Consider the following 56467-nt stretch of genomic DNA (forward strand, 5'->3'; position numbering starts at 1 on the left):
GGGTTTCGTGTGCTCGGGGTTGCCTCTGTTCGCGGGGGAGTGATCGATTTCCGGGCAGGCGCGGTCGACGACGCCCGTACGGCGCGGTCGACAACGCGCTTACGGCGCGGCTCCGACTCCCCCTACGGCGCGGCTACAGCTCCCGTACGAAGGACACCCGGTCCAGTCCCGGACCGTCGTAGTCCGTGTGCACCGGTACGCCGTCGTCGTCGGTCCGGTCACCCGGCTCCAGTCGGAAGCCCATACGGGTGTGGTACGCGATGGAGTCGCGGTTGTTGGGGCTGGTGATGCAGCGGACCCGGCTGCGGCCTGCCTCCCGGGCGAGGGTGAAGAAGCGCTCGTACAGCGCGCTGCCGATTCCGCTGCGCTTGCCGTCGGGGCACACACCGACGTAGTGGATGTAGGCCGTGTGCGGGTCGGTCTGGGAGAGGAAGCCGATCAGGAAGGCGTGCAGGGTGCCGTCGGGGCGCTCGACGAGGAAGCTGGTGTCGGTGAAGTGCTGCAGGAAGAGGCGCGGCACCATCAACTTGCGTTGCAGCGTGCCGGCTTCACCGCCCAGGCCGCCCCACCAGTCGGCCAGGGCCTCCTGGATGCGCGGATGGTCCGACGCCGCGGGACGGCGCAGCGTCAGCTCGTCGGATATCGGTCCGGGCGCCGGGGTGCTGTCGGTCATGCGGCCAGCCTAGGTGTGCTCCTCCCGCGGGCGCAGGATTGCCGGTCCCGCGCTCTACTGCCAGGTCGCGGTGTCGGGGTCGATGCCGTGGGCACGCGCGTCGGCGTCCACGAGGCGACGGAACCACGTGGCGAGGCCGGTGCGGACGCCGTCGTAGTGGGCGGCGAACGCCGGATCGGCCTCGTACATGCGGCCGAGGCAGACCTGCATCTGCCTGGTGAGGGGAAAGTACGAGGCAAAGACCTCGCGGTGCCGCTCGACGAGTCGGTTCGCTTCCGGGCTGCCAGGCGTGACGCCGGCGTCCATCGCCTCCCCGAGGGCGCGGTCGAGGGCGGCGTTGGCGTCGGCGACGGCCTGCCATTCCTCCGGACCGCGAGAGGCCGAGCGTTCGGCGTACTGCCGCCATTGCGTGGTGTCTCCGTAGCGCTGACGGGCCTGGGCGGCCCAGTCCGGGTCCCACTGGGGGCCGAAGACCGCGGCCTGCTGCTCGACGGTCAGCAGCAGGCCGCGCTCGTGGGCGTCGATCATCCGGTCCAGTCCGGCGCCGAGCCGCTGGAGGCGGTCGATCCGCTCGGCTACCTGGATGCGCTGCGCGCGCAGTGCGCCGGGCACGTCCGCGGTCGAGTCGTCCAAGACGGTCCGGATCCGGTCCAGGCCGAGTCCGAGCTCTCGGTAGACGACGATGCGGTGCAGGCGTTCCAGATCTCCAGTGGTGTAGAGCCGGTATCCGGCGGCCGTGCGCAGCGACGGTCGCGCCAGACCGATCTCGTCCCAGTGGTGCAGCGCGCGGACCGTCACACCCAGACGTGTCGAGACCTGACCGACGGTCAGGCCATCGGCGTCAGTGGTATCAGGCATGTTCCGCATTGTCGCCGCGACCGACGTCCGGTGGGGTGATCCCGACTGCTGCAAGGTTCCGGGCCTCCTGACTGGCCGGATCGAAGGGCTTCGCCGCGGTGAAGACGATCCGGGCGTTCTCGGGGGTGATCACCGTCACGTCGCGGGTGTTCCAGGGGGTGTCCCGTGGACCGTCGACCGAGTCCGGGCGCAACGCACGACAGGCCTCGACGAGGGAATCGACCTGGCTGAGCACGCCCGCGAAACTGAAGCTCATCGCCGGCGGTTGCTCCGGAACGCTCGCCGCCGGGACGAGGAGTACGTCCTGGAAGGCCCACCGGCGCAGATGCACCACCTGGCCGGGGATGCTGAACAGCTCGAAGAACCCGAGCCCACGAACCCAGAAGTCCATCGACGCCGCGAAGTCGCTCGTGGGGATCGTCACGAACGCGGGCATTCCGTAGATGCCGCGGAACGGCTCCGGCGGAACCGCATCCGGGCCGGGGGTGGGCACGGGGCTCATCTCGAACGCGTTGTAGTAGTCGCTCATGCACCCGACTCTCCAGCCTCCCGCAGCGTGAGGGTCAAGTCGGTTCCGGCGCGGGCCGCGGGTCTTGCCGGTCCCGGCCGCGGCCCGGGACGTCCGCCCCCGGCCGGGGCCGGCCGACGCCCGCCCCGCCCCGCCCCGTTCGGTGCCGTTGCACAGCCGTGGCACACAGCGGACGGGAAGGGGCAGATCCTCCCGAGGGCCGTGAGGCGACCGCAGGGGGACGAGTCGGAACCAGTCGGAATCAGGACGGGGGCGTATCGGGGGCGAGGGGAGCCGGTCTCTAGGCTTGGCCGGAGTCACAACGATGTACGTCCGATGTACGACCGAAGTACGTCCACGGGGGAAGCGGGAAGACATGGCCGAAAAGGCACGTCGGCGGCTGCGGTCGAGCACGGTGATCCTGGGAGGCATGGGCGCGCTCGCCGCGGCCCTGACGTCCTGCGGCTCCGAGCCCGACAAGCGCTGCGTCGACCGCAACAGCTACGACATGGCCAAGGGCTACCGCATCGTCGACTCCAAGAACTGCTCCGCGGGCGGCGGCTCGTCCAGCGGAGGCAGCACCACGAGCGGCGGCGGATACGGCACGAGCGGCCGAGGCGGCGGGGCGGGCAAGAAGCCCGTCGACGGCCAGTGGTACTACGACCCGAGCAACAAGGGCGGCACGTACGCCGCCGACGGCACCTTCAGCAAGAGCTCGGCCGTCAACCGCGGCGGCTTCGGCTGCTCGGGGTCGCACGGCAGCGGCGGCGGCCGGCACGGCTCCTTCGGCGGCTGAGCGGCCGGGTCGCGGCATGGAACGCCACACCATCGAGCCCCGCCCCGGCTGGCAGCAGACCGTCGAGGCGCAGGGGCTGATCTACCCGCTCACCCGCTACCCGGACGACTCGCTGCGGCCGTACTGGGACGAGAGCGCGTACTACGAGTTCACCCTCCCCGAGGTCGAGGCCCTGGAGGAGGTCGTCGAGGAGCTGCACGGCATGTGTCTGGCCGCGGCCGCGCACATCGTCGACCAGGGCCGCTTCGCCGACCTGGGCATCGTCGATCCCCGGCTGGTGGAGCTGGTCGCCGAGTCCTGGCGCCGGCGCGAGGAACTGCCGTCCCTCTACGGGCGGTTCGATCTGCACTACGACGGCACCGGCCCGGCCAGGATGCTGGAGTACAACGCCGATACGCCGACCTCGCTGGTCGAGGCCGCCAGCCCGCAGTGGTTCTGGATGGAGGAGCGCTTCCCGGGCGCCGACCAGTGGAACTCGCTGCACGAGCGGCTGGTGGCGGCCTGGAAGCGGCAGGCGCCGCTGCTGCCGCCCGGTGCGCCGCTGCACTTCGCGCACTCCGCGAGCGACGAGCTCGGCGAGGATCTGATGACCGTCGCGTATCTGGAGGAGACGGCGCAGCAGGCGGGCCTGGAGACGGTCGCCATCTCCATGGAGGACATCGGCTGGGACCGGCTCTCGGGCCGCTTCGTCGACCAGCGGCTGCGCTTCATGCGGGCGTGCTTCAAGCTCTACCCGTGGGAGTGGCTGGCCACCGACGACTTCGGCCCGCACGTCCTGGACACCCTCGACAACGGCGGCGGCACCGGCTCCACCCTCTGGATCGAACCCGCCTGGAAGATGCTGCTCTCCAACAAGGCGCTGCTGGCGATCCTGTGGGAGCTCTACCCCGGACACCCGAACCTGCTGCCCGCGTACCTCGACGGGCCGCGCGAGCTGGCGCAGACCCGTGGCTACGCGGCCAAGCCGCTGCTCGGCAGGGAGGGCGCCGGCGTCACGCTGCACGAGCCGGGCGCCGCGCCGGTGCTGCGCGGGCCCGAAGACCCGTGCTGCTACCAGGAGCTGGCGCCGCTGCCGGACTTCGCCGGCAACCGTGTCGTCCTCGGCGCCTGGGTCGTCGAGGACGAGGCGGCGGGGCTGGGCATCCGCGAGTCGTCCGGACCGGTCACGGACGAGTACGCGCGCTTCGTGCCGCATGTGATCCGCTGAGGCGCGCCACGGTGCGCCCGGCGCCACCGCGTGGCCGGGCGCCACATGGCGCAGCGAGCGGCCAGGGCCTTCGGCCCGCCGGTCGCCCGCTGCGTGCTCGCGGCGCCCGCGCTACCCCTCCAGCACCTCCCGCAGCCGGGCCAGCCCCCAGTCCAGGTCCTCCTTGCTGATCACCAGCGGCGGGGCGATCCTGATCGTCGCGCCGTGGGTGTCCTTGACCAGTACGCCCCGCGCCATCAGCTGCTCGGAGACGTCCCGCCCGGTGCCGTGCGCGGGGTTGATGTCCACGCCCGCCCACAGCCCGCGGCCGCGTACCGCGTCCACCGTGCCGTCGCCCACCAGCAGCCCCAGCTCGGAGTGCAGATGCTCGCCCAACTCCGCGGCGTGCTGCTGGAGTTCGCCGGTCCGCAGCATCGCGATGACCTCCAGCGCCACCGCGCAGGCGAGCGGGTTGCCGCCGAACGTCGAGCCGTGCTCGCCGGGCGCGTAGACCCCGAGCACCTCGCGGGAGGAGACCACCGCCGACACCGGCACCACTCCGCCGCCCAGCGCCTTGCCCAGGACGTACATGTCGGGCACCACGCCCTCGTGCTCGCAGGCGAAGGTCCGGCCCGTACGGCCCAGCCCGGACTGGATCTCGTCGGCGACGAACAGCACGCCGCGGCGGCGGGTCAGCTCCCGCACGCCCGCCAGGTAGCCCGGCGGCGGCACCAGCACGCCCGCCTCGCCCTGGATCGGCTCCAGGAGGACGGCGACCGTGTGGTCGTCGACGGCCGCCTCCAGGGCCGCCAGATCGCCGTAGGGGACGATCTCGAAGCCGGGGGTGTACGGGCCGAAGCCGGCGCGGGCCTCGGGGTCGGTGGAGAAGGAGACGATGGTGGTGGTGCGGCCGTGGAAGTTGTTCTCCGCGACGACGATCTTGGCCAGGCCGTCCGGGACGCCCTTGACCTGGTAGCCCCACTTGCGGGCCGTCTTGACGGCCGTCTCGACCGCCTCGGCGCCGGTGTTCATCGGCAGCACCAGCTCCATCCCGCACAGTTCGGCCAGCGCGGCGCAGAAGTCCGCGAACCGGTCGTGGTGGAAGGCGCGCGAGGTGAGCGTGACCCGTTCCAGCTGTGCCTTGGCGGCGTCCAGCAGACGACGGTTGCCGTGTCCGAAGTTCAGCGCGGAGTACCCGGCGAGCATGTCGAGATAGCGCCGGCCCTCCACGTCCGTCATCCAGGCGCCCTCGGCGGTGGCCACGACGACGGGCAGCGGGTGGTAGTTGTGCGCGCTGTGGGCTTCGGCGGCGGCGATGCCGCGTTCCGTGGACGTCACCGGTGACTCCGTTTCGGTAGGCCGTACGGGGCATATGCACCGAGATGCCCCTCTATAGTGCCGCGTGGGTGGATTGTTCGGAAGCCGTTGCGGCGGTTCGGTGTTCCGGCGCCGGGGCGAGGCGGGCGGGCGTCCGGGGCCCCCGGGGAGAGGCGCGGGTCGGCGCCCCGAGGCCGGCGGGTCGCCCCCAGGGCCTTTCCGGCCCTGACCCATCGGACAGGCCCTAGACTCGGCGGTGCGCACCGCGACTGGCGTACGGGGAATCGACCCCGAGGGAGCGGTGCGAGGACACCATCACGAGGTGCCGCCCGCCTGGGCACCCGGGACCCGACCGGACCACCGATCGAGCGCCCCGGAGGACGCCATGTCACTGTCCCTTCCCCATCCCGCGCTGCACGCCGCCGATCCCGAACTCGCCGCCCTCGTAGGCGCCGAGGAGCGGCTCCAGGCCGACACCCTGCGGCTGATCCCCAGCGAGAACTACGTCTCCGCCGCCGTCCTGGAAGCCACCGGCACGGTCCTGCAGAACAAGTACAGCGAGGGGTACGCGGGCCGTCGCTACTACGAAGGCCAGCAGAACATCGACCGCGTCGAGACGCTGGCCGTCGAGCGCGCCAAGGCCGTCTTCGGCGTCGAACACGCCAACGTCCAGCCGTACTCCGGCTCGCCCGCCAACCTCGCCGCGTACCTGGCCTTCGCCGAGCCCGGCGACACCGTGCTGGGCATGGCGCTGCCGATGGGCGGCCACCTCACCCACGGCTGGGGCGTCTCGGCCACCGGCACCTGGTTCCGCGGCGTCCAGTACGGCGTACGCGCCGACAGCGGGCTCATCGACTTCGACGAGGTGCGCGACCTCGCCCGCAAGGAGCGCCCGAAGATCATCTTCTGTGGCGGTACGGCCGTCCCCCGCACCATCGACTTCGCCGCCTTCGGCGAGATCGCGCGGGAGGTCGGCGCGGTACTCGTCGCGGACATCGCCCATATCGCCGGTCTGATCGCGGGCGGCGCCCACCCGTCGCCCGTACCCCACGCCGACGTGATCTCCACGACGACGCACAAGACCCTGCGCGGCCCGCGCGGCGCGATGCTGATGTCCCGCGCGAGCCACGCCAAGGCCGTCGACAAGGCCGTCTTCCCCGGCCTCCAGGGTGGCCCGCACAACCACACCACCGCCGCCATCGCGGTCGCCCTGCGCGAGGCCGCCGCGCCCGCCTTCCGGGACTACGCGCACGCCGTCGTCGCCAACGCCAAGGCGCTCGCCGAGGCGCTGCTGGCCCGCGGTTTCGACCTGGTCTCCGGCGGTACCGACAACCACCTGGTGCTGATCGATCTGACCGGCAAGGACGTGCCGGGCAAGGTCGCCGCCAAGGCGCTGGACCGGGCCGGGATCGTCGTCAACTACAACACCGTCCCGTTCGACCCGCGCAAGCCCTTCGACCCGTCGGGCATCCGGATCGGTACGCCGTCGCTGACCTCGCGGGGGCTGGGCACGGATCTGATGCCGCAGGTCGCGGAGTGGATCGAGCGGGGCGTGACGGCCGCGAAGGCGGACGACGAGGCGGCCCTGGCGGCGGTCCGGGGGGAGGTCGCGGAGCTGATGGCCGGCCATCCGGCGCCGGGGCTGGCGACGAGCTGACGACTCCCCGACCGACGGCCGTCCGGTCCCCGACCGACGGCCGTCCGGCGGGCCGTCGGTCCCCTCCCCGACCACGCGCCGGGGAGCACCCGCGGACCTGAGACAATCGGTCCATGGCTCTCGATCGCCCGCCCGTCTCCCACCACCGCCCCAAGGGGAATGGCTCCGCCATGCAGCGTCCGCCTCGTGTGCTCTCCGGCATCCAGCCCACCGCCGGCTCCTTCCACCTCGGCAACTACCTCGGTGCCGTCCGCCAGTGGGTGGCGCTGCAGGAGGCTCACGACGCCTTCTACATGGTCGTCGACCTGCACGCGATCACCGTTCCGCAGGACCCCGCGGAGCTGCGGCAGAACACCCGGATCGCCGCCGCCCAGCTGCTGGCCGCCGGGCTCGACCCGGAGCGCTGCACGCTCTTCGTGCAGAGCCATGTGCCCGAGCACGCCCAGCTCGGCTGGGTCATGAACTGCCTGACCGGCTTCGGTGAGGCGTCCCGGATGACCCAGTTCAAGGACAAGGCCGCCAAGCAGGGCGCCGACCGCACCTCCGTCGGCCTGTTCACGTACCCGATCCTGCAGATCGCCGACATCCTCCTCTACCAGGCCCACCAGGTCCCGGTGGGCGAGGACCAGCGCCAGCACATCGAGCTGACCCGCGACCTCGCCGAGCGCTTCAACGCCCGCTACGGCGACACCTTCACCATCCCGGCGCCGTACATCCTCAAGGAGACGGCGAAGATCTACGACCTGCAGGACCCGTCGGCCAAGATGAGCAAGTCGGCCTCCAGCGCCAAGGGCCTGATCAACCTCCTCGACGAGCCGAAGGTCTCCGCGAAGAAGGTCAAGAGCGCGGTCACGGACACCGACACCGTGATCCGCTACGACACCGAGAACAAGCCGGGCGTCTCCAACCTCCTGACGATCTACTCCTCCCTCACGGGCACCTCGATCCCGGAGCTGGAGCAGAAGTACGAGGGCAAGATGTACGGCGCCCTCAAGACCGATCTCGCCGAGGTGATGGTCGAATTCGTCACACCGTTCCGGGACCGTACGCAGGAATATCTGGACGACCCCGAGACGCTGGACTCGATCCTGGCCAAGGGTGCGGAGAAGGCCCGCGCGGTCGCCGCCGAGACCCTCGCCACCACCTATGACCGGCTCGGATTCCTGCCGGCCAAGCACTGACGGGACCCGTCCGCGCGGCCGCACGAACCCGCCGGACGGGCCGCACAGAGCCCTGGGCCCCCACCCGCGGGGGCCCGTGGCCCTGTTTGTCACAGGGCCGGGGACGCTCCCCGCGAAGGGCGCGCACCCGGCACACTATGAGGGTGCGCGAGCGTGCCGCACACACGTCAGGAGGGAGAACGCAGTGGGGACCGTAACGCTGGGCGTTTCGATCGCGGTCCCGGAGCCGTACGGCAGCTTCCTTCAGCGGAAGCGCGAGGGCTTCGGGGACCCCGCCGCGCACGGCATCCCCACACACATCACCCTCCTGCCGCCGACCGAGGTGCACGCCGAGGCGCTGCCCGGCATCGAACGCCACCTCGCCGCGGTCGCGGCCGCCTTCCGCCCCTTCCCGCTCCGCCTGGAAGGCACCGGCACCTTCCGCCCGCTCTCCCCGGTCGTCTTCGTCAAGGTCGCCGAGGGCGAGGCGGGCTGCACCGCCCTGCAGGCCCGGGTCCGCGCCGCCTCCGGCCCCTGCGCCCGCGAGCTGCAGTTCCCCTACCACCCGCATGTCACCGTCGCCCACGGCATCGCCGAGGACGCCATGGACCGCGCCCAGAGCGAGCTCGGGGACTTCTCCGCGACCTGGACGATCGGCGGCTTCGCCCTGTACGAGCAGGGCGCGGACGCGGTGTGGCGCCTGGAGCGGGAGTACCCCTTCGGCCCGCAGGCGGGCGGTGTCCCGCGCCAGGCGGTGGACCTCTCCCGCCCGCCCGCGCCGTCCTGCTGAGCGACCCACTCCGCTACGTGGCGTAGTTTCGATCTCTCGGAGCGCGACGAGGGGAACGCCATGGAGTGGTTGAGCAGGCTTCCGGTGATCGGACCGGCCGTCCGCCGGCTGATGACCACCCACCTCTGGCACGCCTACGAACGCATGCTGCGGGTGCACTGGACCCGGCTCGCCGCCGCGATCACCTTCACCAGCTTCATCGCCCTCTTCCCGCTGCTCACCGTCGCCGCCGCGATCGGCGCCGCGCTGCTCGGCGACGGCCGGCTGCACACGCTGCAGGCCAAGCTCGCCGAACAGGTCCCCGGCATCTCGGACCGGCTCGACCTGGCCACGCTGGTCGACAACGCCGCCACCGTCGGTCTGGTCGCCGGCGCCGCGCTGCTGCTGACCGGCCTGGGCTGGGTCGAGTCGCTGCGTGACTGCCTGCGCGCCGTATGGGAGAAGGGCGACGAGGACACCAACTTCTTCCTCGGCAAGCTCCGGGACGGCGGCGTGCTGCTGGGGCTCGGCGGGGTCGCCGTGCTCTCGCTGGGCTGCTCCGTCTTCGCGACCGCGGCGGTCGACCGGGCGGCCGAGGCGATCGGCCTGCCCGAGGACGGGCTCGGCGCCGTCCTGCTCAAGACCGCCGGCTTCTGCATCGCCGTCCTCGCCGACTTCGTGCTGCTCGCCTACGTCCTGACCGAGCTGCCCGGCGTCCGCCCCCGGCGCCGGGTCGTCGTGGTCGCGAGCTTCATGGGCGCCATCGGCTTCGAGCTGCTGAAGCTGCTGCTGAGCGGCTACCTGCGGGGCGTCGCCGCACGCAGCGTGTACGGCGCCTTCGGCACCCCGATCGCCCTGCTGCTGTGGATCAACCTCACCGCCAAGTTGCTGGTGTACTGCGCCTCTTGGACCGCCACGGCCGGGGAGAAGGGCGACGCGGAGAACGACGGGGCGGACGACGAGGAGCGGGGCCGGCGGGGCGACGAGGCGGGCGAGGGGCCGGACGGGGCGGCGGGGCGGGGGAGCGCATGACGCGGCGCCGTTCCCGCCCCGGCCCCGGCCGGGTCCGGATCAGCGCTCCGAGCGCCGCCCCCGCTCGCGACCGCGGCTCCGTACCAGCTCCGGCAGCGGGCGGCGGCGGTGCACGGCCAGCGCCACGACGCCGACCAGGGCCATCACCGCACCGGTGACCGCGATCGCGGTCCAGGCGCCGCCCCCGCCGGCGGTGCCGTTCAGCTCGGCCTGGGTGGTCTCGTGTGCGCCCTTGCCCTTGGCGCCCACCGCGCCGGTGCCGTCGTCCTGGCTCCTCGGCCCGACGAGCCGGCCGACCGGCTCGACCTTGTCGGCCGCGGCGAAGCCCCAGTCGAGCAGCTTGGCGGCCTCCTTGTAGGCCTCGTTGTGTTCCTTCTTCGCCGGGTTCATGACCGTCACCAGCAGCTTGCGCTCGCCCCGTTGGGCCACGCCGGTGAAGGTCGATCCGGCGTTGGTGGTCGAGCCGTTCTTCACCCCCGCGATGCCCGGGTACGGCTTCATGTCGTAATCGCCGCTGAGCAGCCGGTTGGTGTTCTGGATGCCGAACGTCGCCCGCTTGCCGTCCTTGCCCTTGTCCCCGGGGAACTGGGCGAACGCCGTCGAGCAGTACTCGCGGAAGTCGGCGTTCGTCAGGCCCGACCGGGCGAACAGGCTCAGGTCGTAGGCGCTGGAGACCTGCCCCGGCGCGTCGTATCCGTCCGGTGTCACCACATGGGTGTCGTTGGCGTTCAGTTCCTTGGCGTGCTTCTGCATCTGCATGACGGTCGCCTCCGTTCCGCCGTTCATCGCCGAGAGGGTGTGCACCGCGTCGTTGCCGGAGCGCAGGAAGACCCCGAGCCACAGGTCGTGGACCGTGTAGCTCAGGTTCTCCTTTATCCCGACCAGGCTGCTGCCCACGCCCATGCCCTCCAGGTCGGCGGGCTTGACGGTGTACTTCCGGTCCTTGGGGAACTTCGGCAGCACCGTGTCCGCGAACAGCATCTTCAGCGTGCTGGCCGGCGCCAGTCGCCAGTGCGGGTTCTTGGCGGCCAGCACCTTGCCCGACTCGGCGTCGGAGACGATCCACGAGCGGGCGGTCAGCGCGTCCGGCCCCGGCAGCTTGGGCGCACCGGGCTTGAGCTGCACCTGGACGCCGGGCATGCCCAGCCGTTCCCCGCCCACCTGCGACATCTTCGCCGGTGGGGCGGGCGCCTTGGGATCGGCGTAGGCGGTGCCGGCCAGCAGCGGGGTGGCCAGCAGCCCGGAGGCGGCCAGTGCGGCGACGGTGCGTACGGGAAGGCCGTTACGCGCCGCACGCCCGGTGCCACCGGCCGCGCCGGCGGTGCTCGGCGCGGCGGAGGCGGTCGGCGTGATCGGGTCCAGGGAAGCCGGGGAAGCACGGAAGGTCGTCGGCACGTCGCTGAACGTACCCCCCATTGCCCGCGATGCCGACAGCACCCCACGGAAGAGTGCCCCTGCGGACCGCCGGATGGAGCCGCTGCCCCTGCCGGAACTCGTGAAGCCCTCCCGCCCCGTGTCCTGGTTCCCGCTCGCCTTCGGGGTGTGGAGCTGGTTCATCTGGGTCACCTTTCACGCATAACTGGCCATCACCGCAGGGACTGGACGAAAGAGCAGGTCGGAGCGCATGACACCGCACGTGTCACCGCCCGGCGGCGAGCACGTCGACGTAGTCCACGGGTTCAAAGACGTCGGTCGGACCCGTGGGGATCCCAAAGCAGGGGGTCCGGCATGTGAAATCACTCATGAGCGGGTGACCTCGCTCATGAACGCCGGCGGGGTGCGCGACGGCTGAAGGAGAGTCCGGTGCCCGGTGGGGCCACGCGCGCGCAGGAACGGCACACAAGCCACCGCCCCGGCCGCGGAGACCTGGACGGTCGCGCAGCCGGGGCGGATGACTACCGCAGGGAATCCCCTGCGGGCCTACGGGCCATGTCTCGACGGTACGGCGGCACCGCCCCGCACGGAAGGGGGGCGCCGGCCCCGGTCCTGCCGGAGCGGGGCCCGCACGGTCAGCTCTTCGTCGCCGTCCCCGCCGACTCCCGGCGCAGTGCGCGCAGGCCCCGGAACCCGATCACGCCGATGGCGGTGCCCAGCAGGAACGACGTGATGGCCAGGGCGAGGTGGACCCAGAAGTACGCGGTGGGGTCGCCGTGGTCGAAGGCCAGTCCGCTGGCGTCCTTGAGCAGGTTCTTGACGAACGTCACCCAGACCACCCACGACCAGGCGCCGAAGGCGAGGAGGAACCAGGAGACGGGGCGGCTGAGCTTCATGGGGTGCTTCCTTAGCTGCGGGGGAGCCTGTCCTGCCAGTATCCGGCCGGTGGCCCCGTGCCCGGCGGCGGGGGCGGCCGGTCAGGTCGTCCGCATCAGCACGGCCGCCAGCGCCAGCAGGCCGACCCCGGCGAGCAGGCAGTCCACCGCCGCCCGGATCAGCCGGAACTTCCGGGCGGCGAGCGCGGCCATGAACCTCAGATGGTCCACCGGATAGCCGGCCGCCAGCCGCTCGCGCAGCTGCCCGACGCTCAGCCGGGACCAGCTCGTCCAACCGCTGCCCCCGAGGTCCGGGCGGACGGCGAGCAGCAGCAGCACGGTCGCGGCCAGCAGCGCGGCGGTGCCGAGCGCCCCGGCCACGGCGGTGGGCACCGTCAGGCGCAGGCTGCCGGCCGCCGAGACCAGCGCGACCAGTGCCGCCCCGGACAGGGCCAGCAGCAGGCTCGCCTTGCCCTCGGAGCGGGCCAGGTCCGCCTGCAGCGCACTCATGGTCGCCACGATCCGGTCCTGCCCGTCCGGAGGCGCGGCGCCGGGTGCTCCGCCGTCCGAGCCGTCCCGGGTGCCGCCGTGCCGCGGGTCGGGTGTCGTGGTCGCCATCAGTGCGTCGCCTCCGGGATCCCGGGAGTGCCGTGCGGTCGCGTGCGGTACCCAGGATGCCGCCGACGGCCGTGCGGTTTCCGCGAGTTGCCCGATTCCCGCCTCGCCGGGCCGGGCCGGTCCGCGTGCCCCCGGCCGTCCCGTACGGGCGGGGCTATAGCGTGCTGCGCTGGGAGAGCACGCAACTGCCAGGGGAGGCGCCGTGATCTTCGCCCTGATCGTGGTCCCGGTTCTCGGGCTGTTCTTCGGCGTGCACCGGTACCTGTGGTGCCGGCTCGTCCGCGATACCACCGCACCGGGCGGCCGGCCGCGCCGTGCGGGCACCGTCGCCCTGTGCGCGCTGCCGCTGACCGCCCTCGCCGCACTGTTCTCCGGACGCGTCGGCCTGCCCTTCGCCGTCCAACAGGCGCTCGCCTGGCCCGGATACCTCTGGCTGGCGCTGGTGGTCTACCTGACGCTGGGACTGCTGGTGGGGGAGACCGTACGGGCGGTGTGGCCGAGGACGTCCCGGACGCGGGAAGACGGCGGGCGGGAGGCCCCCGCGGCCGCGTCGGCCGCCGTCCCGGCGCGGCAGGCGCCCGCCGACCCGCCTGCCGCCGCGGCGGCCCCCTCCCCGGCCCCCACCCTCCTCCCGCCCGGAACGCCCGCGCTGCCGCCGCCCGCCGTGCCGCCCCGGCGGCTGTTCCTCGCACGGGCGGTCGCGGCCGGCGCGTCCCTGGCCGCCACGGCCGCCGTCGGGTACGGCACCGCGACGACGCTGCGCGGCCCGTCCGTCAAGCGGGTCACCGTTCCGCTGGCCAAACTGCCGCGCGCCGCACACGGTTTCCGTATCGCGGTGGTCAGCGACATCCACCTCGGGCCGACCCTCGGCCGCGCCCACACCCGGCGCGTCGTCGAGACGATCAACCGGACCGGCCCCGACCTGGTGGCCATCGTCGGCGACCTGGTCGACGGCAGCGTCGCCGACCTCGCCCCGGCCGCGGAACCGCTGCGCGAGCTGCGCTCCCGGCACGGCGCGTACTTCGTCACCGGCAACCACGAGTACTACTCGGGTGCCGCCCCATGGGTCGAGCACGTAAGGGAGTTGGGGATCCACCCGCTGGAGAACGCGCGCACCGGGCTGCCCTGGTTCGACCTCGCGGGCGTCAACGACCTGGCCGGCGCGAGCGAGCACGCGGGCCCGGACTACGAACTGGCCCTGGGCGACCGCGACCCCGCCCGGGCCGTCGTCCTGCTGGCCCACCAGCCGGTCACCATCCACGACACCGTCCGCCACGGCGTGGACCTGCAACTCTCCGGCCACACCCACGGCGGCCAGATGTGGCCCTTCACCTACGTCGCCGCGGCCGCCAACCCCACCGTCGCCGGCCTGGAGCGCTACGGCGACACCCAGCTCTACGTCACGCGCGGCGCGGGCGCCTGGGGGCCGCCCGTACGGGTGGGCGCGCCGCCGGACGTGACGGTGGTCGAACTGGCTTCTCTGCGGGCGTGATCGGCCTGTGCAGGGGTTGCGCCGCCCAGGTAACAACCCGTCGACAAACTGTGGTGTGATCCCGCACTAAATCGGACAGATCCTGACTTTCGATCTTGCGATCGAGGGAGCCGACTCCCTAGTATTTATTGACTTTATGTTGCCCTTAGCGTGGCGGATTCACAGGCGGTGCGAGGGGGCGAGCGGGGCACGCGGGGAAACGGGGAGAGCGGTAATGAGCGAGCGGTTCAAGGTCGACCTCGACGAACTGGACGGCGTCGTGCGCCAGCTCCGGCGCCTGCGAGCCGACATGGACGAGCCCAGCCAGAAGGTGAAGTACAGCACCACGATCCCGAAGTCGGCGTTCGGGATCAACTTCCTCGAGGCGAACGACCTCGCCGGCGCCCACGACGACATGCAGGAGTACATGTCGCAGGTCATCAACGCGCTCCAGGACCTCATCCACAAGTTCGGCGAGAAGACCGAGGCCAGCCGGGGCGCGTACGAGGACCAGGAGCACGCCGCCAAGACCTCGATGAACGGCTGACGGGCCGGGGCGATGCACGCACGAGAGGCGGAGATGGAGACGAAGGGGGGCCTGCGTGGTTGACGCCAAGCAGGAGATGGAAAGCGCCAAGGCGATGGAGCGGCAGCGCAAGGAGCACGAGCGGGACGAGCGGCTGAAGTCGTTCAAGGGGCACACCCCCACGCGCCGGTCTCCTTCCGACTTCCACCACCACGGCCTCGACGCGCTCCGCGCGATGATCGAGAACGCCAACCCCGACGCGATCGAGACCTCCGGCAACCACTGGCGCGCCTCCGCCGACCGGCTCGCGGGCCAGGACGGCGACGGCGGCATCCGCAAGGCCTTCATGGACGCCGTCGACCACGCCACCGCGCACTGGGAGGGCTCGGCGGCCAAGGCGTTCCGCAAGGAGGCCGGCAAGGTCCTGGAGAAGATCGACCGGACCTACGGCCATGCCCGGGTCGTCGAGCGCACGCTGATCGGCACCCGCACCGCGGGCCCCGAACTCGGCGTCGCCCACAACCTCCGCGAGGCCAAGAAGGCCATGTCGAAGATCCACGACCCGGGTGTCGTGGACCGGGCGACCGACGACAGCGGCGACGACAGCCAGTTCAAGCGGGACATGGCCAATCCCAAGATGGACACCCGCATGGCGCTGGAGCTCAACAGGGACAGCCTGTCCCTGACCAAGGAGCGCCAGGTCGAGGCGGTCATCGTGATGGACGAGCTGGCCGCCAACTACGACGGCCACGCAGGAGTCCTCCACGACGGCGTCGATCCGGGCGGCCCCGTCGGCGACTGGCCCAAGGAGCCCTCCTCCCGGCCCACGCCGTCCCCGGTGAACATGCCGGTGGTCGGCGGCACGCACCCCAAGCCGTCGTCGGCGCAGCAGCCGAACAGGCTCAACGGGGCGGGCGGCGGTGCCGTTCCGGAAGGGTTCGACGGCCCGAAGATCAGCCGGCCGGAAGTGCCGGTGAACACCGGACTCGACAGCGTCCAGGGCGGCACCCTGGCCCCGCCGACGGTCGGCGGAGGCGGTCCCGGCGGCGGATCGACCGGCGGCTCGCACGGTGTGTCCGGCGGTTCGGGCGGCTTCCCCGGCGGCATGGTTCCGTCCGGTGTGATCGGTGCGCCCCGTGGCGGCACGGGCGCCGGCGGGATGCGCGGCGGCGGTATGCCGGGTGCGCCGGGCGCGGCCGGTAAGACGGGCGGTGCCAAGGGCGCGGCCGGACGCGGTCCGCAGGCGCGTACCCGCGGCGGTCTGATCGGCAAGCCCGGCGGCCCGGCCGGCGGCGCGAAGCAGGGCGGCTCCGGGCTGCACCGCAGCCGCGGCGGCATGCAGGCGGGCGCCGCCGGTGCCAAGGGCAAGGACAAGAAGGGCGACAAGGAGCGCACCACCGGGCAGCGCCCCGACTACCTCGTCGAGGACGAGGAGACCTGGGCCTCGAAGCGTAATGTGGCCCCTCGCGTCATCGAGTAGGCGGACGATAGCGTCGCATGCGGCCGATGAGTCATGGCCCCGCACTCAGGAGTGCGGGGCCATTTCTCGGACGGAACAATGCCGCCCGGGCAGCACAGCAAGAAGGAGTGAAGGATGAGGGTCACCCGAACACTGCGCGCGACGGCGGGGGCTGCGCTGACCGGGGCGCTGCTGCTGGCCGCGGGTGGAACCGCATCCGCGGACCAGGTGCGCAAGGATCTGTGGCCGCTGGAGGCGTTCGGGGCCCGGCAGTTGTGGCAGGAGGCCACCGGCAAGGGCGTGACGGTGGCCGTCCTCGACAGCGGTTTCCGTACCACGCACCAGGACCTGACCGGGCAGTTCCTGCCCGGGCCGGACTGGGGCAAGGCCACCCAGGAGGAGAACGCCAAGCACCTCGGGCCGAAGGCGGACGTCCGCGACCACGGGACCGCGATGGCCGGCATCATCGCCGGCCACGGCCACGGCGCCGGTGGCTCCGAAGGCGTGAAGGGGCTGGCGCCCGACGCCAAGATCCTCCCCGTCCCCGAGTTCAAGAACTCCGGGCTGGCCACGCGCTGGGCCGTGGAGCACGGCGCCGACGTGATCAATATGTCGTACGTCGAGAGCACCCCGGGCACCGACGACTGCGCGGCCATCCACTACGCGCTGGAGAAGGGCGTCGTGGTGGTGGCCGGTGTCGGCAACGACGGGCTGCCGAAGAAGAACTACCCGGCGGCCTGCCCCGGCGCGATCGGCGTCGGAGCGGTCGACCAGTTCGGCGAGGCGGACGACGACAACAACGCCAACTCCACCCTCGACCTGCTCGCCCCCGGTGTGAAGATCCCGGTGGCCATGGGCAAGAGCGACGCGGACTACCGCACCGCCGACGGCAGCTCCGCGGCCACCGCCTACGTCTCCGCCGCCGCCGCCCTCCTCAAGCAGAAGTTCCCCGACCTCACCCCCGGCCAGATCGCCAACCGCCTGGTGAAGACCGCGGGCCTGGCCCAGGCCGAGAAGGACAAGCACCTCAAGCTGCCGGACACCCACTACGGCTACGGCTTCATCCAGCCCGGCCCCGCCCTCCGGCGTGACATCGCGGCCGGCCCCGCGCAGGGCCCGCTGCCGATGCCGCAGGGCAAGGCGCCGCAGAAGGGCGTCGTCCCCGGCGCCGACAAGGGCGCCGACCCCGACCCGCCCGCGAGCGGCAAGGACCAGGTGATGCTCATCGGCGGCATCGCCCTCGGTGCCCTGGTCGTCGCCGGCATCGTCATCGGCGTGGTGTTCGCCGTTCGCCGCCGCGGCGGCTCCGGCGGTCAGTCCTGGGGCTGAGCCACCCCGGAATCCGGTCCTGCGGCTGCGGCCCCGGCGTGCGAGGAAATTCGCGCGACGGGGCCGCAGTCGCGTTGTTAGCGTCGATTCCATGGATCCCGTGGGTGAAAAAGCGATACGTGCCTCCTTTGTGAACTGCTCGAAGGGGGAGGCGAGCAGGCTCCATCTGCCCGCGGGCCTGGCCGACCTGCCGTGGGCGGACCTGGACTTCCTGGGATGGCGCGATCCCGGGGCGCCGGACCGGAGCTATCTGGTCGCGCCGCGCGGCGACGGCCTGGTCGGGGTGACGCTGCGGGTGCCGCAGGGCGTACGGCGCTCCTTCACCAAGACGACGGTGTGCTCGGTGTGCCTGACCGGCCACCCGGGGTCCGGTGTCGCCCTGCTCGCCGCGCGCCGGGCGGGCCCGGCGGGGCGGCAGGGCAACACCGTGGGGACGTACCTCTGCGCCGACCTGGCGTGTTCGCTCTACGTCCGGGGACGCAAGCGCTCCCAGCTCGCCGGGCGGCACGAGGAGACGCTGCCGCTGGAGCAGCGGATCGCCCGCACCGTGGGGAATCTGGACGCCTTCTTGGACAAGGTGCTGGAGGGGGAGGCGTCGGCCCTCACAGGCCGTGCCGGGTGAGGAAGGCCCCGATCAGGCCCTGCCACTCCTGCGGGCGCTCGACCATCGGCCGAGATGCCCGGCAGGTCGGCGGCGGTGGACAGCGGCGGCACGCCGGCGGCGCGGGCCCAACGGAACCCGTACGAGCGCTTGCCACAAGCCACCCGTCGGACAGATCCTCGTGTGCACGCCGTTCGGGGGAACGGCGGGGACGCAGGGGGCTGATGTGCTGCGAGTGCACTTCACCGGACAGGATCTGGCGCGTACGACCGTGGCCGACGGGGCCGACCCGCTCTGGGAAACGGTCCTGAGTCTGCACGCCCTGCGGGAGAGCCGTACCGAACCGGCGCTGGCGGCCTGGCGGCAGCATGCGGTGCGGCACGGTCCGGGGCCGCTGCGGATGCTCATGCCGCTGGTGCCCCGGCACGGATACTTCCCGGACTTCCTCACGCCGTTCGCGGCGCTGGACGGCGTCGAACCCGGGCTGGAGGCCGTGATGAGCACCTCGCGCACCCGGCTGCGGGCCGAGTTGACGCTGCTGTCCGGCCATCGGGCGCTGCCGGGGTGGGCGCGCCGGATCGCGGCGGGGGAGCCGGCCGCGCTGCGGCACCTCGCGCGGAGCCTGCGCACGTACCACCATCTGGCGATCGCGCCGAGCTGGCCGCGGATCGCCCAACAGGTGGGTGCGGACCGGGCGTTGCGGGTCCATGCGCTGGCGCAGTCCGGGGCGCAGGCGATGCTGCGGACGTTCGGGCCGGTGATGCGGTGGCGGCCGCCTGTCCTGGAGGTCGACTACCCGGTGGAACGCGAGCTGCGTCTGGAGGGGCGGGGACTGGTGTTCGTCCCGTCGTACTTCTGCCGGGACGAGCCGGTGGCGCTGGTCGACGAGGAGCTGCCGCCGGTGCTGGTGTATCCGGCGGGGGCGTCGGAGCACGCCGAAGGGCCCCGCTTCCGGCTGTACGGAAGCGAGGCCCTCGGCAACGTGCCGGCGCTCATCGGCGTCCGGGCCCGGGCCCGGACCGCCGCGGGGGTCAGAAGCGGCGGGTGATCAGCGCGCGCTTGACTTCCTGGATCGCCTTGGTGACCTCGATACCGCGCGGGCAGGCGTCCGTGCAGTTGAAGGTCGTCCGGCAGCGCCAGACGCCGTCCTTGTCGTTGAGGATCTCCAGCCGCTGCTCGCCGGCCTCGTCACGCGAGTCGAAGATGAAGCGGTGCGCGTTGACGATCGCCGCCGGGCCGAAGTACTGGCCGTCGTTCCAGAACACCGGGCACGAGGACGTGCAGGCGGCGCACAGGATGCACTTGGTGGTGTCGTCGAAGCGCTCGCGGTCCTCGGGAGACTGCAGGCGCTCACGGGTCGGCTCGTTGCCCGTCGTGATCAGGAAGGGCATCACATCGCGGTACGCCTGGAAGAAGGGCTCCATGTCGACGACAAGGTCCTTCATCACGGTCAGGCCCTTGATGGCCTCCACCGTGATCGGCTTCTCCGGGTTGATGTCCTTGATCAGCGTCTTGCAGGCGAGGCGGTTGCGGCCGTTGATCCGCATGGCGTCCGAACCGCAGATGCCGTGGGCGCAGGAGCGGCGGAAGGTCAGCGAACCGTCCTGCTCCCACTTGACCTTGTGGAGGGCGTCCAGGACGCGCTCCTTGGGGTCGATCTCCAGCTGGAAGTCCTGCCAGCTGGCCTCCTCGGAGACCTCCGGGTTGAACCGGCGGATCCGGAGGGTGACGGTGATGTACGGGGAGTCGGCGAAGCCGGGCTCGGGCTGGCCGGCCTCGGCCGCCTTGTCCAGGGTCGGGGTTGCCATCAGTACTTACGCTCCATCGGCTGGTAGCGGGTCTGCACGACCGGCTTGTAGTCGAGGCGGATCGACTCGGCGCCGTCTGCGCCCACCTCGCGGTACGCCATGGTGTGCCGCATGAAGTTGACGTCGTCGCGGTTGGGGTAGTCCTCGCGGTAGTGACCGCCGCGGGACTCCTTGCGGGCCAGCGCGGACACCGCCATGACCTCGGCCAGGTCGAGCAGGTTGCCCAGCTCGACGGCCTCCAGCAGGTCGGTGTTGAACCGCTTGCCCTTGTCCTGGATGGACACGTTCTGGTAGCGCTCGCGCAGCTCGCCGATCTTCTCGACCGCGGTCTTGATCGTCTGCTCGGTGCGGAACACCATCACGTTGGCGTCCATGCACTCCTGGAGCTCCTTGCGGATCTCGGTGACCCGCTCGGTGCCGGTGGAGTCACGCAGCCGCTCGACCAGGTCGACGACCTGCTGCGCCGGGCTCTCGGGCAGCTCGACGAAGTCGGCCCTGGCCGAGTACTCGGCGGCCGCGATACCGGCCCGGCGGCCGAACACGTTGATGTCCAGCAGCGAGTTGGTGCCCAGGCGGTTGGCGCCGTGCACGGAGACGCAGGCGACCTCGCCGGCGGCGTACAGGCCCGGGACGACGGTGGTGTTGTCGGCCAGCACCTCGCCCTCGACGTTGGTCGGGATGCCGCCCATGGCGTAGTGCGCGGTCGGCTGGATCGGGATCGGGTCCGTGTAGGGCTCGATGCCGAGGTAGGTCCGGGCGAACTCGGTGATGTCCGGGAGCTTGGCGTCCAGCTGCTCCGGCGGCAGGTGGGTGAGGTCCAGGTAGACGTGGTCGCCCTCGGGACCGCAGCCGCGGCCCTCGCGGATCTCCGTGTAGATGGAGCGCGAGACGACGTCACGCGAGGCGAGGTCCTTCATGACCGGCGCGTACTTCTCCATGAAGCGCTCGCCGTCCTTGTTGCGGAGGATGCCGCCCTCACCACGGGCGCCCTCCGTCAGCAGGATGCCCATCCGCCAGATGCCGGTCGGGTGGAACTGGAAGAACTCCATGTCCTCCAGCGGCAGTCCACGCCGGTAGCAGGCCGCCTGGCCGTCGCCGGTGAGGGTGTGCGCGTTGGAGGTCACCTTGAAGAACTTGCCGGTGCCGCCGGAGGCGTAGATGACCGACTTGGCCTGGAAGACGTGGATCTCGCCGGTGGCCAGTTCGTACGCGACGACGCCCGCGGACTTCTTGACGCCGTCTTCCTCGACGATCAGCTGGTCGAGGACGTAGAACTCGTTGAAGAACTCCACGCCCTCCTTGACGCAGTTCTGATACAGCGTCTGGAGGATCATGTGGCCGGTGCGGTCGCCCGAGTAGCAGGCCCGGCGGACCGGGGCCTCGCCGTGGTTGCGGGAGTGACCGCCGAAGCGGCGCTGGTCGATCTCACCCTTGGGGGTGCGGCCGAACGGCAGGCCCATCTTCTCCAGGTCGAGGACCGCGTCGATGGCCTCCTTCGCCAGGATCTCGGCGGCGTCCTGGTCGACCAGGTAGTCGCCACCCTTGATCGTGTCGAAGGTGTGCCACTCCCAGTTGTCCTCCTCGACGTTCGCGAGGGCGGCGGCCATACCGCCCTGGGCGGCGCCGGTGTGGGAGCGGGTCGGGTAGAGCTTCGTCAGGACCGCGGTGCGGCTGCGCTTGGTCGACTCGATGGCCGCGCGCATCCCCGCGCCGCCGGCGCCGACGATGACGGTGTCGTACTTGTGGATCTGCATGGTTCCAGTCAGCCCCGGCTTCAGGAGATGTTCGGGTCGAAGGTGAAGATCACCAGCGTGCCCAGAAGGACGGTGAACACCGTCGCGGTGTACAGCAGCATCTTCAGCCAGAAGCGGGTGTTGTCCCGCTGCGCGTAGTCGTTGATGACGGTGCGCAGGCCGTTGGCGCCGTGCAGCATGGCCAGCCACAGCATCAGCAGGTCCCAGACCTGCCAGAAGGGCGAGGCCCAGCGGCCGGCGACGAAGGCGAAGCCGATCTTGGAGACGCCGCCGTCGAGGACGAGCTGGATCAGCAGGTGACCCAGGACCAGGACGACCAGCACGATGCCGGACAGCCGCATGAACAGCCAGGCCTGCATCTCGAAGTTGCCGCGGGAGGCGCGCCCGGTCTTGCCGGTGCGCTTGCGCGGTGCCTCGATGACGGGAGCCGGGTTGTCCACGTCGTAGAGCGAGACGCCGTCGGTCGCGCCCGTCGCGGTGGCACCTGCGGAGGTGGTTTCAGCGGACATCTCGCGTCAGCTCCCGAACAGCGTGCGCAGGGTGTGCTGCAGCACGGGGTAGAAGGCACCGGCCATCAGCACGACCCAGACGCCGACAACGGTCCAGAGCATCTGCTTCTGGTACTTCGGGCCCTTGGCCCAGAAGTCCACGGCGACGACCCGCAGGCCGTTGAGCGCGTGGAAGAGGATGGCGGCCACCAGGCCGTACTCCATCACATTGACGATCGGCGTCTTGTAGGTCGCAACGACGTCGTCGTAGGCCTCGGGGGAGACACGTACGAGAGCGGTGTCGAGGACGTGTACGAACAGGAAGAAGAAGATGAGGACGCCGGTGACTCGATGAGCCACCCAGGACCACATGCCTTCCCGGCCGCGGTACAGCGTTCCAGCCGGCACGGAAGAACCCTCCGGGAGCGGGGACTAGGGCCGCGCCGGCTTCTCTGTCGGTCGGGCCCGGCCGGGTACGGTCCACCGGCCGCTCGTCATCGTATCGACGAGCTGTCGGTTCCTCGCGCGGGGGTCCTTAGGTGTGATCAAACAGGCACCAACGGGCTATCACACAAGGACGAAGCCGACTTTGCCGGGCGTACGGCCCGATTCTCCGGGCCCCGGGGCGCCTGGGGCGGTCGGCCCGGTCCGCGGCGGCGCGCCCGGGGCCGCCGCTCAGGCCGCCAGCCGGGCCAGTCGGCCGCGGGCCAGTCGGCGCAGCTCGTGCGCGGTGACCGCGCGTTCCCCGGCGGGGTCGTGGTCCAGCCGGGCGCGCAGGGCGCACAGGACCGCGTCGAGCAGTTCGTGCTCGCGCAGGCCGTCCAGGCAGATCACGAAGACATGGCCGAAGCGCCGCTCGTACTCGGCGTGCGCGGCGCGCAGTGCGGTGTGGGCGGCGAGCATGCCGGGGCCGCGGGCGGCGGTCAGCGGCAGCGGGGGGCGGGACTCGCCGGCGAGCGCCTCGTCCAGGTCGGTCGCCGCGAGGTCGTCGCAGGCCTGGTCGCAGGCGGCGAGCAGGGACGCGGAGTCGGCGTACGGGCGGTGCGCGGCGACCCGCTCGGCCCAGCGGCGGCTGTGGCAGCAGCCGAGCAGCGCGGTCAGCGCGTCGTCGCAGGTCAGTGCGTTGAGCCGGGCCAGCCCCCGGGCCGCTGGGCGGACCAGGGCGGTGCCGCTCGCCTGGGTGGGTATGCCGCACCACGGCGACCGCGGGGGGTGCAGCGTCGTCGGCCGGGCGGCCGGGGTGTCTCCGGACAGCGTGGGCTCCTCGGACGGATGCGAACGGATCTCTTCGACGGGTGCGGGGCGGGCGGCTGACGGAAGCTGGGGGAGCGGACCGGGAGCCGGGACGCGCGTGGCTGCCGCGGCGGCGGGTGTGGCGGTGGTGTGTGTGGCATGACACCCCGGCGGTGCCCGGCGGTTCCAGGAGAGCCCTGGGAAAGGGGTGACGAACAAGTGAGCGCCACGCTAACGATGCTTCTCGGCCACTGTCCGACGGATGCGCGAATTTCACCCGGACGGGAGAGCTTTCGCGCGTTCGGTGGACGACCCGCTCCGTACACCTGGCAATGCCTTCGCCCCGAAAAGTGAGGATTGCACGATGTCGAACCCGAAGCGGCCGCCACGCGCCGCGCTCCCGGCCGTGGCGCTCACCGGTGCGCTGCTGCTCACCGGCTGCTCCGGCACCGCGGACACCGAACCGCCCGGCAGCACCAGCGCCAAGGTCAATCCCGAGGCGGCCGCCACCCCGACGTGGGCACCGGTGACCGGAACACCGCAGGTCGTCCCGGCCGTACGCGAGTTCCGCCGGGCCGACGGGCGCGGCTGGCGCCCGACCCGGCAGGCCCGTGTGGTGGTCCCGGCCGGAGAGCACAGCAATGTCGCCGACGAGGCGCAGCTGATGGCCCGCGACCTGGGGGGACTGGACGTCGTCTACGGCGACGAGACGGTACGGCCCGGCGACATCGAGGTGAAGGCGACGGGGAAGAGCAGGGCCGACAACGTGCCGGTCCGGGACGCGGCCGACGAGGCCTACACCCTCACCGCCCGCGGGACCCGGCTCACTCTGACGGCCCCCACCGACGCCGGAATCTTCTACGGCACCCGTACCCTCAAGCAGGCCGTGCGCGCCGCCGGCGGACTCCCCGAGGGCACCATCGAGGACCGCCCGGACCGCCCGCAGCGCGGGATGTCGCTGGACAACGCCCGCAAGCCCTTCACCCAGGACTGGATCGAGGCGCGCCTGCGGGAGATCGCCGACCTCAAGCTCAACCAGTTCCAGCTGCACTTCTCCGACGACCAGGGCTTCCGCATCCAGAGCGACACCCACCCCGAGGTCGTCTCGGCCGACCACCTCACCAAGGCGCAGGTCCGCCAGATCGTCAGGCTCGCCCGCAGCCTGCACATCTCCGTCGTCCCGGAACTGGACTCGCCCGGCCACCTGGGCGCCGTGCTGGAGCACCATCAGGATCTGCTGCTGCACAAGGCGTCGGGCGCGGTGGTCCCGGGGGCGATCGACATCTCCAACCCCAAGGCGGCCCCGCTGATCGACTCGCTGCTGAGGGAGATGAGCGACCTGTTCACCAACCCCAAGGGCGCCCCCGCCTACTGGCACCTGGGCGGCGACGAGTACCAGGCGCTGCTGTCCTCCACACCGGCGACCACGTATCCGCAGCTCACCCGGGCCGCACAGGAGAAGTACGGAGCGGGCGGCACCATCAAGGACCTGGCGACCGGCTGGCTCAACGACCGGCAGAAGACCGTCGAGGCGCGGGGCAAGAACCGGATCGAGGCCTGGAACGACGGATTCTTCTCCAGCGCGGCGGTGAGCGCCGACAAGAACCGGATGGTCGACTACTGGACCGGCAAGGAGCTCGGACAGCGCGACCCGGCGGTGTTCCTGCGCGAGGGCCGCAACGTCATGAACTTCAACGACGAGTACCTCTACTACGTCCTCGGCGAGCCCAACCAGTTCTTCTACCCGACCGGCCAGCGGATCTACGAGAGCTGGACCCCGAAGGTGCTCCGCCACACCCAGCCGGTCTCGGTGCCCGCGAGCATGACCGGCCCGGACCGGATCCCCGGCGCGCGCTTCGCGATCTGGTGCGACCGGGCGCAGGCGCAGACGGCGCAGCAGGTGGCCGCCGGGATCCGGCTGCCGCTGGCGGCGCTGGCGCAGAAGACCTGGGACCCGCGGACGCCCGACCTGTCGTGGTCGCAGTTCAAGGCGCTGGCCGACCGGGTGTCGGAGCCGTCCCGGTAAGAAACGGGTGAGAGAAACGAGGACGGCCGGGGCCGCCACCCCCCACAGGAGAGGCCCCGGCCGTCGTTCGTGAAGGGCCGTGACGGCCCTCTATTCCGTACAGCGCCAGAAGGCGCGAAAGCGTCACACGCGGTGCGGGGCGGGGTACGGCTAGTGGTCTGGACGCGGGCCCGGCCAGGCCCGTAACGTGCGGATCCGCGCCGAATGGCGTGCTGGTCGCGCCGCCGGGGCGGCCGAAAGGAGCCGTCCTTCCCGGGAGCCGCAGATGGATCCGTGCGCACGCTTCACCGGTGCGTCGATCGTCGTGTGCTCCTCGGCCCGCGGCTCGGTCGGCGGGGTCACCGCCGTCGTCCCGGGTTCGGCGCCGGCGGGCGCACGGGTTACGGTCAGCGGGAACAGCGGGGTTACCCGGGGTTCCCGACCTGCCCTGACCTGGCGTGGGCGGTAGCCGGCGACACAGCCGGACGAAGAAGAGGCAAAGCAGCAAGGACCGGGCGGCGGACATTCCACGTGCGACAGGATGGACCCGTGCGAGGGGACGACATTCAGCCGGACGACCGTCGGCTGACGGTGGCCGTGCAGGCGGCGCAGGACGGCGACGAGGCGGCGTTCCGTACCGTCTACCGTGCCGTACATCCCCGGCTTCTGGGATATGTGCGGACGTTGGTGAGCGAAGCGGACGTCGAGGACGTCACCTCCGAGGCCTGGCTGCAGATAACCCGTGACCTCTCCCGCTTCAGCGGCGACGCCGACCGCTTCCGCGGTTGGGCCGCCCGTATTGCCCGCAATCGTGCGCTCGACCACATCAGGATGCGCGGCCGGCGCCCGGCGATCGGCGGCGACGAGAGCGAACTGGCCGACACCCCCGGTGCCTCCGACACCGCGGGCGAGGCGATGGAAGCCCTCGGCACCGGCCGGACCATGCGCCTGATAGCCCGCCTGCCGCAGGACCAGGCCGAGGCCGTGGTGCTGCGGGTGGTGGTCGGACTGGACGCCAAGAGCACCGCGCAGGTGCTCGGCAAACGACCCGGGGCGGTGCGCACCGCGGCGCACCGCGGACTGCGCCGGCTCGCCGAGCTGATCGGCGACGTGCCGGACGGCGGCCCCGGAGGCGGTGACGGCGCCGACGCCGGCGGCACGGAGGGCGGTGCCGAGGCGGGTGAGGACGCCCCGTCCCCCCGGCCCGCGCGGGGCCCGCGCAAGGGCGGCGGGACGATCGACGGAGTTCCCGTGCAGGGCCGAAGACGCCGCAACGGCGTGGCGGAATCGTACGTACCAGGTGTGACGGAAACGGCCGCACGAACGCAGAAGGACATGTGATGGCCGACGACCGGTACAACTGGCTCGACAAGGATGCCGCGGAGCACTTGCTGCGCGGTGAACCGGTCGGTGCCCGACACGGCGACGGCGCACGCGAACTGGAACAGCTGCTTCAGGCCGCCGCGGCGGTCGGCGCCAAGACGTCCGGAGCCGCCCCGCTGCCGGGCGAGGAGGCCGCCGTCACGGCGTTCCGCCAGGCCGCCGCCGGCTCGCGCGGCCGCGCCGCCGGCCCGTCCACGGCCCGACGCGGCGCACGCGCCACCGGCGTCGCCGAACGCCCCTGGGTCGTTCGCCCCTTCCGGCGCGGCTTCGTCGTGGCCCTCGCCGCCTGCGCCATCGGCGGCGTCGCCGTCGCGGCCGGCACCGGCGTACTGCACAGCCCGTTCCGCAGCAGCGACGACCCCGAACCGGCCTCCACGGTCTCCGCCGTCGACACGCCCGGCCCGTTCGACACCCGCGAGCCCGGCGCGCAGACGGACGGCACGACGGAGCGGACCCCCGACCCCTCGTCCGGCGGGAAGACCGCCGGCCCCGACGGGAGCCCGACCCCCGGCAGCAGCCGCGGCGCGACCCCTGGCCCCGGCAAGGGCACGCCCGGCGACCGCGGCCACGGCCAGGAGCCGGGCGGCGACGACACCGGCGGGTCCGGGAGCGGCAGCAAGAAGAAACTTTTGCTCAGCCTCTGCCGGGACTACGAATCCGGCAAGAACCGCCAGATGGACCGCGAGACCGTGCAGCGGCTGGAAAGCAAGGCCGGCGGCCCGGAGAAGGTGCATGCCTTCTGCCGCGCCTACCTGGACCGGTACCACAGCGGCGGCGGCTCGGGTGACAACGATGGCTTCGGCGGCGGGTCCGCGAGCGGCGGCTCCGGCGACGAGGACGACGACGACCACCCCTCCTCCTCGCCCACCACCCCCGCCCCCGGCGCCTCCACCCCCGCACCCGGGGCCTCGTCGTCCGCCGTGCAACCGCGCAGCGCCACGCCGAGTGCCACCGCCACGCGCTAGGTGTGACGTTTTTCGGACCGGTGACGCAGTACTGAGTGAAGCCGACTGGTCATCGGCTGCGCGAGGAGCCGGGGTTCCCCCCGTACCTACGGCTCAGCGCACATGGCGCGGGCGGGGCACGTTCCCCCGGCCCTGCCCGCGCCCTTCTCTTCCCCTCCGCGCACCGGGCCCGGCCCGCGGCGAACGCTCCGCCCTAGGGCCTGTCCGATGGGTCATGGCCGGGTCCGCGGCGTCTGGCACGGCACCTCGCGGCGTTGCCGAAACGTCCCGAGAGCTCCGCTATCGGGACGCTCCGGCGCCTTGCGATGCACCGCGCCAGACGCCGCGGCCTTTCCGACCCTGACCCATCGGACAGGCCCTAGCGGTAGACGACGACCTTCGTCCCCTTCCCCACCTTGCCGAACAGCGCGGCGATCTTCGCCTTGTCCCGTACGTTGACGCAGCCGTGCGAGGCGCCGGTGTAGCCGCGGGCGGCGAAGTCCGCGGAGTAGTGGACCGCCTGGCCGCCGCTGAAGAACATCGCGTATGGCATGGCCGTGTGGTAGATCGTCGAGACGTGTCGGCGGCTCTTGAACGTGATGTGGAAGGTGCCCTCGCGGGTGGGGGTGTACTGGGAGCCGAAGCGGACGTCCATCGCCGAGGCGATCTTGCCGTCGACGACCCAGGCGAGGGTGTTCGACCGCTTGCTGATGCAGATCACCCGGCCCTTCGTGCAGCGCCGGTCCACCACGCCGACCGGCCTGGTGGTGGGCGGGTGGAGCTCCAGCCGCGTCGGCTGATGGGTGCGGGCGCGCAGGGCGTTCCAGGCCGCGGACTGCACGGCGCCCGTACGGGGCAGCCCCCGCTGCTTCTGGAAGGCGCGGACCGCGGCGCTGGTCAGCGACCCGTAATAGCCGGTCGGGGCGTGGGCGAAGAGCCCCAGCTGGGCCAGTCGAGCCTGGAGTTCGCGGACCCGCGCGCCTTGTGAGCCGAACGCCATGACCGGCCGGGGAGCGGAGGGGGTGGCACGCGGCGGCGACGGGGTGTGCCGGCCGGGTGGCGGCGGGGCGGGGGCGGTGGGGGTGTGGTGGGCCCCCTTGCCGTCCGTCGCACCGGTCTTGGTGACCGTCACCGGCCGGCAGCCCACCGCGAGCGCCGCCACCAGCAGCACCGCGGCCGTCGCCGGCACCGTCCGTCTTCCGCTGCTCCGTGTCATCCGCCACCCCCGGATCCCGGCGACCCCTGATCGGCCACCGGAGATGCTTCCCAACGCTGCGGCGTGGCGAACCTGCGGGCATGCTGAGGGCAAGGCGTAAAACAACGGGTAATACATGGCGTAAGAGCGGATAACGGTCAACCGGCGGGAAGGCGTACGTCCATGGCGCAGGAATCGGGCGGTGTCCGGCACAACGAGAGCGGTCTGCCCATCGAGCCCGTGTACGGGCCGCAGGCGCTGGCGGGCTGGGACCCAGGGCGCCGGCTCGGCGCACCCGGCGACTACCCCTTCACCCGTGGCGTGTATCCGTCGATGTACACCGGACGGCCCTGGACGATGCGGCAGTACGCGGGCTTCGGCACGGCCAGGGAGTCCAATGCCCGCTACCGGCAGCTGATCGCCCACGGCACGACGGGACTGTCGGTCGCCTTCGACCTGCCCACCCAGATGGGCCACGACTCCGACACCCCGATCGCCGCCGGCGAGGTCGGCAAGGTCGGGGTGGCCATCGACTCCGTCGAGGACATGCGGGTGCTGTTCGGCGGGATCCCGCTGGACCGGGTGTCCACCTCGATGACGATCAACGCACCGGCGGCGCTGTTGCTGCTCCTCTACCAACTGGTCGGCGAGGAAGAGGGGGTGACCGCGCATCAGCTCAAGGGGACGATCCAGAACGACGTGCTGAAGGAGTACATCGCACGCGGGACGTACATCTTCCCGCCGCAGCCCTCGCTGCGGCTGATCGCCGACATCTTCCAGTACTGCCGGGCCGAGATCCCCCAGTGGAACACCATCTCGATCTCCGGCTACCACATGGCCGAGGCCGGCGCCTCGCCCGCGCAGGAGATCGCCTTCACGCTCGCCAACGGCATCGAGTACGTACGGACCGCCGTGGCGGCCGGCATGGACGTGGACGACTTCGCGCCGCGGCTGTCGTTCTTCTTCGTCTCGCGGACGACGCTGCTGGAAGAGGTCGCCAAGTTCCGTGCCGCGCGCAGGATCTGGGCCCGCGTCATGCGGGAGGAGTTCGGTGCGAAGAACCCCAAGTCGCAGATGCTGCGCTTCCACACGCAGACCGCGGGGGTGCAGCTCACCGCCCAGCAGCCGGAGGTGAACCTCGCCCGGGTCACCGTCCAGGCGCTGGCCGCGGTACTCGGCGGCACCCAGTCGCTGCACACCAACTCCTTCGACGAGGCCATCGCGCTGCCCACCGACAAGTCGGCCCGCCTGGCGCTGCGCACCCAGCAGGTGCTCGCGTACGAGACCGATGTGACCGCCACCGTCGATCCCTTCGCCGGCTCCTATGCCGTGGAGTCGATGACGGACGAGCTGGAAGAGGCGGCCGTCGCGCTGATGCAGCGGGTCGAGGAGCTGGGCGGTGCGGTGGCCGCCATCGAACGGGGCTTCCAGAAGGACGAGATCGAGCGCAACGCGTACCGGATCGCGCAGGAGACGGACGCCGGTGAACGGGTGGTGGTCGGCGTCAACCGCTTCCAGCTGGACGAGGAGGAACCCTACGAGCCGCTGCGGGTCGACCCGGCGATCGAGTCCCAGCAGATCGAGCGGCTGGCGCAGCTCCGCTCCCGCCGCAACCGCCGTACGGTGACCGGCGCCCTGGACGATCTGCGCAAGGCCGCCGAGGGCACGGACAACGTCCTGCCCCCGATGCGGGAGGCGCTGCGGGCGAGGGCGACGGTGGGCGAGGTGTGCGACGCGCTGCGGAACGTCTGGGGCACCTATGTGCCCCAGACGGGGTTCTAGCCCTCCCACCGACCTCATGACGGCCGCATTCCGGACTGGGTCACACTGATGTCATGTCGTCACCCCGCCGCGCGTGCCCCGTCTGCACCCGAGAGATCGCCGTCGTCGGCGGCCGCTTCGCCCGCCATGACCCTCCGGGCCGCCGCACGGGACTGGAGCTGATCTCCTGCCCCGGCTCCCGGAAGATCGCCCCCTTGATGGCCCCCGCGGAACGCCTCTTCGATCCTGAGGAACCGCCGTTTCCGGGCCAGCAACCGTTGTTTTAGGCCTCCCACGTTGTCGGCTTTCCCGCCGTGGTGGTTGTTCGCCGTTGCGCCTGGCGGCGGGCGGTTGTTTGTCGGCTGCGGTGACAGCCCTACGGACTCCGTCCTACGGTCTGTCCCCTCCCGTGGGTGGGTGGGAAGAGCGGTCGGTGGGGGCGGGCCCTGTCCGTCGACCGCGCGCGCACGACGATGTACCTACACCCCCACCGGTCTCCTTCCCCCCTCCCACGGGAGGGGGCGGACCGCAGGACGGAGTCCGGAGGGCCGCACCCGCTGCCGTAAACGCCCCGCGCAGCGGCACCCAGCCCGCCGCAGGCGCAACGGCGAGAACCCCTACGGCGGGAAAGCCGAAAACGTGGGAAGCAAGACCAAGCGCAAGCGTTACGGCGCCAGGACGTCCAGTTCCGCCATCGCCCCCGCCGTGATCTCGCGCGTCAATCGTTCCGCGCGATCCGCGTCGCCCGTGCGGACCGCCTCCGCGACCTGGACGTGGAGGGTGACCGCGGCCGGGTCGGGGTCGGTGAACATCACGTGGTGCTGGGTGCGGCCGGTCAGGACGGCGGCGACGACATCGCCGAGGCGGGCGAACATCTCGTTGCCGGAGGCGGTGAGGATCACCCGGTGGAAGGCCATGTCGTGGACGAGGTAGGCGTCGAGCTGCTGGCCGCGTGAGGTGGCGACCATGCCCATGGCGTGTTCGGTGAGTTCGGCGCACTGGGCGGGTGTGGCGTGCTGGGCGGCGAGCCCGGCGGCGACCGGTTCGACGGCCGAACGCAGCACGGTCAGCGAGCGCAGCTGCCGGGGGCGGTCGCGGCCGGCCAGCCGCCAGCCGATCACCCGAGGGTCGTAGACGTTCCACTCCTCGGTGGGCCGGACGGTCACCCCCACCCGGCGCCGGGAGGCGACCAGTTGCATGGATTCCAGTACCCGGATCGCCTCGCGGATGACCGTGCGCGAGACGTCGAAGCGCTGCTCCAGTTCGTCCGTGCGCAGGATCGTGCCCGGAGGGTAGTCGCCCGCGGTGATCGCGGGTCCGAGGGACTCCAGCACACGCGCGTGCAGCCCCTTCCCCTCGTTTTCCATGGGGCAAGCCTACGTTCCCGCACTCCGATCAATTAAGTATGACGTTTGCGTCACAGGGGCTTGAATACGTCGTACCTAATGGGTTTCAGTGGGGGCGCACGAGGTCAAGGAAGACAGCGAGGTAACACGGGATGAGCACGCCCGACGCCACCCGCGACGTCATCGTCGTGATGGGTGTGGCCGGTACCGGCAAGACCACGATCGGCCCGCTGGTGGCCGCCGAGCTGGGCGTGCCGTACGCCGAGGGCGACGACTTCCATCCGCCGGCCAACATCGCCAAGATGTCGGCGGGCGTCCCGCTGGACGACGACGACCGGGGCCCCTGGCTCGACGCGATCGGCCGCTGGGCGCACGGCCGGGCCGGGAAGGGCGGGGTCGTCAGCAGCTCCGCGCTCAAGCGCGCCTACCGCGACCGGCTGCGCGCCGCCGCCCCCGGCATCGTCTTTCTGCACCTCACCGGCGAGCGCGCGCTGATCGAGGCGCGGATGGCCGAGCGCAGGGGCCACTTCATGCCGACCGCGCTCCTGGACTCCCAGTTCGCCACGCTCGAACCGCTCGGGCCGGACGAGGCGGGCGCCGCCGTGGACGTCTCCGGCACTCCGCAGCAGATCGCCGGGCGGGCGGTGGCCGCGCTGCGCGCCGCCGCTTCCGCCGGATAGCACCGGGCCCCGCCCGGACCCGTAACCACCACCCCCCGCTCCCTCCCCGTACGTCCAAGCAAGGGAATCGCCGTGACACATCTCAGCGTGGAGATGCTCGCAGCGGACGCGGCCGAGCCGATCACCTCGGCCGGTCACGCACAGCTGGGCATCGCCGTCCTGGCCGGCATAGCCGTCATCGTCCTGCTCATCTCCCGGTTCAAGCTGCATGCCTTCCTGTCGCTGATCATCGGCTCGCTGGTGCTCGGCGCGGTGGCCGGTGCGCCGCTCGACAAGGCCATCGCCAGCTTCTCCGCCGGGCTGGGGACGACCGTCGCGGGCACGGGCGTGCTGATCGCGCTCGGTGCCGTCCTGGGCAAGCTGCTCGCCGACTCCGGTGGCGCCGACCAGATCGTGGACACGATCCTGGCGAGGGCGGGCGGCCGTGCCATGCCCTGGGCGATGGTGCTGATCGCCGGGATCGTCGGGCTGCCGATCTTCTTCGAGGTCGGCATCGTGCTGCTGATCCCCGTGGTGCTGCTGGTCGCCAAGCGCGGCAACTTCTCGCTGATGCGGATCGGCATCCCGGCGCTGGCCGGACTCTCCGTCATGCACGGGCTGATTCCGCCGCACCCCGGTCCGCTGGTGGCGGTCGACGCGGTCGGCGCGAACCTCGGGATCACCCTCGCGCTCGGGGTCGTCGTCGCCGTCCCGACCGCGATCATCGCCGGTCCGGTCTTCTCCCGTTACGCGGCCCGGTGGGTGGACATCCACCCGCCGGAGCAGATGCTCCACACGCCCGGGGATGCCGCGGACAGCCCGGCCGGGCGCACCGGTGACGGCCTTCAGAAGCGGCCCGGTTTCGGGATCACCGTCGCCACCGTGCTGCTGCCGGTCGTGATGATGCTCGCCAAGGCGCTGGTGGACATCGTCGTCGACGATCCCGAGCACACCGTCCAGAGGGTCTTCGACGTCGTCGGCTCGCCGCTGATCGCGCTGCTGACCGCCGTCGTCGTCGCGATGTTCACGCTCGGCCGGGCGGCCGGCTTCACCCGCGGCAGGACCGCCGCCACGGTCGAGCGGTCGCTCGCCCCGATCGCCGGTGTGCTGCTGATCGTCGGTGCGGGCGGCGGCTTCAAGCAGACGCTGGTGGACGCCGGCGTCGGCCAGATGATCCTGGACGTCTCCAAGGGCTGGCACATCTCCACGCTGCTGCTGGCCTGGCTGATCGCGGTCGCCATCCGGCTCGCGACCGGCTCCGCGACGGTGGCCACCATCTCCGCCGCCGGGCTGGTCGCCCCGCTCGCCGCGGAGTTGAGCAGCACGCACGGCGCGCTGCTGGTGCTGGCGATCGGCGCCGGCTCGCTCTTCTTCAGCCATGTCAACGACGCCGGCTTCTGGCTGGTCAAGGAGTACTTCGGCATGAACGTCGGCCAGACGCTGAAGACCTGGTCGGTGATGGAGACGCTGATCTCGGTCGTCGGGATCGTCTGCGTGCTGCTGCTCTCCCTGGTCCTGTAGGGCGGATCACCGCCCCGGGCGCCCCACCCCCCTCAGGCGCCCGTTCCCGGCACGAGGCCGTACGAGCGGATTCCTTCCGCTGGTACGGCCTCGTGCGCGTGCTGGGTCAGGCGGCGGCGGGTCGTGCGGCGCCGACGTACGACGCCAGGGCCGCGGTCAGCTGCGCGGTGGCGTCCCCGGCCGGTGCGGCGAGGGCGAGATAGCCGTCGGGGCGGATCAGGAACACGGTGGGGCCGGCGCCGTACGCGTCGCGGACATGGCCGTCGGTGTCGACCAGGTCGGGCGACGGGCCGCCCACCCGGACGACGCGCAGCAGGTCCGGGTCGGCCGGCAGCGCACCGGCGTCCAGGCCGGTGTCACCCAGCGTCAGCACGGTGAAGTGCGGGCCCCGGTAGGCCTCGAAGAGCCGGGTGGGCTTTCCGTCGGCGGTGTGGCACGGGGCGTCGGGGGCGCGGTCGCCGGCGCGGAGCGCGTCCGGGTCGAGGCCCGTGCGCAGCTCCCGGGTCAGCGGGCCGTCGGGGTAGCCGAGGTCGAGCTGGTGCAGGTCCCGGCCGCGGCGCGTCTCGCCGGAGCGGTGCAGCCGGGTGCTGGTCTGGAGGATGTGCGCGGCTATCGGGCGGCGCTCGGCCTCGTAGCTGTCCAGGAGGGTGTCGGGGGCGCCGTGCCGCAGCACCTGGCCGAGCTTCCAGCCGAGGTTGTAGGCGTCCTGGACGCTGGTGTTCAGGCCCTGGCCGCCGGCCGGGGAGTGGATGTGGGCGGCGTCGCCGGCCAGGAAGACCCGGCCCTCGCGGTAGGAGTCGGCCATCCCGGCCTTGGGGCGGTAGACGGAGGACCACACGACCTCGCCGATCTGCTCGGCGGCCAGGTGGGTGTGCCGGGCGAGCGCGGCGCGTACGGCCTCGGGCGCGGTGTCGGGCTCCTCCGTGAACGCGGCCACGAAGGTCTGGAAGTAGTCGGTGCCGGCGAGCGGGAGGGCCATCGCGAACCCCCCGTTCGGCAGCGGCCAACGGTGCCAGTGGTCCCGGTCGAGGCCGTCGATGTGGACGTCGGCGAGCAGCGCCGCGCCGGGCTCCAGCGCCGGGCCGCTCATCTTCGTGCCGAGGGCCCGGCGGACGGTGCTGCGTCCGCCGTCGGCGGCGACGAGGTAGCGGGCGTGTACGGTGCGCGCTTCGCCGTCGGGGCCCCGGAGTTCGGCCGTCACCGCGTCCGAGTCCTGGCTGAACGCGGTGAGTTCGGTACCGAAGAGCACCTGGCCGTCGAGCTCCCACAGCCGCTCGTGCAGCAGCTCCACGTTGCGGAACTGCGGCAGCATCACGGTGTTGGAGTGGGGCACGGAGGGTGTCGGGTCGACCCGTTCGAGCATCTCGTGGACCCCGGTGATCCGCCCGTTCTCCCACAGCGCCATCTTCGGGTAGCTGCCGCCGGCGCTCCGTGTGGCGTCCAGCAGGCCGAGGTCCTCGTAGACCTCCTGGGTGCGCGGCTGCAGTCCGGTGCCGCGGGCGCCGAGGGAGAGGCTGTCCTGCCGCTCGACGATCAGGGCGCGCACTCCGCGACGGGCGAGGTCGATGCCGAGGGCGAGGCCGGTCGGGCCCGCTCCGGCGATGAGTACGTCGACGTCGGTAACACCGGCACTGTCCTTAACGTTGTTAAGTTCCATGATTGGGAGGATGCCCTTAACGGTGTTAAATTGTCAACATGGTTTCGCGTATCGATCGCCGGCAGGTCGTGGACACCGCCCTGCGGCTGCTGAACGAGGTGGGTCTCGACGGGCTTACGCTGCGCCGGATCGCCAAGGAGCTGAACGTCCAGGCACCCGCCCTCTACTGGCACTTCAAGAACAAGCAGGAGCTGCTGGACGAGATGGCCACCGAGATGCTGCGGCGGATGACCGCGCCGCTGATCGGGCCGAACGGCGAGGCGGCGGAGATGGGCGACACCTGGCAGGAGGCGCTGCTGGCCACCTGTCGCAGTCTTAGGCGGGATCTGCTCGGCTACCGCGACGGCGGCAAGGTCTTCAGCGGTACGCGGATGACCGACGAGAGCTATGCGCTGCCGCTGGAGAACCTGTTGGGCCGGCTCACGCAGACGGGCATCCCGCTGGGCACGGCGGCGCGGGCCTGGTGGACCGCGTACAACTTCACCATCGGCCTGGTCATCGAGGAGCAGTCGGTCTACCCGGAGCCGGGCGAGCCGGAGGCCCGCCGGCCGGAGAGCCGCGACCCGGCCTACGACCTGCAGCGCCGCGAGCAGGAGCTCGGTGCGCGCTATCCGCTCGCCGCGCAGGCGGGCCAGGAGCTGTTCGGCGACCTGGAGCGCAGCTTCGAGGACGGGCTGCGGTTCATCGTCGCGGGAATCGAGGCGACGGCCGCCGGTCGTGGCTAGGGCCTGTCCGATGGGTCATGGCCGGGTCCGCGGCGTCTGGCACGGCACCTCGCGGCGTTGCCGAAACGTCCCGAGAGCTCCGCTATCGGGACGCTCCGGCGCCTTGCGATGTAGCTCGGCATCCAAAGGAGCACATGAGGAGCCGAGACGGAGTTCGCGCAGCGAACGCAGTGCACCAGACGCCGCGGCCTTTCCGACCCTGACCCATCGGACAGGCCCTAGCGGACCGTCTCCGCCCGCCGGGGATCGATCGCCCGCTTGAGGCGGGGCGTCAGCGGACGCTCGACGAAGCGGTGCAGCAGCCAGGCCAGCAGCAGCATCAGGCCCACGGTCAGCGGCAGCGTCGCGTAGGACGGCAGACCGAGGGTGCGGTGCAGGGCGCCGACGACGACCCAGCCCAGGTGCTCGTGGACGAGGTAGAAGGGGTAGGTGAGCGCGCCGGCGACGGTCAGCCAGCGCCAGTCGGCCCAGCGGAACCTGCCCAGGGCGACGGCCGCGACCAGGGCGAAGCCGACGGTGACGACGGCGACGATGACGGCGGCCGAGCGGTAGGAGAACGCGGTGGCCGACGGCGCGTGCCACAGACCCGCGACCGCGTGGTGCTGTCCGATCAGCCAGCTGACCAGCACCGTCGCCCAGGCGATCGGATCGCGGGCGCCGTAGCGGTGCAGGAGGTACAGGCCGATGCCGCCGATGAAGAAGGGCGCGTACTCGGGCATCAGGACGGTGTCGAGGAACGGCTCGTGGGCCGCCTGCGCGAGCGCGGCCGCCAGCGTCCAGCCGGCGCAGAACAGCACGACGCGGCCGCGGGTGGCGCCCGGCAGGACGACGCAGAGCGCGAAGAGGGCGTAGAAGCGCATCTCCGCCCAGAGGGTCCAGCACACGCCCAGGACCCGGTGGGCGCCCAGCGGCTGCTGCAGCATGGTCAGATTCGTCAGCACCTCGCTGGGCGGGAGCGCCTTGTAGGCGACCCAGGGGAGTGCGAAGACCGCGGTGACCAGGAGGATCGCGGCCCAGTACGCCGGATAGAGCCGGGAGATCCGGCCGGCGACGAACGCGCGCAGGCTGCGGCCCCAGCCGCTGAGGCAGATCACGAAGCCGCTGATCACGAAGAAGATCTGCACGCCCAGGCAGCCGTAGGCGAACAGCGGTGCCGCGGTGGGGAACTGGTGGGCGGGGGAGCCGCCCCAGGCCTGGGCTATCTCGCCGCCGCGCCCCGCGTAGTGGTACCCGGCGACCATCAGGGCGGCGAGCAGCCGCAGCCCGTCGAGGGCGCGCAGCCGCGACGGTCCGCCGCGGCTGCGCACGCGTATGACGGGCTGCGGCGCGGGGGCACCGCGGTCCGGTGCGGGGGCGGGCGCACCGGCCGTCAGCTGGGGGGTGGTCATCCGAACGCGGCCCGCTTCTTCAGCCGCCGCTGTACCGCCCGCGCACTGCGCGCGACCCTGCGGACGGTGGCGTTGCGCGGGATGAACGCCAGCTGGGACGGGATCGCGCCGGGCAGCGCCAGCGCGGTCAACCGCCGGCGCTTGAAGTAGCGCCAGGTGACCTGGTCGAGGTGGGCGGCGAGATAGCGCTCGGCGGCCGGGCGCAGCTGCGGGTAGATCTGGTGCTGCATCGCATAGCCCACCGCGGTGACCAGCCCCTCGATCTCCCGGGGGCCGGCCGGTGTGCGGGGCCCGCCGTCCGCGCCGTGCCCGTCGAGGCCCGGCACCAGGGCGTCCACGATCGTGACCGGGATGCGATTGCTGTTCTGATACGGCGTCAGGCGCTCCAGCAGCAGACCGGTGCCGGTGCGGGCGGTGTCCAGACCGTAGAATGTGGCCGCGGTCAGCAGCGCGGTGGAGAAGCAGCCGACCACCAGCGCGGGCCGCACCCGCTGGTAGAGCACCTCGGCCAGGACCGGGCTGTCCAGCACCGTCAGCGCGATGTCCAGCTTCTCGGCCTCCTGCTCCAGCATCCGCGACCAGCGGGCCGGCGCGGACGGGTGCGGTTTGAAGACGACCTCGCGGTGGCCGCGCTCGGCGGCGCCGCGCACCATCCGCACATGCAGCTGCTCCTCCTCCTCGGGCGTGAGGATGCCGAGCGCGGAGAGGTACTGGCCCAGCAGCAGCGCGGCGCCCTCGGGGACGTCCAACGGGCCGCTGGCGTCGGAGATCTCGCCGAGCACCTTGGTGAAGGCGTCGGTCGGCACGGTCTGCGACTCGACGCCGAACTCGGTCAGCAGCAGCGGCGTCAGCCCCGGCACCAGGTCCAGGTGCAGCAGCCGGTCGATCCGGGTGCCGACCAGCGGGTCGAGCTTGTTGCGGGTGGGGCCGTAGCTCATCAGGCCGTCGGCGTAGACGTCGATCGGCGCGTCGGGGAACAGCTGGCAGATCGCCAGCGCCGGGTTGACCTGGATGGACTCCACGACCAGATGGATATGGTCGTCGCCCAGTCCCCACAGCAGGCGCAGATACCGCTCCCACAGGGGGGCGTCGTCCGCGCGCGGGGACCAGCCGCCGGGGTGGAAGGGGCTGATCGTCTCGTTCCAGGACAGCACGCGGTCGAAGCGGCCGCGCAGCCGGTCGAAGCCGGGCATGGTGTCCAGCGACGCGGTGGTCTCCGGGGTCGTGGCGTTGTTGCTGAGCAGCAGCAGGCGTCGGTCGGCCGGTGCGAAGCAGTCGGCGTCCAGCGCGGCGGCGAGCGTCGCGGCGCCGTAGAGCGTGGACGCCACGAAGATCTGGGTACGGGGTCGGGTGGGCATCAGGCGGCGACCTCCGCCGGGACCGGGCGACGGCGCAGCCGCCGCAGCCGGGACGCGCGCTGCACATCCATCGAATCCAGGGCTTCCTTCAGTACGTCCTGCGGCATGCGTTTCATGGCCGCGGCGCTCATCGAGCGCAATTTACGGGCGACCTGCGGCTCGAATCGTTCGATCGAACCGAGATGGTGGGAAATGATCGCGCAGTAGGTGCGCACCGCCTTGGGCAGCAGCACCTCCGCATCGCGATCTTGTGCGGTTTCCTCGATCACCTGGTCGAATGCGCGGATGAAGTCCAATTGGCGCACATCGCCGATCTGCGTGAGCGAGGACGCCACCCCGCGCCGGTAGAAAACACCGAGCAGCCCGACCACCGCCATGGACCGCGCCTCGCGGTGCAGCCGCCAGATCCACGGACGGTCCTCGGCGGTACGCAGTCCGTCCCGGAAGCGCAGCACCCCGTCGTCCAGCAGCCGGCGGTGGTACATCCCGGCCCACGCGAAGGCGTAGTCGACGGAGGTGGAGCGGTCGGCGGGCAGGATGACGTCGCGCGGGTTCATCACCACACCGCGCCGGCCGTGCGGCACGCGGTGCACGGTGCGCGCCCGCGCGGTGCACTGGACATGGTCGGTGCGCACGAAGTCGCACCCCAACTCCTCTATGGAAGCCAGGAGTTCGGTGAAGTAGCCGGGGGCGAGCCAGTCGTCGCCGTCCAGGAACGTCAGATACTCGCCGCGGGCCGCGTCCAGGCCCGTGTTGCGGGCGGTGGCCAGGCCGCCGTTCTGCTCGTGCCGCAGCACTCTGGCGCCCGGCAGCTCGCGCTCGGCGCGCGCGAGGATCTGCGGGGTCTCGTCGCGCGAGCAGTCGTCGACGAGCAGGAATTCAAAGTCCTCGCGGGCGTTCGCCGCCAGGCTTTTCAGGGTGTCGGGCGCGTATGTCTGCACGTTGTAAAACGGCACGATGACGGAGAGCTTAACCACCCGGGTGACGTTAGGTGCGGAGTCGGCATTCGTCTTTACGCGGTGCGGGCACCCAGGTGAACGAAGAATGGCGGGATGGTTAACCAGGCCGTTTATCGGGCCGGTTCGCCATTCGTCGACCCGCTGTTAACCCTTTGTTGCGGCCCAGTTGGCCCGCCAAACGGAATGCCTTCCTAGCGTCTTCGACGTGCCATCACGTACCACTTCTTCGCCGCGAGTCGCCGTGCTCGCCGACTCGGATACCCGATGGAAATGGGGCGCTTTGACAGCGTACCGGATCCAATCGGACATCCGACTCGACGGGTACCTGCTCCGCGGCCGCGCCACGCCCACGGTCCGCCAGCTCGACGAGGTCGGCGCCCGTGCGGACTCGCTGCGCGAAATCAGGGGAGTCGACTTCGTGCGGTCCATCGACCGCACGCGGTACGACGTCGTCGTGCTGGCCTGCGTGGGCGGCGCGGTGCAGGCGATGCTGCACGGCCTGGCCCGCGCCTGGGGCACCGAGACCGCAGCGGGCGCCCGCCGCCCCGTCGTCGTCACCGGCTATGTCGGCGTGGTCTACGAAAAGCTCGCCGACGGACTGCTGCTGCGGCACGGCGCGGACGTCGTGCTCGCCAACTCCCGGCACGACGCGGACCGTTTCCGCGAGGTCTACCGCGGCGTCGGCGCCGACGACGAAAGCGTCGTCGAATGCGCCCTGCCGTTCCTCGGCGGCGACCGCTACACCGGCGAGGGCGACTCCTACACCGTGGTGTTCGCCGCCCAGCCCTCCGTCCCGGAGAGCCGCGCGGACCGAACGTACCTGCTGCGCAGGGCCGTTGAGCACGCCCGCAGGCACCCCGACCGCGAGGTGCTGATCAAGCTCCGCAGCAAGCCGGGCGAGCACACCACGCACATCGAGGAACTGCCGTACCAGAAGCTCGCCGCCAAGGCCCCCGGACCGCTGCCCGCCAACTGCCGCCTGGTGTACGGCAACATGGGCGAGGTCCTGGACCGCACCGACCTGATGGTGACGGTCAGCTCGACCGCCGCACTGGAGTCGCTGCACCGCGGCATCCCCACCGTCGTCCTCACCGACCTCGGCATCCGCGAGTCCCTCGGCAACCACCACTTCCTCGGCTCCGGCTGCCTGGCCTCCTGGGACGAGCTGGACGCCGGACACCGGCCGGAGCCCGACCGGGAGTGGCTGGCCCGCCAGGGCGTCGCCGCGGAGGGGGAGTACGAGAAGGCCTTCGACGCCGCCCGCGCCCGGGTCACCGAGCTGCGCGAGGCCGAGCAGCTGCCGGCGATCACCCCGTACTACACCCCCCGCACCGCACCCGGCTACCTCCCCGGCATCCTCGCCCGGCACGGCCTGGACCCGCAGGGCGAGCCGCTCCCCGGCTACGCCGACGCCCCCGAGGAGACCGGCGGACTGCGCCGGGTCGCCCGCGAGACCGTGCGCGAGGCCGCCCGCGGCGCCTACCGCCACGGCGTCCAGCGCGTCGCCCCCGCCATCCGCCGCTGGGGGCAGCTGTGACCGACCCCGGTGCGACCTCCCCTGTGACCTCCCCAGGCCCCCGCCTCCCCAAGGAGCCCGCAATGCCACCCACAGTCGTGGCCGTCATCCCCGCCCGCGGCGGATCCAAGGGCGTCCCCGCCAAGAACCTCGCCGCCGTCGGCGGTGTGCCCCTGGTGGCCCGCGCGGTCCGCGAATGCCGCGCCGCCCGCCTGGTGACCGACGTGGTGGTCTCCACCGACGACGCCGGGATCGCGGCCGCCGCCCGCGGCGCCGGAGCGGTCGTCGTACGGCGCCCCGGCGACATCGCCGGCGACACCGCCACCAGCGAGGCCGCGGTGCTGCACGCCATGGACGCCTACGAGGCCGAGCAGGGCACCACCGTCGACGCGGTGCTGCTGGTCCAGTGCACCAGCCCGTTCATCGTCCGCGAGGACATCGACGGGGTCGCCGCGGCGGTCGTCGAGGGCGGCGCCGACAGCGCGCTGACCGTCGCCCCCTTCCACGGCTTCGTCTGGCGCGACGCCGAGCCGGCGGACGCCGGCACCGCCCCCGCCGCCGACGGCGGCCACGGCGTCAACCACGACAAGTCCTTCCGGCCCCGCCGCCAGGACCGCCCCCAGGACCTGCTGGAGACCGGCGCCGCCTACGCCATGGACGCGGCCGGCTTCCGCACCAGCGGCCACCGCTTCTTCGGCCGCACCGAACTCGTCCGCACCGACCCCGCCCGGGTGCTGGAGATCGACGATCCGCATGATCTCGCCCGCGCCCGCGCCCTCGCGCCGCTGCTGGACGCCCCGCGCCCCGGCGCCCTGCCCACCCGTGACGACATCGACGCGGTGGTACTGGACTTCGACGGCACCCAGACCGACGACCGGGTGCTGATCGACTCCGACGGACGGGAGATCGTCGCGGTGCACCGCGGCGACGGCCTCGGCGTAGCCGCCCTGCGCAAGGCGGAGCTGAAGCTGCTGATCCTGTCCACGGAGACCAACCCGGTCGTCGCCGCACGGGCCCGCAAGCTGCAGGTGCCCGTCCTGCACGGCATCGACCGCAAGGACCTCGCCCTCAAGCAGTGGTGCGAGGAAGCGGGCATCGAGCCCGAGCGCGTGCTCTACGTCGGCAACGACGTCAACGACCTGCCGTGCTTCGACCTCGTCGGCTGGCCCGTGGCGGTCGCCGGGGCGCACGACGTGGTGCGCGGCGCCGCCCGCGCGGTCACCGCGACGCCCGGCGGCAGCGGCGCGATCCGCGAGATCGCCGCCTGGCTGCTGGGTCCCGCGCTGTAACCCCCACCCGCAACCCCTCAAGACCCCACCCCGCACACCCCCATATCCACACGAAGGAATCTCCCCATGAGCAGCAACTCCCGCCTCCGCAAGCTCGGCGACCGCGAGGCCGGCCCCGGCCGCCCCGTCTACGTCACCGGCGAGATCGGCATCAACCACAACGGTGACCTGGAGAACGCCTTCGCGCTGATCGACGCCGCCGCCGACGCCGGCTGCGACGCGGTGAAGTTCCAGAAGCGCACCCCGGAGATCTGCACCCCGCGCGACCAGTGGGACATCGAGCGCGACACCCCCTGGGGCCGGATGACCTACATCGACTACCGCCACCGCGTGGAGTTCGACGAGGACGGCTACCGCGCCATCGACGACTACTGCAAGAAGCGCGGCATCGCCTGGTTCGCCTCCCCCTGGGACGTCGAGTCCGTCGCCTTCCTGGAGAAGTTCGACGTGCCCTGCTACAAGGTCGCCTCCGCCTCCCTCACCGACGACGAGCTGCTGCGCGCCATGCGCGCCACCGGCCGCACCGTCATCCTGTCGACCGGCATGTCCACCCCCAAGCAGATCCGGCACGCCGTCGAGGTCCTGGGCAGCGACAACATCCTGCTCTGCCACGCCACCAGCACCTACCCGGCCAAGGCCGAGGAGCTCAACCTGCGCATGATCAACACGCTGCAGGAGGAGTACCCCAACGTCCCGATCGGCTACAGCGGCCACGAGACCGGCCTGCAGACCACCCTCGCCGCGGTCGCCCTCGGCGCCACCTTCATCGAGCGCCACATCACCCTCGACCGCGCCATGTGGGGCTCCGACCAGGCCGCCTCCGTCGAGCCCGGCGGCCTGTCCCGCCTGGTCCGCGACATCCGCACCATCGAGGAGTCCCTCGGTGACGGCGTCAAGAAGGTCTACGACAGCGAGCGCGGCCCGATGAAGAAGCTGCGCCGGGTCGCCGGCGTGGTCGCCGAGGCGGAGGCCGCCGGCGCCGAGCCGGCGGCGGTCTGACGGCCCACGAGCCACACACGGGAGCCATGGTGAGCTCACCTGAAGGGACCCGCGCCGCGCCCGTCACACCCGGCGCCGGGATCCCGCCCCAGGAGACGACGGGTACTCCCGCCCGTCGTCTCCTGGGGGTGCCGCGGCAGCGCCACCGCACCGCACCCTCGGGTCACGGGCGGCGCGAGGCCGCCCCGGACTCCGCCACCCTCGCCTTCGTCGAGAGCCCGGTGCAGCTGCTGAACGTCCTGGAATGGGCGCACGCGGCGACGGCGGCAGACGGCCGCGGCGGCCCCGCCGACACCGGCCGGCCCACCGCGGCCCCGCTCGCGCTCACCGTCGTCGTGCTCTCCCCACACGACCCGATGACCCGCGGCCAGCTGCGCAGGATGGCCGAACTCGCCCGCGACGAAGGCCATACGGTGCGCTGGGAGGAGGCCCGCGGCGGCCCCACCGCCCCGATGCGGACCGTCGGCGGGCTCACCCCGCTGCTGCGCCGCGCCCACCGCGTCGTCATCGGCGACCCGTTCTCCCGCTACGTGCAGCTGCTGCTCACCCTCACCAAGGCACGCGACCTGGTGGTGGTCGACGACGGCACCGCCACCATGGAGTTCATCTCCCAACTCGCCCGCGGGGAGCGGCTGGTGCGCTGGCACCGGCACGGCAGCGGCCGCGGCCCGCGGGACCTGGTCTTCGCGCCGTTCTCGGCCACCGCCCGCCGCCGGCTCACCCCGGCACCCGAGGGCGGCCGACGCACCGTCGGGCTGTTCAGCTCGATGCCGGTCGAGGCCCCGCCCGGCGTGCACGTCACCACCAACGAGTTCGCCTGGACCCGGGCGCGCTTCGGACCGCCCCGGGTCATGGGCGCCGCCGACATCGTCGGCACCTCGCTGGTGGAGACCGGCGTCGTCGACGCCGACCGCTACCTGGAAGCGGTCGGCACGCTGGCCCGCCGGCACGGCGCCAGCCGCTACTTCGCACACCGCCGCGAGAGCACCGAGAAGCTGCGCCGGCTGGCCGGCGAGACCGGCCTGGAGGTCGTACGACCCGACCTGCCGCTCGAACTGATCGCCCGGCGCGGGCCCATCGGACGCCTGATCGTCAGCTTCCCCTCCACCGTCGTGCACACCCTGCCGCTGGCGCTGCTGGGTACACAGGTGAAGGTGGCGGTCTGCGACATCGATCCGCAATGGCTTACGGCCAACGCCTCACCGCGCGCACAGGGGTTCCTCGACGGGGTCACCGGAACCGCCCGTGACGTGCAACGACTCCCGTTCACCCAGCGGATGGCCGCCGGATGACGCCCGTGCGAAGCCGTACTTCATACCCTTCCCATAAACCGTCCATGCGCCGAGCGGGCTAGATTTTCTTCCCCTAAGGGGCTGAACTTTTGTTGATCGAGGGACAGTTGCCCCATTGGGACCCGTAACCTTCAACAGGTGAACCAACTGATGTCCCTCGATACCGACGACGCCGACGCCCCCGCCGACACCGCCGGAGGGGCCTCGCTCCCCGGCGCCCTGCCGGACGCACTGGGCGCCGAACTCACCGCTTTCCGCCGCGACTTGCACCGGCACCCCGAGCTGGGCAACCAGGAGTTCAGGACCACCGCGGCGATCAAGGAGCGCCTGGAGCGGGCCGGGCTGCACCCCCGCGTCCTGGCCACCGGCACGGGCCTGATCTGCGACATCGGTACGGACACCGCCGCCGACGTCCCGCTGCTGGCCCTGCGCGCGGACATCGACGCCCTGCCCATCCCGGACACCAAGACCGTCGAGTACGCCTCCACGATCCCCGGCCGCGCCCACGCCTGCGGCCACGACGTCCACACCACCGTCGTCCTCGGCGCCGGCCTGCTCCTGGCCGAGCTGGCCCGCGCCGGCGCGCTGCCCCGCCCGGTGCGGCTGATCTTCCAGCCCGCGGAGGAGGTGCTGCCCGGCGGCGCCCCCGACGCGATCGAGTCCGACGTGCTGCAGGGCGTCGGCCGGATCCTGGCCGTGCACTGCGACCCGCGCGTCGACGCCGGCCGGATCGGGCTGCGCACCGGCCCGATCACCTCGGCCTGCGACCGGCTGGAGGTCGTCCTGGACGGGCCCGGCGGCCACACCGCCCGCCCGCACCTGACCACCGACATGGTCACCGCCGCCGCCCGGGTCGCCCTCGACGTGCCCGCGCTGATCGCCCGCCGGGTCGACGCCCGCGCCGGGCTCGCCGTCACCTGGGGCCGGCTGGCGTCCGGGCACGTCTGCAACGTGATCCCGCAGCGCGCCGAGCTGGCCGGCACCGTCCGGTGCCTCGAGCTCGACGCCTGGCGCAAGGCCCCGGACCTGGTGCACGCGGCGATCGACGAGGTGGCCGGCCTGTACGGCGCGAAGTCGCAGATCAACTACGTCCGCGGGGTGCCGCCGGTGGTCAACGAGGCCGAGAGCGCCCAGCTGCTCATGGACGCCATGGCCGCCCGGCGCGGCATCCACAGCGTCGAGAACACCGAGCAGTCCCTGGGCGGCGAGGACTTCTCCTGGTACCTCGAACACGTTCCCGGAGCCATGGCCCGCCTCGGTGTCCGGCCGCCCGGCGAGCTCAGTCGACACGATCTCCACCGCGGCGACTTCGACGTCGACGAGCGGGCGATCCAGGTCGGCGTGGAGCTCTTCACGGCCGCCGCGCTGCTGTCCCGCGGTTGAGTCAGACCGACAGAATCGAACAATTCCGGCCGCCGTCGATCGCCTCGACGGCGGCCGTGGTGATCGTCCGGGCGTCGTACGCCTCGAATCGATAACGGCTTTCCACCTGCCCTTTACCTGGCATCTACGCGCGTTACGATTCCGCGGAATCAGCGCCAATGGAGGCGCTACGAGTCGAAGGGGCCCCTCGTGCACCGGGTATCCAAGATCGTTGCCGCGGGCATCGCCACCGCGGCCCTCTCCGTTTCACTGACCGCCTGCGGCGAGTCCTCCACCGAATCCGGTGGCAAGGGCAAGGGCGTCGGACTCGCCTTCGACGTCGGCGGCCGGGACGACCACTCGTTCAACGAGGCGGCGGCTCGTGGCGTGGACAAGGCCGAGAAGGACCTCGGTGTGCAGTCCAAGATGATGACCGCCAAGAACGGCGAGACCGAGGCGGACCGCGAGCAGCGGCTGTCCTCGCTGGCCGAGGCGGGCTTCAACCCGGTCATCGGGGTCGGCTTCAACTACGGCAAGTCCGTGAACAAGGTCGCCAAGAAGTTCCCGAAGACCACCTTCGGCGTCGTCGACTCCCCCTCCGAGGCCAAGAACGTCTACGGCATGGTCTTCGCCGAGCACGAGGGCTCCTACCTCGCCGGTGTCGCCGCCGCGCTGAAGAGCAAGACCCACAAGGTCGGCTTCATCGGCGGTGTGAACAACGCGCTGATCCAGAAGTTCCAGGCCGGCTTCGAGCAGGGCGTCAAGGACACCGACCCCAAGGCGAAGGTCACCTCCGAGTACCTCTACGCCAACGACGACAAGGGCTTCAACGACCCGGCCGCCGCGAAGGGCAAGGCCAAGGGCATGCTCGACGGCGGGATCGACGTCATCTACACCGCCGCCGGCCAGTCCGGCAACGGCTCGATCGAGACGGTCGCCGGCAAGAAGGGCGCCTGGGCGATCGGCGTCGACTCCGACCAGTACCTGCAGCCGGGTCTGGCCAAGTACAAGAGCTCGATCCTCACGTCGGTGATGAAGAACGTCGACGTGGCGGTGTACGACCTGGTCAAGAGCGTCAAGGACAAGAAGCCGCTGGGCGGCAACAAGGCGTACACGCTCAAGGACAACGGCGTGCGGCTGTCCACCTCGGGCGGCTTCATCGACGACATCCAGGCCAAGATCGACGCGGCGAAGAAGAAGATCGCGTCGGGCGAGGTCAAGGTCAGCGACACGCCGGCCAAGTAATTCCATCGCGGGTCGGGTGCGGCGGCCGACACGCCGCCGTACCCGACCCGTTCGCCGGACCGACCCGGCGGCCAGGCGATGTTCCGGCGTCAACGCTACGCGCGTAGCGTGGAGTTGGCGCGATATCGTCACCTCCCCGCTCCTCCTTACCACTCCCTGCTCCCGAGGAGAGTGCGCCATCAAAGCGTCCAGCAGTCCCCAGGCAGACAGCGCCCCCGCCGCGGCACCGGCGGTGGAACTCCGCGGGATCACCAAGCGGTTCCCGGGTGTCGTCGCCAACCACGACATCGACATCACCATCCGCCGCGGCACCGTGCACGCGCTGGTCGGCGAGAACGGCGCCGGCAAGTCCACGCTGATGAAGATCCTCTACGGCATGCAGAAGCCGGACGAGGGCACCATCAGCATCGACGGCGAACAGGTCAACTTCCACAGCCCGGCCGACGCCATCGCCCGCGGCATCGGCATGGTGCACCAGCACTTCATGCTCGCCGACAACCTCACCGTGCTGGAGAACGTCGTTCTCGGCGGCGAGAAGCTGCACGGCATCGGCGGCCGGGCCCGCGCCGAGATCCTCAAGATCTCCGACCGCTACGGCCTCGGCGTCCGCCCCGACGTCCTCGTCGAGGACCTCGGTGTCGCCGACCGCCAGCGCGTGGAGATCCTCAAGGTCCTCTACCGCGGCGCCCGCACCCTGATCCTCGACGAGCCGACCGCCGTGCTGGTCCCGCAGGAGGTCGACGCGCTCTTCGACAACCTGCGCGAGCTCAAGGCCGAGGGCCTGACCGTCATCTTCATCTCCCACAAGCTGGGCGAGGTGCTCTCGGTCGCCGACGACATCACCGTCATCCGGCGCGGCACCACCGTCGCCTCCGTCGTGCCCAGCGAGACCACGCCCAAGCAGCTCGCCGAGCTGATGGTCGGCAGCGAACTGCCCTCGCCGCAGACCCGCGAGTCCACCGTCACGGACGTGGAGATGCTCCGGGTCGAAGGGCTGAGCCTGGCCACCGCCGACGCGGAGGGAGTCGAGCGCACCGTCCTGAACGACGTGTCGCTGACCATCCGCAAGGGCGAGGTCCTGGGCATCGCGGGCGTGGAGGGCAACGGCCAGGCCGAACTGGTCGAGGCCATCATGGGCATGCGCGACCCCGACAGCGGCACCATCACGCTGGACGGCATCGACATCAGCCACCTGCCCACCCGCACCCGGCGCGAGGACGGCATCGGCTACATCCCCGAGGACCGCCACCGGCACGGCCTGCTGCTGGAGGCCCCCCTGTGGGAGAACCGCATCCTGGGCCATGTCACCGAAAAGCCCAACGCCAAGGGCCGGCGGCTGGACCTGAAGGCCGCCCGCGCCGACACCGAGCGGATCGTCCGCGAGTACGACGTCCGCACGCCCGGCATCGAGGTCACCGCGGCCTCCCTCTCCGGCGGCAACCAGCAGAAGCTGATCTTCGGCCGCGAGATGAGCCACCACCCCAAGCTGCTGATCGCCGCGCACCCCACCCGGGGCGTGGACGTCGGCGCCCAGGCGCAGATCTGGGACCAGATCCGCACCGCCCGCCGCGAGGGCCTCGCCGTACTGCTGATCTCGGCCGACCTGGACGAGCTGATCGGCCTGTCCGACGGCCTGCGGGTGATGTACCGCGGCCGGCTCGTCGCCGACGCGGACCCCGCCACCATCACCCCGGAGGAGCTGGGCTCGGCCATGACCGGCGCCGCCAGCGGCCATCTGACCCATTCCGACAGCGACACCGCCGCAGACTCGGAGCCGCGCTCGTCCCAGGAGGGAGAGTCCGAGTGAAGAAGCTCGACAAGAACAAGCTGATCCTGGGCATCGCCGCGCCCGTCCTGGCGATCGTCGCGGCGCTGGCCATCACCTCGGTGATCATCCTGGCCACCGGCAAGGACCCGATCCACGCCTACACCGTGATGGCCGACTTCGGCTCCAAGAGCGACAGCCAGGTCTGGATCATCAACAAGGCGGTCCCGTACTACCTGTCCGCGCTGGCCGTCGCCATCGGCTTCCGGATGAACCTGTTCAACATCGGGGTCGACGGCCAGTACCGCATCGCGGCGTTCTTCGCCGCGGTGGTCGGCGGTGCGCTGACCCTCCCCGGCTTCCTGCAGATCCCGCTGATCATCATCGTCGCGATGCTGGTCGGCTCGGTCTGGGCCGGTATCGCGGGTCTGCTGAAGACCACCCGCGGCGTCAGCGAGGTGATCACCACGATCATGCTGAACGCCATCGCGGCCGCCGTCATCGGCTACTTCCTCCAGGACGGCCGGCTCGCGATCAAGGACGGCAACCTCTTCCACACGCCGAACCTCCCGGCCTCCAGCCACTTCTTCACCATCCCCACCCAGCCCGCTCCGCTCGACGGCTTCCTCGTCGTCGCCGTCATCGTCGGCTTCGTGTACTGGTTCGTGCTGGGCCGCACCCGCTTCGGCTTCGACCTGCGCACCGTCGGCCAGTCGGAGTCCGCGGCCGAGGCCGGCGGCGTCAACGTCAAGCGGATGATCGTCACCTCCATGCTGCTCTCCGGCGCCGCGGCCGGCCTGATCGGCATGCCGACGCTGCTCGGCGTCTCGTACAACTACGGCACCGACTTCCCCATCGGCATCGGCTTCACCGGCATCGCCATCGCGCTGCTGGGACGCAACCACCCGATCGGGATGGCCGCCGGCGCACTGCTGTGGGGCTTCCTCGAACGCACCGGCACCCAGCTCGAGTTCGAGGACTACGAGCAGGAGATCGTCGGCGTGATGCAGGGCGTCATCGTGCTGTGCGTCGTCATCGCCTACGAACTCGTGCGCCGCTACGGCCTCAGACTCCAGCAGCGGCAGGTCGGCGAGGAGCTCGCCGCCCAGGCCCGCAAGACCGAGAAGGCGGAGGTGGCCTCGTGAGTACGAACCTCACGGCTCCGGTCGACCAGAGCCCCCATCACCACAAGCCCAAGACCCCCCGGGCCAAGCTCAGCTACCCCAAGATCCTGCTGATCATCTCGGGCAGCCTGATCCTGCTGTCCCTGCTGCGGATCGTCACCGGCGCCAACAACCTGACCGAATCGGGCCAGTACATCGCCGCGCTCAACGCCGCCGTGCCGATCGGCCTGGCCGGCCTCGGCGGCCTGTGGGCCGAGCGCTCCGGCGTCATCAACATCGGCCTCGAAGGCATGATGATGCTCGGCGCCTTCTCCGCGGGCGCGGTCGGCTGGCAGCACGGCCCCTGGGCCGCGGCGCTGGCCGGCGTCGTCGGCGGTGCGCTCGGCGGACTGCTGCACGCCCTGGCCACCGTCACCTTCGGCGTCGACCACATCATCTCCGGCGTCGCCATCAACATCATGGCGCTCGGCCTGACCCAGTTCCTGGCCAAGCTGTGGTTCGGCGCGGACGGCAGCGCGGCCGCGGCGGCCGGCGGCAACGACAAGCAGTCGCCGCCGATGCCGGACATGCCGACGTTCACCGTCCCCGGTCTGTCGGACTGGCTGCACTCCATCGAGCAGCACCACTGGTTCCTGGTCTCCGACACCGCCGGCATCGCCGGCTCCCTGGTCACCAACGTCTCCTGGCTGACCGTGGTGACCGCCGTCCTGTTCGTGCTCACCTTCTACGTCCTGTGGCGCTCCGCGTTCGGCCTGCGGCTGCGCTCCTGCGGCGAGGGCCCGATCGCGGCCGAGTCGCTGGGCGTCAACGTCTACCGCTACAAGTACGCGGCGGTGCTGGTCTCCGGCGCACTGGCCGGCCTCGGCGGCGCGTTCCTGGCGATCTACGTCCACATCTACCAGGACGGCCAGACCGGCGGCCGCGGCTACATCGGCCTCGCCACCATGATCTTCGGCAACTGGCGGCCGGGCGGCGTCGCCATGGGCGCCGGCCTGTTCGGCTTCATGGACGCGCTCCAGCTGCGCGGCGGCGGCCCCACCGTCCACGCCCTGCTGCTCCTGCTCGCCGTGCTGCTGGTCGGCCTGGCGCTGTGGAAGCTGCGCGGCGGACAGCGCACCCAGGCCGTGCTCAGCCTGGTCGCGGCCGCGCTGCTCGGCCTGTGGTACGCCACCACCGACACGGTCCCGCTGGAGATCGTCGGTGTCGCCCCGTACATCGCTACGCTGCTGGTGCTCTCGCTGGCCGCGCAGCGGCTGCGGCCACCGAAGGCGATCGGCAAGATCTACCGAAGAGGCCAGGGCAAGTGACCACAGCTCCCGACTGGGAGTCACTGCGCGCGCAGGCCCGGGACGCGATGTCCCGGGCCTACGCCCCGTACTCCGACTACCCCGTCGGCGCGGCCGCCCTCGTCGACGACGGCCGCACCGTCACCGGCTGCAACGTCGAGAACGCCTCCTACGGCCTGGGCCTGTGCGCCGAATGCGGCCTGATCTCCGCCCTGTTCGCCGGCGGCGGCGGCCGCCTCACGGCCTTCACCTGCGTCGACGGCGCCGGCGAGCTGTTGGTCCCCTGCGGCCGCTGCCGCCAGCTGCTGTGGGAACACGGCGGCCCGGAGCTCCTGGTGGACACCCCGGCGGGCATCCGCCCCCTGTCGGACCTGCTGCCGGACGCGTTCGGGCCGGGGCATTTGGCGGGGTGAGATGGACGGGTACGGGTACGTACCCGTACCCTTCGAGGATGGGAAGGAGCACGACGATGTCCGATGCCAATATCCGCCTCCCCGAAGAGGCCAAGGACCGGCTTGCCGCGATCGCGGCAGCCGAGGGTCTGTCGCTGCGCGCCTACCTGGCCCGACTGGCCGAGACCCTGCTGACCCCGGCCGAGCGCGCCGAGCGCGCGGAGAAGGCTCTGGCCACGCTGAAGAAGTGGAATGGCTACGCCCCGACGCCGGCCGAGCAGAAGGACCTGGACAGTGAGCTGGACCGGCGCCTGGCCGAGGTGACCGGCCAGTGAGTGAGATGCACATCGTGCTGGATGAGACAGCGATGGCCGCGGCCGGCCAGGGAAACGTTCTCGCCTCCCGTCTCATCCACCGTGCGCACGCCGAGACCGGCTGGTTCCTCTACGCGCCCTCCTGCGCGCTGGTGGAAGCAGACCGGGCCCGGCCGGGAACGGCCGAGCACCTGGCGGCGCTGCAGGGCATCACCGTGCTGGACTTGGACCTGCCCGCCGCGCTGGCGGTCGCCCAGAAGATGACGTGGGCCGCGGCGCACAGTCAGTTCGCCGCACAGCCGACTCCCGAGCGGCCCGATGGGGCGATCATTGCGACCACCGCTCCCAAGCGGTGGGAAGGCCAGCCGGTCCGGGTGCTGGACCTCACCCCCTGACACGCTGGACATGGTCTGCTGTGGCCCCGCCGTACGGCGGGGCCACAGTGCGTCATGGGGCCGCGCCGGGTGGCCCGCTCTAAGAGGGCGACAGCCCTTGTCGTACGGCCCTAGGGGTGCCATCGCCCCCTTAGGGCATGGCACCCCCGCCACCCACCCCCGCCACCCACCCCCGCCACCCACCCCCGCCACCCACCCCCGCCAACTCGGGGACGCCGGGGCTTCGTGGCGCTCGCACCCCACGTGCGCTCAGTTCCTGCCGTGCAGGTGACCTGTTGAGGTGTCACTTCCTATCGCTACGGCTGTGAACTGCGGTTCGCGACCCGATGTCTACCTCCAGCCGTCCAGCGATACCTGTTGCCCGTCGGTCAGGTAGTGATGAAGAGCGCTGGCGGTGGTGTCGACGAACTCGTCGGGGATGGCATCAGCGTCGACCCAGCACACCTGGTCATGCTTCCGCGGTTCCCGGTTCTCGGGTTCGCCGGTCCATTCGTGGGCGGCGAAGACGACGGTGAGGAAGCCGTTAGGGGCTTCGACGCCCCAGGCGCCGTGGATGATGTGGGCGACCTTCAGCGCCTCGGGCTTCACGATCAGGCCGGTCTCCTCGTACAGCTCGCGTACGGCGGTTTCGGTGACCGGCTCGCCGGGCTCGCTCTTGCCGACGGGGAGGTCCCACATCCCTTGTGCGAACTTGGCGCCCTGGCTGCGCTGAAGGAGGACGACACGGTTGGCGGCCGTGTCGTGGACGATGACGGCGGCGACCAGCACGGTCATGGCTTCGAGGGCGGGCTTGAGCACTTTGGGCTGGTCGTCGGTCTTCGGCTGAGCCACGGTGGATCCCTTCGTCGGCCGGTTGATCGGCAGCTTAGGCCAGCGCTTCTCGTGCGCGGCGGGCAAGTTCGGTGGCGCCCGGTACTTTGCGCCGCTGGTAGACGGCAAGGGTTGATCTGAGCGATGTGATCGCCTTGCGCGTCCGGTCGGAGGTCATGCCTTCCATGAGGCTCAGGGCCTGGGACCAAGCGGCGACGGCTTCGTCGGCGCGAGCCTGGGCGGCGAGGCTGTCACCGAGGTCGGCATAGGTGAGGGCGTGGACGCGTTTGTACTTCTGAGGGTCCCAGCGGATGAGGGCGTCGCGGTGCTGCTGCTCGGTGCCGATGTGGTCGGCTAGGTCGGTCAGGGTGCGGGCGGTGTGGCTGGCGACGGTGCCGGCGGCCGGGCCGCTGACGCGGGAGTAGCTGGGCTGAGGTCCGTCGTAGCGGATGAGGGCATCTTCGGCAGCGAGGAGGGCGCGGGCTGCAGCGGGCTTCTCACCAATAGCGGCGTATGCGCGGGCGTGGGTGATGTGGAGGAGGGCTTCGGTCCGGCCATCGATGTGGTTGAGGCCGCGGGTGAGCGCGGCGGCAGCGAGGTCGACGCAATGGCGGGGCTGCTTGAGGCTGAGGGCCTGGTGGGCGAGGGCACGCATCATCCAGGCCGCATGCCCGTAGGGGTCCGCTTCGCAGGCGAGTTGGTAGCCGACCTGGTAGTAGCGCTGGGCGGCGCCTTCCTGGCCGAGGTCGTGGTGCTTCCAGCCGGCCAGATAGGCGAGTTCGGCGACCGCGCCGAAGGCGGCTCGGCGTAAGGCGTCGCTGGGGAAACGTCCGCGGAGCATGGGGGCTGCGGTGTCGGCGAGATAAGCCGTGACGGTGGTCAAGCCATGGCCACCGCCGAGGCGTTCGTCGGCCGCACTGAAGGCGGTGGTGATCTGACGTACGACGTCCACATCCTCCCCGCCGACCATGGCCGCTCCGGTGCGTGCGCGGAGCATGCGGGCGGTGGCCTCATGGTCATAGGCGAGCGGCATGGCGACGCCGGCGGTGGTGAAGGCGGCTAGCGCGAGGAAGCGGCGGCGTTCCACATCGGCGCGGCCAAGGTCGGTGGCGGTGAGGACCGGGTCCGGATCCATTTTCGTCGAATCGTGGGCCTCGGCTGGGCGCAGGCCAATCTCGGTCTGGGTGATGGTGCGGCCTGCTCGGCGAGACAGCACCTCGGCGAGGTACTGGCCAGCACGTCCGGTGGGCTGCCGGGTGCCGTTCACCCAGTGTGAGATGGCCGACTTGTTGGTTTGGAGGATCTCGCCGTTCTCTGCAGCGACGCGCCGTACGCCCTTGGCCAGGGCCTCGTATGTGCAGCCAGCCGCCTCGATGGTGTCGCGCAAGCGGGAGTTGGGTTCTCTCTGCGCTGCCACGATCGCCTCCCGTCCGGAGCTGTAAACCGCGTATACCGCTTCAACTGCCTCTCACCGTAGCAACCGTGAGTGACGGCAGGTTCACTAAACATCACCCGTCCGGAACGTCGGCACTCCCCCCGAGGGGGGTCGACAGGCCACATGCAGGACCCCCGCGATCGGGCGAACGATCCGGGGGCGTGGCCATCAACTATCAGGGAGTTGACAACATGCGCAACGCTACAGCGAGGTTCTTAGTCCTGCTGTTGCGGCTGCTCTTACCCGCGCGAGGCTGCCACCGATGCATCGGTGCACCGCCGGCCACGAGGCACGAGGACGCGCCGACACTCATGCTTCCCCGCGGTCCCATCCGGCAGCCGTGGCCGCTCCACGGAGAGGACTCGGCTCTGATCCGTCCGTACGTCCTCACGCCCGAGGAACGGCAGGAGCGGCGATTGCAGCACGGTCGGCGGCAGATGCTGTGGCCCACCCTGCACGGGTACGACGCGAGGCTGCGCTCGGTTCACGGGGTGGAGGTGATGGGCTGATGCCCCGCATCTGTCGCTCCGTTCATCTGTGGGAACCGATGCCGGCGCCGGAGCCCGACCCGGTTCCCGGGTGCGACGTGTGCTTCGCCCTGGCCGAGCAGCGTGCGAAGGCGCACGCCAACGGGGACAAGTCGAAGGCGACCGATTGCAACATCGAGATCCGCCGTCACCCCCACCCGAAGGAATGCGGCCGCGATTGAGCACAGACATCCGCCCTCGGCGGGGACCACCCAGGGCGCCGGTACTCCCTCACGGCCGACAGCCCAACCGATGGCGGAGCCCGATCCGTGGCGACGGACGGGCAACTCCCCGCGCCCAGCCGGGCCGGGAACGACGAGAGA

At 71.5% G+C, this 56467-nt stretch carries 52 protein-coding genes and 1 riboswitch; of the genes, 32 read left to right on the plus strand and 20 right to left on the minus strand.

The features are described from left to right. Window positions 1-133: 133 nt before the first annotated feature. From ACFWZH_RS04855 to ACFWZH_RS04865, 3 genes are read right to left on the minus strand one after another with little or no spacing between them, the layout of a single operon-like run. A complete protein-coding gene (locus ACFWZH_RS04855; RefSeq protein WP_384425423.1) occupies window positions 134-673 on the minus strand; it encodes a GNAT family N-acetyltransferase in 540 nt (179 codons plus the stop codon). A gap of 54 nt (window positions 674-727) precedes the next feature. Then, window positions 728-1531: a MerR family transcriptional regulator gene (locus ACFWZH_RS04860; RefSeq protein ID WP_384425425.1), complete on the minus strand. Its 804-nt coding sequence runs from the start codon at window positions 1529-1531 to the stop codon at window positions 728-730. Then, window positions 1524-2060 (minus strand): VOC family protein, encoded by a 537-nt coding sequence (locus tag ACFWZH_RS04865; RefSeq protein WP_384425427.1) that lies wholly within the window; start codon window positions 2058-2060, stop codon window positions 1524-1526. The genes ACFWZH_RS04860 and ACFWZH_RS04865 overlap by 8 nt, the downstream gene beginning before the upstream one ends. Window positions 2061-2415: 355 nt before the next feature. Between ACFWZH_RS04865 and ACFWZH_RS04870 the strand changes: the two genes are divergently transcribed. Both ACFWZH_RS04870 and ACFWZH_RS04875 read left to right on the plus strand, forming a co-directional pair. After that, window positions 2416-2835: a hypothetical protein gene (locus tag ACFWZH_RS04870; protein WP_384425429.1), complete on the plus strand. Its 420-nt coding sequence runs from the start codon at window positions 2416-2418 to the stop codon at window positions 2833-2835. Window positions 2836-2851: 16 nt separating this feature from the next. Continuing rightward, complete coding sequence (locus ACFWZH_RS04875; protein ID WP_384425432.1) at window positions 2852-4042, plus strand: glutathionylspermidine synthase family protein; 1191 nt, start codon at window positions 2852-2854, stop codon at window positions 4040-4042. A 111-nt stretch (window positions 4043-4153) separates the two neighbouring features. Here the strand turns inward: ACFWZH_RS04875 and rocD are convergent, their stop codons facing one another. Beyond that, entirely contained in the window at window positions 4154-5359 is a 1206-nt protein-coding gene (gene rocD, locus ACFWZH_RS04880) for an ornithine--oxo-acid transaminase (RefSeq protein WP_384425434.1), read from the minus strand. Window positions 5360-5593: 234 nt separating this feature from the next. After that, a riboswitch (ZMP/ZTP riboswitch) is annotated at window positions 5594-5684 on the plus strand. Window positions 5685-5723: 39 nt separating this feature from the next. Between rocD and glyA the strand changes: the two genes are divergently transcribed. The 4 genes from glyA (at window position 5724) to ACFWZH_RS04900 (ending at window position 9956) form a co-directional block, all read left to right on the plus strand. Further along, complete coding sequence (glyA, locus tag ACFWZH_RS04885; RefSeq protein WP_384425437.1) at window positions 5724-6995, plus strand: serine hydroxymethyltransferase; 1272 nt, start codon at window positions 5724-5726, stop codon at window positions 6993-6995. Window positions 6996-7165: 170 nt separating this feature from the next. Then, complete coding sequence (gene trpS, locus ACFWZH_RS04890; RefSeq protein ID WP_384425662.1) at window positions 7166-8176, plus strand: tryptophan--tRNA ligase; 1011 nt, start codon at window positions 7166-7168, stop codon at window positions 8174-8176. 184 nt (window positions 8177-8360) lie between these two features. After that, on the plus strand, window positions 8361-8945 hold the full coding sequence (locus tag ACFWZH_RS04895; RefSeq protein WP_384425439.1) for a 2'-5' RNA ligase family protein: 585 nt from the start codon (window positions 8361-8363) through the stop codon (window positions 8943-8945). 60 nt (window positions 8946-9005) lie between these two features. Continuing rightward, window positions 9006-9956 (plus strand): YihY/virulence factor BrkB family protein, encoded by a 951-nt coding sequence (locus tag ACFWZH_RS04900; RefSeq protein WP_384425441.1) that lies wholly within the window; start codon window positions 9006-9008, stop codon window positions 9954-9956. 39 nt (window positions 9957-9995) lie between these two features. On the opposite strand, the gene ACFWZH_RS04905 is transcribed toward ACFWZH_RS04900, so the two are convergent. The 3 genes from ACFWZH_RS04905 to ACFWZH_RS04915 all read right to left on the minus strand — a co-directional run bounded on the left by ACFWZH_RS04905 (window position 9996) and on the right by ACFWZH_RS04915 (window position 12823). Next, window positions 9996-11372, minus strand: coding sequence for a D-alanyl-D-alanine carboxypeptidase family protein (locus tag ACFWZH_RS04905; RefSeq protein WP_384425444.1), 1377 nt, complete (start codon window positions 11370-11372; stop codon window positions 9996-9998). 593 nt (window positions 11373-11965) lie between these two features. Next, window positions 11966-12226 (minus strand): SCO4848 family membrane protein, encoded by a 261-nt coding sequence (locus ACFWZH_RS04910; RefSeq protein ID WP_384425446.1) that lies wholly within the window; start codon window positions 12224-12226, stop codon window positions 11966-11968. A gap of 81 nt (window positions 12227-12307) precedes the next feature. Further along, on the minus strand, window positions 12308-12823 hold the full coding sequence (locus ACFWZH_RS04915; RefSeq protein ID WP_384425448.1) for a Pycsar system effector family protein: 516 nt from the start codon (window positions 12821-12823) through the stop codon (window positions 12308-12310). Window positions 12824-13025: 202 nt separating this feature from the next. Between ACFWZH_RS04915 and ACFWZH_RS04920 the strand changes: the two genes are divergently transcribed. The 6 genes from ACFWZH_RS04920 to ACFWZH_RS04945 all read left to right on the plus strand — a co-directional run bounded on the left by ACFWZH_RS04920 (window position 13026) and on the right by ACFWZH_RS04945 (window position 19257). After that, entirely contained in the window at window positions 13026-14315 is a 1290-nt protein-coding gene (locus ACFWZH_RS04920; protein WP_384425450.1) for a metallophosphoesterase, read from the plus strand. A 214-nt stretch (window positions 14316-14529) separates the two neighbouring features. Next, entirely contained in the window at window positions 14530-14841 is a 312-nt protein-coding gene (locus ACFWZH_RS04925) for a hypothetical protein (RefSeq protein ID WP_384425453.1), read from the plus strand. Window positions 14842-14896: 55 nt separating this feature from the next. Further along, the gene (locus ACFWZH_RS04930) at window positions 14897-16300 is read left to right on the plus strand and encodes a hypothetical protein (protein WP_384425455.1); all 1404 of its coding nucleotides are present in this window, start codon (window positions 14897-14899) and stop codon (window positions 16298-16300) included. A gap of 114 nt (window positions 16301-16414) precedes the next feature. After that, window positions 16415-17608, plus strand: coding sequence for a S8 family serine peptidase (locus ACFWZH_RS04935; RefSeq protein WP_384425457.1), 1194 nt, complete (start codon window positions 16415-16417; stop codon window positions 17606-17608). Between the two features lie 91 nt (window positions 17609-17699). Further along, complete coding sequence (locus ACFWZH_RS04940; protein WP_384425460.1) at window positions 17700-18230, plus strand: FBP domain-containing protein; 531 nt, start codon at window positions 17700-17702, stop codon at window positions 18228-18230. A gap of 205 nt (window positions 18231-18435) precedes the next feature. After that, window positions 18436-19257 carry a DUF5937 family protein gene (locus ACFWZH_RS04945; RefSeq protein ID WP_384425462.1) on the plus strand — a complete coding sequence of 274 codons (822 nt, stop codon included), beginning with the start codon at window positions 18436-18438 and terminating at the stop codon, window positions 19255-19257. Here ACFWZH_RS04945 and ACFWZH_RS04950 read toward each other — a convergent pair. The 5 genes from ACFWZH_RS04950 to ACFWZH_RS04970 all read right to left on the minus strand — a co-directional run bounded on the left by ACFWZH_RS04950 (window position 19241) and on the right by ACFWZH_RS04970 (window position 23711). Next, window positions 19241-20017 (minus strand): succinate dehydrogenase iron-sulfur subunit, encoded by a 777-nt coding sequence (locus tag ACFWZH_RS04950; RefSeq protein ID WP_384425465.1) that lies wholly within the window; start codon window positions 20015-20017, stop codon window positions 19241-19243. The two genes, ACFWZH_RS04945 and ACFWZH_RS04950, sit on opposite strands and share 17 nt — an antisense overlap. Continuing rightward, on the minus strand, window positions 20017-21771 hold the full coding sequence (gene sdhA, locus ACFWZH_RS04955; RefSeq protein ID WP_384425467.1) for a succinate dehydrogenase flavoprotein subunit: 1755 nt from the start codon (window positions 21769-21771) through the stop codon (window positions 20017-20019). Before sdhA ends, ACFWZH_RS04950 begins: the two co-directional genes overlap by 1 nt. A 20-nt stretch (window positions 21772-21791) precedes the next feature. After that, complete coding sequence (locus ACFWZH_RS04960) at window positions 21792-22280, minus strand: succinate dehydrogenase hydrophobic membrane anchor subunit (RefSeq protein ID WP_384425470.1); 489 nt, start codon at window positions 22278-22280, stop codon at window positions 21792-21794. A gap of 6 nt (window positions 22281-22286) precedes the next feature. Continuing rightward, a complete protein-coding gene (gene sdhC / locus ACFWZH_RS04965; RefSeq protein ID WP_384425472.1) occupies window positions 22287-22667 on the minus strand; it encodes a succinate dehydrogenase, cytochrome b556 subunit in 381 nt (126 codons plus the stop codon). 267 nt (window positions 22668-22934) lie between these two features. Beyond that, on the minus strand, window positions 22935-23711 hold the full coding sequence (locus ACFWZH_RS04970; protein WP_384425474.1) for a 2-oxo-4-hydroxy-4-carboxy-5-ureidoimidazoline decarboxylase: 777 nt from the start codon (window positions 23709-23711) through the stop codon (window positions 22935-22937). Window positions 23712-23856: 145 nt separating this feature from the next. Here ACFWZH_RS04970 and ACFWZH_RS04975 point away from each other — a divergent pair, with 145 nt between their 5' ends. From ACFWZH_RS04975 to ACFWZH_RS04985, 3 genes are all read left to right on the plus strand, one after another. Beyond that, window positions 23857-25518, plus strand: a complete 1662-nt coding sequence (locus ACFWZH_RS04975; protein WP_384425476.1) for a glycoside hydrolase family 20 protein — start codon at window positions 23857-23859, stop codon at window positions 25516-25518. 528 nt (window positions 25519-26046) lie between these two features. Continuing rightward, a complete protein-coding gene (locus ACFWZH_RS04980; protein ID WP_384425479.1) occupies window positions 26047-26838 on the plus strand; it encodes an RNA polymerase sigma factor in 792 nt (263 codons plus the stop codon). Further along, a complete protein-coding gene (locus tag ACFWZH_RS04985) occupies window positions 26838-27845 on the plus strand; it encodes a hypothetical protein (protein ID WP_384425481.1) in 1008 nt (335 codons plus the stop codon). The genes ACFWZH_RS04980 and ACFWZH_RS04985 overlap by 1 nt, the downstream gene beginning before the upstream one ends. Window positions 27846-28203: 358 nt before the next feature. Here the strand turns inward: ACFWZH_RS04985 and ACFWZH_RS04990 are convergent, their stop codons facing one another. Continuing rightward, window positions 28204-29040, minus strand: a complete 837-nt coding sequence (locus ACFWZH_RS04990) for a L,D-transpeptidase family protein (protein WP_384425483.1) — start codon at window positions 29038-29040, stop codon at window positions 28204-28206. Window positions 29041-29202: 162 nt separating this feature from the next. Between ACFWZH_RS04990 and ACFWZH_RS04995 the strand changes: the two genes are divergently transcribed. Together ACFWZH_RS04995 and ACFWZH_RS05000 are read left to right on the plus strand one after the other, a co-directional pair. After that, a complete protein-coding gene (locus ACFWZH_RS04995; RefSeq protein WP_384425485.1) occupies window positions 29203-30801 on the plus strand; it encodes a methylmalonyl-CoA mutase in 1599 nt (532 codons plus the stop codon). A gap of 53 nt (window positions 30802-30854) precedes the next feature. Continuing rightward, a complete protein-coding gene (locus tag ACFWZH_RS05000) occupies window positions 30855-31067 on the plus strand; it encodes a hypothetical protein (RefSeq protein ID WP_384425488.1) in 213 nt (70 codons plus the stop codon). A gap of 378 nt (window positions 31068-31445) precedes the next feature. Here the strand turns inward: ACFWZH_RS05000 and ACFWZH_RS05005 are convergent, their stop codons facing one another. Beyond that, window positions 31446-32147, minus strand: coding sequence for a FadR/GntR family transcriptional regulator (locus tag ACFWZH_RS05005; RefSeq protein ID WP_384425490.1), 702 nt, complete (start codon window positions 32145-32147; stop codon window positions 31446-31448). 131 nt (window positions 32148-32278) lie between these two features. Between ACFWZH_RS05005 and ACFWZH_RS05010 the strand changes: the two genes are divergently transcribed. Both ACFWZH_RS05010 and ACFWZH_RS05015 read left to right on the plus strand, forming a co-directional pair. Further along, window positions 32279-32806, plus strand: a complete 528-nt coding sequence (locus ACFWZH_RS05010) for a gluconokinase (RefSeq protein WP_384425493.1) — start codon at window positions 32279-32281, stop codon at window positions 32804-32806. A 72-nt stretch (window positions 32807-32878) separates the two neighbouring features. Continuing rightward, the gene (locus ACFWZH_RS05015; protein ID WP_384425495.1) at window positions 32879-34306 is read left to right on the plus strand and encodes a gluconate:H+ symporter; all 1428 of its coding nucleotides are present in this window, start codon (window positions 32879-32881) and stop codon (window positions 34304-34306) included. Window positions 34307-34412: 106 nt separating this feature from the next. Here ACFWZH_RS05015 and ACFWZH_RS05020 read toward each other — a convergent pair whose 3' ends face one another. After that, a complete protein-coding gene (locus ACFWZH_RS05020; RefSeq protein WP_384425497.1) occupies window positions 34413-35963 on the minus strand; it encodes an FAD-dependent monooxygenase in 1551 nt (516 codons plus the stop codon). A 38-nt stretch (window positions 35964-36001) separates the two neighbouring features. Here ACFWZH_RS05020 and ACFWZH_RS05025 point away from each other — a divergent pair, with 38 nt between their 5' ends. After that, window positions 36002-36688, plus strand: coding sequence for a TetR/AcrR family transcriptional regulator C-terminal domain-containing protein (locus ACFWZH_RS05025; protein ID WP_384425499.1), 687 nt, complete (start codon window positions 36002-36004; stop codon window positions 36686-36688). A 218-nt stretch (window positions 36689-36906) separates the two neighbouring features. Here the strand turns inward: ACFWZH_RS05025 and ACFWZH_RS05030 are convergent, their stop codons facing one another. Genes ACFWZH_RS05030 through ACFWZH_RS05040 form a run of 3 tightly spaced genes read right to left on the minus strand, consistent with a single transcriptional unit; the run spans window position 36907 to window position 40411 of the window. After that, window positions 36907-38076 carry an acyltransferase family protein gene (locus tag ACFWZH_RS05030; protein WP_384425501.1) on the minus strand — a complete coding sequence of 390 codons (1170 nt, stop codon included), beginning with the start codon at window positions 38074-38076 and terminating at the stop codon, window positions 36907-36909. Continuing rightward, a complete protein-coding gene (locus tag ACFWZH_RS05035; protein WP_384425504.1) occupies window positions 38073-39434 on the minus strand; it encodes a polysialyltransferase family glycosyltransferase in 1362 nt (453 codons plus the stop codon). The genes ACFWZH_RS05030 and ACFWZH_RS05035 overlap by 4 nt, the downstream gene beginning before the upstream one ends. After that, complete coding sequence (locus ACFWZH_RS05040; RefSeq protein WP_384425506.1) at window positions 39434-40411, minus strand: glycosyltransferase family 2 protein; 978 nt, start codon at window positions 40409-40411, stop codon at window positions 39434-39436. Before ACFWZH_RS05040 ends, ACFWZH_RS05035 begins: the two co-directional genes overlap by 1 nt. A gap of 187 nt (window positions 40412-40598) precedes the next feature. On the opposite strand from ACFWZH_RS05040, the gene ACFWZH_RS05045 reads away from it, so the two are divergent. From ACFWZH_RS05045 to ACFWZH_RS05100, 12 genes are all read left to right on the plus strand, one after another. Then, window positions 40599-41930 carry a DUF6716 putative glycosyltransferase gene (locus ACFWZH_RS05045; protein WP_384425508.1) on the plus strand — a complete coding sequence of 444 codons (1332 nt, stop codon included), beginning with the start codon at window positions 40599-40601 and terminating at the stop codon, window positions 41928-41930. Window positions 41931-41992: 62 nt separating this feature from the next. Further along, window positions 41993-43198: a cytidylyltransferase domain-containing protein gene (locus ACFWZH_RS05050; RefSeq protein ID WP_384425510.1), complete on the plus strand. Its 1206-nt coding sequence runs from the start codon at window positions 41993-41995 to the stop codon at window positions 43196-43198. A 66-nt stretch (window positions 43199-43264) separates the two neighbouring features. Beyond that, on the plus strand, window positions 43265-44197 hold the full coding sequence (locus ACFWZH_RS05055; RefSeq protein WP_384425513.1) for an N-acetylneuraminate synthase family protein: 933 nt from the start codon (window positions 43265-43267) through the stop codon (window positions 44195-44197). Between the two features lie 26 nt (window positions 44198-44223). Continuing rightward, window positions 44224-45489, plus strand: coding sequence for a hypothetical protein (locus tag ACFWZH_RS05060; protein ID WP_384425516.1), 1266 nt, complete (start codon window positions 44224-44226; stop codon window positions 45487-45489). Between the two features lie 150 nt (window positions 45490-45639). Then, a complete protein-coding gene (locus ACFWZH_RS05065) occupies window positions 45640-46872 on the plus strand; it encodes an amidohydrolase (RefSeq protein WP_384425665.1) in 1233 nt (410 codons plus the stop codon). A gap of 189 nt (window positions 46873-47061) precedes the next feature. Next, complete coding sequence (locus tag ACFWZH_RS05070; RefSeq protein WP_384425519.1) at window positions 47062-48096, plus strand: BMP family protein; 1035 nt, start codon at window positions 47062-47064, stop codon at window positions 48094-48096. Window positions 48097-48274: 178 nt separating this feature from the next. After that, a complete protein-coding gene (locus ACFWZH_RS05075) occupies window positions 48275-49903 on the plus strand; it encodes an ABC transporter ATP-binding protein (protein ID WP_384425668.1) in 1629 nt (542 codons plus the stop codon). Further along, entirely contained in the window at window positions 49900-51006 is a 1107-nt protein-coding gene (locus tag ACFWZH_RS05080) for an ABC transporter permease (protein WP_384425521.1), read from the plus strand. Before ACFWZH_RS05075 ends, ACFWZH_RS05080 begins: the two co-directional genes overlap by 4 nt. Beyond that, complete coding sequence (locus tag ACFWZH_RS05085) at window positions 51003-52292, plus strand: ABC transporter permease (RefSeq protein WP_384425524.1); 1290 nt, start codon at window positions 51003-51005, stop codon at window positions 52290-52292. The genes ACFWZH_RS05080 and ACFWZH_RS05085 overlap by 4 nt, the downstream gene beginning before the upstream one ends. Next, entirely contained in the window at window positions 52289-52684 is a 396-nt protein-coding gene (locus ACFWZH_RS05090) for a cytidine deaminase (protein ID WP_384425527.1), read from the plus strand. Before ACFWZH_RS05085 ends, ACFWZH_RS05090 begins: the two co-directional genes overlap by 4 nt. Before the next feature lie 56 nt (window positions 52685-52740). After that, complete coding sequence (locus tag ACFWZH_RS05095) at window positions 52741-52998, plus strand: hypothetical protein (protein ID WP_384425530.1); 258 nt, start codon at window positions 52741-52743, stop codon at window positions 52996-52998. A 5-nt stretch (window positions 52999-53003) separates the two neighbouring features. After that, the gene (locus ACFWZH_RS05100) at window positions 53004-53372 is read left to right on the plus strand and encodes a hypothetical protein (RefSeq protein ID WP_384425669.1); all 369 of its coding nucleotides are present in this window, start codon (window positions 53004-53006) and stop codon (window positions 53370-53372) included. Window positions 53373-53702: 330 nt separating this feature from the next. On the opposite strand, the gene ACFWZH_RS05105 is transcribed toward ACFWZH_RS05100, so the two are convergent. Continuing rightward, window positions 53703-54236, minus strand: coding sequence for an NUDIX domain-containing protein (locus tag ACFWZH_RS05105; protein WP_384425671.1), 534 nt, complete (start codon window positions 54234-54236; stop codon window positions 53703-53705). A gap of 1 nt (window position 54237) precedes the next feature. Next, on the minus strand, window positions 54238-55599 hold the full coding sequence (locus ACFWZH_RS05110) for a tetratricopeptide repeat protein (protein WP_384425531.1): 1362 nt from the start codon (window positions 55597-55599) through the stop codon (window positions 54238-54240). Between the last annotated feature and the right edge of the window lie 868 nt (window positions 55600-56467).

The organism is Streptomyces sp. NPDC059008, from assembly GCF_042749045.1.
In the GTDB taxonomy this organism is placed as follows: Bacteria; Actinomycetota; Actinomycetes; order Streptomycetales; family Streptomycetaceae; genus Streptomyces.

Bases quoted from the DNA above. Each gene is read 5' to 3' on its own strand.
- ACFWZH_RS05065 (WP_384425665.1), top strand. From the start codon at position 45,640: ATGTCCCTCGATACCGACGACGCCGACGCCCCCGCCGACACCGCCGGA.
- ACFWZH_RS05060 (WP_384425516.1), top strand. From the start codon at position 44,224: ATGGTGAGCTCACCTGAAGGGACCCGCGCCGCGCCCGTCACACCCGGC.
- sdhA (WP_384425467.1), bottom strand. From the start codon at position 21,771: ATGCAGATCCACAAGTACGACACCGTCATCGTCGGCGCCGGCGGCGCG.
- ACFWZH_RS04995 (WP_384425485.1), top strand. From the start codon at position 29,203: ATGGCGCAGGAATCGGGCGGTGTCCGGCACAACGAGAGCGGTCTGCCC.
- ACFWZH_RS05025 (WP_384425499.1), top strand. From the start codon at position 36,002: ATGGTTTCGCGTATCGATCGCCGGCAGGTCGTGGACACCGCCCTGCGG.
- ACFWZH_RS05005 (WP_384425490.1), bottom strand. From the start codon at position 32,147: ATGGAAAACGAGGGGAAGGGGCTGCACGCGCGTGTGCTGGAGTCCCTC.
- ACFWZH_RS04875 (WP_384425432.1), top strand. From the start codon at position 2,852: ATGGAACGCCACACCATCGAGCCCCGCCCCGGCTGGCAGCAGACCGTC.
- ACFWZH_RS04935 (WP_384425457.1), top strand. From the start codon at position 16,415: ATGAGGGTCACCCGAACACTGCGCGCGACGGCGGGGGCTGCGCTGACC.
- ACFWZH_RS05055 (WP_384425513.1), top strand. From the start codon at position 43,265: ATGAGCAGCAACTCCCGCCTCCGCAAGCTCGGCGACCGCGAGGCCGGC.
- ACFWZH_RS04865 (WP_384425427.1), bottom strand. From the start codon at position 2,060: ATGAGCGACTACTACAACGCGTTCGAGATGAGCCCCGTGCCCACCCCC.
- ACFWZH_RS04985 (WP_384425481.1), top strand. From the start codon at position 26,838: ATGGCCGACGACCGGTACAACTGGCTCGACAAGGATGCCGCGGAGCAC.
- ACFWZH_RS05010 (WP_384425493.1), top strand. From the start codon at position 32,279: ATGAGCACGCCCGACGCCACCCGCGACGTCATCGTCGTGATGGGTGTG.
- ACFWZH_RS04990 (WP_384425483.1), bottom strand. From the start codon at position 29,040: ATGACACGGAGCAGCGGAAGACGGACGGTGCCGGCGACGGCCGCGGTG.
- ACFWZH_RS05050 (WP_384425510.1), top strand. From the start codon at position 41,993: ATGCCACCCACAGTCGTGGCCGTCATCCCCGCCCGCGGCGGATCCAAG.
- ACFWZH_RS05100 (WP_384425669.1), top strand. From the start codon at position 53,004: ATGCACATCGTGCTGGATGAGACAGCGATGGCCGCGGCCGGCCAGGGA.
- ACFWZH_RS04950 (WP_384425465.1), bottom strand. From the start codon at position 20,017: ATGGCAACCCCGACCCTGGACAAGGCGGCCGAGGCCGGCCAGCCCGAG.
- ACFWZH_RS05000 (WP_384425488.1), top strand. From the start codon at position 30,855: ATGTCGTCACCCCGCCGCGCGTGCCCCGTCTGCACCCGAGAGATCGCC.
- ACFWZH_RS05035 (WP_384425504.1), bottom strand. From the start codon at position 39,434: ATGCCCACCCGACCCCGTACCCAGATCTTCGTGGCGTCCACGCTCTAC.
- ACFWZH_RS04870 (WP_384425429.1), top strand. From the start codon at position 2,416: ATGGCCGAAAAGGCACGTCGGCGGCTGCGGTCGAGCACGGTGATCCTG.
- ACFWZH_RS05020 (WP_384425497.1), bottom strand. From the start codon at position 35,963: ATGGAACTTAACAACGTTAAGGACAGTGCCGGTGTTACCGACGTCGAC.
- trpS (WP_384425662.1), top strand. From the start codon at position 7,166: ATGCAGCGTCCGCCTCGTGTGCTCTCCGGCATCCAGCCCACCGCCGGC.
- ACFWZH_RS04975 (WP_384425476.1), top strand. From the start codon at position 23,857: ATGTCGAACCCGAAGCGGCCGCCACGCGCCGCGCTCCCGGCCGTGGCG.
- ACFWZH_RS04860 (WP_384425425.1), bottom strand. From the start codon at position 1,531: ATGCCTGATACCACTGACGCCGATGGCCTGACCGTCGGTCAGGTCTCG.
- ACFWZH_RS04855 (WP_384425423.1), bottom strand. From the start codon at position 673: ATGACCGACAGCACCCCGGCGCCCGGACCGATATCCGACGAGCTGACG.
- glyA (WP_384425437.1), top strand. From the start codon at position 5,724: ATGTCACTGTCCCTTCCCCATCCCGCGCTGCACGCCGCCGATCCCGAA.
- ACFWZH_RS04905 (WP_384425444.1), bottom strand. From the start codon at position 11,372: ATGGGGGGTACGTTCAGCGACGTGCCGACGACCTTCCGTGCTTCCCCG.
- ACFWZH_RS04925 (WP_384425453.1), top strand. From the start codon at position 14,530: ATGAGCGAGCGGTTCAAGGTCGACCTCGACGAACTGGACGGCGTCGTG.
- ACFWZH_RS04900 (WP_384425441.1), top strand. From the start codon at position 9,006: ATGGAGTGGTTGAGCAGGCTTCCGGTGATCGGACCGGCCGTCCGCCGG.
- ACFWZH_RS04960 (WP_384425470.1), bottom strand. From the start codon at position 22,280: ATGTCCGCTGAAACCACCTCCGCAGGTGCCACCGCGACGGGCGCGACC.
- ACFWZH_RS05030 (WP_384425501.1), bottom strand. From the start codon at position 38,076: ATGACCACCCCCCAGCTGACGGCCGGTGCGCCCGCCCCCGCACCGGAC.
- ACFWZH_RS04910 (WP_384425446.1), bottom strand. From the start codon at position 12,226: ATGAAGCTCAGCCGCCCCGTCTCCTGGTTCCTCCTCGCCTTCGGCGCC.
- ACFWZH_RS05095 (WP_384425530.1), top strand. From the start codon at position 52,741: ATGTCCGATGCCAATATCCGCCTCCCCGAAGAGGCCAAGGACCGGCTT.
- ACFWZH_RS04915 (WP_384425448.1), bottom strand. From the start codon at position 12,823: ATGGCGACCACGACACCCGACCCGCGGCACGGCGGCACCCGGGACGGC.
- ACFWZH_RS04940 (WP_384425460.1), top strand. From the start codon at position 17,700: ATGGATCCCGTGGGTGAAAAAGCGATACGTGCCTCCTTTGTGAACTGC.